We start from the raw sequence: 54,613 nt of genomic DNA on the forward strand, positions 1-54,613 counted from the left end.
CGGAGCTTTTCTAGGTCTTCTGGGGAAAGCGAGAAGTCACGGCTCTTGAGCATGGTCTCATATCATTGATTTGATTCCAAAATTCTACAGGCAATCGTATAAATTTTAAACAACAATCAAACTTGATTGAGACTGCTTATCAAGAGCAGTCAATTTTATACTCCAATCATCCCATCGACGCACTAAAGAAAGCTCCCACCCAGAATAATCCAATAATCCCCGCTTAAATGCCGACAAAAAATCCGCGTACAAGGATTTAAGAAAATCATCCCCCTTAACAGGGAATCGCAATCTTATCTCCTCTTTCATTTCTGTCGTGAAATCATCATTTGCAGAAATGACAAAAACATCCTTATCACCTTCGCAGGAATTTATGCATAATGCTATAGTATTTAATATTTTAATAAATCTATCTTCAATCATTAAGCCCATATCGAAAATTTGCTCTTCATAATAATCAATCTCGACATTTAAATCATTCAATATCAAGCACCTGAGTAAATTATTAACTGTTTCATTTGAAATCCAACCCTCAGCAACCCCACCGCCTCCGTCACTATCTTTTAATTGCAGAATTTGATTTTTACTTTGGGTTTTTATTTTTTCTTCCAACTTTTTAAGCAATAGCATTTGATTGCCAAGCTCTCGATATTTGTGGATTTTTTTCCTTGCGTTAAGTTCAAATACGTCACCATCAGAAATTTTATAATCAACCACCATCAAATCAGGCGCACAGAATCTGGATGTATTATAATTAGACATCTGAATCCACCTCAATCAATGAACCAAATACATTTGTGTCATTTTTTATTCTTTTTTCTATTGATCCCGCTTTTAATAATGCTCGGTCCAGAGTATCCCTTAGCTCGCGAATATCAACAGAATCCAAAGTTAAAAACACATCATTAATATCACCGGAAATTCTATACGACACTTTAAGCTCGTGCATAACCAAAGACCCCATTATTTTGTCATCCACATCATCATGAAACACTGGGCGTATTTCAGTTATTACGGAACTTTTTAGAAAAATCTTTTCGCTAGCCTGAAGAAGCCTCACAGACTTTGTTGATGTCGATATAACATCAGACGTCAGTATTTTCAATAAATTTTCGTAGAGAGAATTTTTATTCTCTCCAATATAATGCCTCTCTATCGAATCATCTAAATCATCTGCACTTTTTACTATTTCATTTAAAAAATCCACAACCCTCATTCTTGCGTTTTGCTTTAGGAAATGAACGCCGACGATTGACTCGGCAATAATATATCTATTTATATACTTTACATCTTGAGGTGATTTTATTCTCGATATAACGGAAGATATTTCATCCTCGATTGATAGGCATGGAGATATTTTTCCGTCAATATTTTCTAGTATCTCATCCAGAAAATTCGACTCAATATCGATCAAAACTCGGAGAGTTTTTAGAATCTCAGCATTTAAGCGAAACTGTCCCATGTCATGTCCCGTAGATGAACCTCAATTTAAGAGGCAATGCATTGCAGAAGTCGCGCTCAAGAGCACCATGAGCAAGGATCCAATCGGACTCGCAACTAACATCGCATGAAAAGAACGCCTGCGGACCTCGTATTTAATGCAGTACGATCATGCCGCTATCTCAGCGGATACACAATCGGTTAAGCCAGTGGTGTATCCGTGTTGCACAAGCCTGCGAATCACGCCAGCCAGCACAAGTTCATCGCACCGGCTCGGTGATGAAGGCGATCCGGCTCAGTCCGGCCTGCTGCAGCTGCCCGATCAGCTCGGCCACGCGGCCATAGGGCACCAGCTTGTCGGCCCGCAGCAGCACCTCGGGGCGCTCGCCACCACGGCGCTCGATGTCCTTCAGCCGCTCGGCGAAGGCCGGGGGTTCCAGCCGCTCCTCGCCCCAGTAGAGCGCGCCGTTGGCCTGCAGGCCGAGGCTGATCGCGGTCGGCGTCTGCTCGGTGGGAGCGGCGCCGTCGGCCTTGGGCAGATCGAGTTTCAGGCTCGAGGTCATCAGCGGCGCGGTGATCATGAAGATCACCAGCAGCACCAGCATCACGTCGATCAGCGGCGTCATGTTGATGTCGCTGATCGGCGCCTCGGCCTTGCGGCGTTCAAGGCGCCCGAAGGCCATCGCCGCGCTCCCGCTGGTTCTGCTGGTTTTGCTTGCCCAGGGCCATCTCGCGCAGGTCGTGCGCGAAGCCTTCGAGGTCCGCCTCGCAGGCGCTGACCCACTGGCCGAACACGTTGTAGGCCAGCACGGCGGGAATTGCCACCGCCAGCCCCGCCGCGGTCATGATGAGCGATTCGCCCACCGGCCCCGCCACCTTGTCGATGCTGATCGAGCCGGTCGCCGAGATGCCCAGCAGCGCGTGGTAGATGCCCCAGACGGTGCCGAACAGCCCGACGAAGGGTGCCGTGCTGCCGACCGAGGCGAGCAGCACCTGACCCAGCTGCAATTGCCCGAGCACGCGGTGCAGCGCGTCGCGCAAGAGGCGCGTGAGCCGCGATTCGGCATCGCTGCCGGCGTCGAGCGTGCCGGGCGCGGCCTGCTGGAGCAGCGCGTCGAGCATGGGCACCAGCACCTGCTCGCGGTCGAGCGCGGCGAGTTGCGTGCGGCCGGTCGGCACGTCGGGCGCCGACCAGAACACCGGCACCGCCCGCGCCAGGTCACGCCGCGCCCGCGTCAGCACCCAGCCTTTCCACAGGATCAGCACCCAGGCCGACACCGACATCGCCAGCAGCAGCGCCGCGACGGTGCGCGAAACGCCGTCGCCGGCCGACCAGATCCGAGCCAGCCCGTCCACGCGGGTCAGCCCAGGCCGAGCACGTCGTTCATGCCGTACAGGCCACGGGCCTTGCCGGCGAGGAAGCGCACGGCGCGCAGGCTGCCCTGCGCGTAGGTCGCGCGGCTGCTGGACTTGTGGCTGATCTCGATGCGCTCGCCGATGCCGGCGAACAGCACGGTGTGGTCGCCGACCACGTCGCCGCCGCGGATGGTGGCGAAGCCGATGGTGCTCGGGTCGCGCTCGCCGGTGACGCCTTCACGCCCGTAGACCGCGCAGTCCTTCAAGTCACGGCCCAGCGCATCCGCCACGACCTCGCCCATCTTCAGCGCGGTGCCGCTCGGCGCGTCGACCTTGAAGCGGTGGTGGGCCTCGATGATCTCGATGTCGTAGCCCTCGTTCAGCGCGCGGGCGGCCATGTCCAGCAGGCGCAGCACGACGTTGACGCCGACGCTCATGTTGGGCGCCATCATGATGGCCACGTCCTCGGCGGCGGCGGCGATCTCGGCCTTCTGTGCGTCCGAGAAGCCGGTGGTGCCGATGACCAGCTGCACGCCCAGTTCGCGGCAGACGGCCAGGTGCGCCAGCGTGCCTTCCGGGCGCGTGAAGTCGATCAGGCAGTCGGCGCCCTGCAGGCCGGCGCGCAGGTCGGCGGTGATGGTGACACCGCTGGCCTTGCCGAGGAAGGCGGAAGCGTCCTGGCCAATGGCGGGGCTGCCTTCACGGTCGAGTGCACCAGCGAGCACGCAGTCATCGGCGGCCATGACGGCTTCGATGAGCATGTGGCCCATGCGGCCAGTGCAGCCGGCGATGGCGATGCGCAGCGGCGCGGGGGTGGACGGGGTGGCGGCGGGAGCGTTCATCGGACAGAGGTTTCCAGCGGAGGATAGGAGCGCAGCGGGCCGCTGGCCGCCGTGCCCGGCAGCAGCGCGGAGCGGCTGGGGGCGGGCACGGGAATGGCGCGCAGCTGCTGCTCGTCGAGTTCGAGCACGGTCTTGCGCGAGGACGGTTTGACCACGTCGATCGAGGCCACGAACTCGCGCTCGGTCGGCACAGCGTCGGCCTCGAAACGGGCCACGCGGTCGTTCTCGAAGAAGACGGTCACGCGGCGCTGCTGGGCCGGCGCACCCTGGCGGCGGATGGTGAAGACGTAGTCCCAGCGGTTGGCGTGGAACACATCGGCCAGCAGCGGCGCGCCCAGCAGAGTACGCACCTGGTCGCTCGACAGGCCGGGGCGCAGCTGCGCGACCATGTCCTGGGTGACGACATTGCCCTGCACCACTTCCATGCGGTAGGGCGTGATGAAACCGAGCAGCGAACCGTCGGACGAGATGGTCGAGCACCCGGCCAGCGTGGCAGCAGCCATGAGCACGAGGGTCGACGCGGGGAGGGAGAAACGGGTCGGAGCAGCCATGTGGTTTTGGTGTTGGACACCGCCGTGAGCGGCACATCCCGATATGATCCGGCCATTCTAGCGAGCCACCATCGGCCGAACCGGCAATCCCATGACGAACGCGGAAGAACTCAAAAGCTCGGGCCTGAAGGCCACCCTGCCGCGCATCAAGATCCTTGAAATCTTCCAGCGCGCCCAGCAGCGCCACATGACGGCCGAGGACGTCTACAAGGTGCTGCTGCACGACGGCGCCGACATCGGGCTGGCCACCGTCTACCGCGTGCTGATGCAGTTCGAACAGGCCGGCCTGCTGAGCCGCAACCACTTCGAGAGCGGCAAGTCGGTGTTCGAGCTGAACGAAGGCGAGCACCACGACCACCTGGTCTGCCTGGACTGCGGCCATGTCGAGGAGTTCTTCGACGCGCAGATCGAAGCCTGCCAGCGCACCATCGCGCAGGAACGCGGCTTCGCGCTGCAGGAACACACCCTGGCGCTCTACGCCCACTGCACCAAGCCGGACTGCGCGCACCGGGCGGTGAAGTAAGCGCCAGTCGGCCGGCGGCTCAGAGCCCCGGCTCGCCGCGGTCCATCAGGTCGCGGTGGCGCTTGATGAATTCCTTGTAGGTGTCGATGCCGCGCAGCTGCAGCACGGTGTTGCGCACTGCGGCTTCGACCAGCACCGCCAGATTGCGCCCGGCGTCCACCGCGATGATCACCTTGCGCACCGGCATGCCGAGGATGTCCTCGTACAGAGGCTCGTAGGGCAGGCGCTCGAAATCGCGCTCCAGCGTTTCCTTGCGCACCATGTGGACAATCAGCTTCAGGCGCATCTTCCGGCGCACGGCCGTCTCGCCGAAGATGGCCTTGATGTCGAGCAGGCCGATGCCGCGCACTTCGAGCAGGTTGCGCAGCAGCTCCGGGCAGCGCGCCTCGATCGCCGACTGCGACACGCGGAACAGATCGACCACGTCATCCGCGACCAGCCCGTGGCCACGCGAGATCAGCTCCAGCCCCAGCTCGCTCTTGCCCAGGCCGGACTCGCCGGTCAGCAGCACGCCCAGGCCGAGGATGTCCATGAACACGCCGTGGCGCGAGGTGCGCTCGGCGAAGTGCTGGCCGAGGTAGCCGCGCAGCACGTCGATGACGTGGCCGGCCGATTCGCGGGTGCAGAACAGCGGGATCTCAGCGCGCTCGCACATCGCCACCAGCCGGTCCGGCGGCGTGCAGCCATCGGCCACCACCACCACCGGCGGCTCCAGCGCGACGATGCGCGAGATGCGGCGCTCCTGGGCCTCGGACTCGGCCTCGGCCAAGTAGCCGACCTCGCGCCGGCCGACGATCTGGACGCGGTACGGGTGGATGTAGTTGAGGTAGCCGACCAGATCGGCCGCCGACTGCGCATCGCGCACGGCGACTTCATCGAAACGGCGTTCCGGATGGGCGTGCCCGGCGATCCACTCCCACTTCAGCATGGCGCGGTGGGAATCGAACAGCGCCTCCGCGCTGATGACGGTCGGTTTCAAATCAGACTCGACTCAGGCTCAGGCCACCGAGCGCAGTGGTTCCCAGCGGGAAATCATCTCGTGCAGCTTGACCGGATCGGTCTCGACCTTCATCCGCTCGCGCAGTTCGCGGTCGGACAGCAGCTCGGCGATCTCGGAGAGGATTTCCAGGTGGCGCTGCGTGGCCGCTTCCGGCACCAGCAGGAAGATCAGCAGCACGACCGGCTCGTCATCCGGGGCCTCGAACGCAATCGGCTGCGCCAGGCGGACCACGGCGGCCAGCGGATTCTTCAAGCCCTTGATGCGACCATGGGGAATGGCAACGCCATGGCCCAGTCCGGTCGAACCCAGACGCTCTCGTGCAAAGAGGTTGTCGGAGACAGTGGCACGGGCAATGGCGTGCTGGTTTTCAAACAGCAGACCAGCTTGCTCGAACGCGCGCTTCTTGCTGGAAGCGTCCACGTTCACCAGCACATTGCCAGCAGGGAGGATCGCGGCGAGACGGTTCATCGAGATCGGGCGCCGGTTTGAGCATGAGCCTTGGCAAGCGCGGGTCGGGTGTGTTCGGGGAGCTGATTATAGGAATCAGCGCGGCAGCTGTACGCAGCATCTCGCCCTCGGAACAGGCCATGCAGGCCCCGGTTGCCGATGGGCAACGTTCAACTTGTTCATTTCTTTCAAAAATGACAACGGCCCCGCTGCGGGGGCCGTCTGCCACAGAGTCGCGGGACCTGGGGTCGTGCGACTCGAACCGCCGTCAGACCGCTTCGCCGGTGAGGGCAATGCGCTTGGGCGCGGTGTGGTGGTGGTCCTGCAACTTGTCCTTGTGACGCACGACCTGGCGGTCGAGCTTGTCCATCAACTGATCGATCGCGGCATAGAGATCCTCATTGGCACTTTCCACAAAGATGTCACGTCCCTTGACGTGCAGTGTGACCTCGGCGCGTTGCCGGCGTTCCTTTTCCTTCTGCTTCTCCACGGTGAGTAGCACGTTGACATCCACTACCTGGTCAAAGTGACGGGTAACCCGGTCCAGCTTGGTCAGCACGTATTCGCGCAGAGCCGGGGTAACTTCCAGATGATGACCGCTGATCGTGAGATTCATGAGGCCTCCTTTCGAGAGGTTGGGTGGGGAGACGCTGAGGCCAGTGTGACCATTTCGTGAATCGCTGACAAGCCCTCCCTGTCACACCCTGCAACCGCCGTGTGGAATTGCCCTGCACCCCTGAATACGCGCGCTGTCCACGGGTTTTCGAGCATTCAGACACACCCGCTTCCGCGGTGCAATAATTGGTTCTTCCCGCCGGCACAGGAGTTGAACTCGGACAGCAGTCACCCTCGGTGAACGTCCCCCCTCCGGGCACGATCTGCAGGAGTTCTGATGCTCAACGTCTTCACCCTGGCCAACGGCCGCCTGTTTCAGGAAGAAATCGACGCCCCCGAAGCCCTGGCCCACGTTGCGCCGGTCTGGGTCGACCTGGAAGCGCCCACCACCCAGGAAAAGGGCTGGATCCAGGCGCGCTTCGACCTGACGATTCCCGAGAACATCGTCGACGACGATCTGGAGGAATCCGCCCGCTTCTACGAGGAAGACAACGGCGAGCTGCACATCCGCTCCGACTTCCTGATCGATGACGGCGAGACGCCGCGCAACGTGCGCGTGGCCTTCATCCTGCACCACAACGTGCTGTTCTCGGTCCACTCGGAAGACCTGCCCGTGTTCCGCCTGCTGCGCCTGCGCGCGCGGCGCATCCCGGCCATGATCGAGGACGCCAAGGACGTGCTGCTCAAGCTCTACGACGCCGACGCGGAATACTCGGCCGACGCGCTCGAAGGCATCTACGACTCGCTGGAGAAGGTCAGCGCGCGTGTGCTCAAGCAGGATGTGGACGACCGCGCCGCGGGCGAGGCGCTCTCGGCCATCGCGCACCAGGAAGACCTGAACGGCCGCATCCGCCGCAACGTGATGGACACGCGCCGCGCGGTGAGTTTCATGATGCGCAGCCGCCTGCTGAACGCCGAGCAGTTCGAGGAGGCGCGCCAGATCATGCGCGACATCGATTCGCTCGACTCGCACACCGCCTTCCTGTTCGACAAGATCAACTTCCTGATGGACGCCACCGTCGGCTTCATCAACATCAACCAGAACAAGATCATCAAGATCTTCTCGGTGGCCTCGGTCGCGCTGCTGCCGCCGACGCTGATCGCCAGCATCTACGGCATGAACTTCCAGCACATGCCCGAGCTGACGCAGCCCTGGGGCTACCCGTTTGCGCTCGGGCTGATGGTGGCGTCGGTGGCCGCACCGCTGATCTACTTCCGCCGCAAGGGCTGGATGCGCTGAGCGCCGCCAAGGCCCAGTCTGCCAACTATGCACACCGGAGCTGCGCAAGTGATCGCTAGACTCGATGGAACCCGGCCGTCCCGCGGCCGAGCACACCAAGAAAGCCCGCAGCAGCCGCCATGGCGCGTGTGGGGGATGGGGTTGCTGGCAGGGTGGGTCTTCGCTGCCCTGCCGGCATTCGCCCAGTTCACGACGGCGCCCGAGCCCCAGCCGCTCGACGAGATCGCCAGCCTCGGCACCGAGGCCGCGCGCAACGCCGCCGAATACCGCATCAACGGCGCCCGCCACCTCTACATGCGCTACTGGCCGCAGGTCTTCGACGGCAAGCTGCCGCCGATGCTCCACGCGATCGCCGCCTTCCGCACCACCGTCGACAGCCGCGGGCGTGTCACCGATCTGCGGATCGTCCGCTACCCGGCCTCTGCCCACGAAGTGGTGCCGTGGATCCAGCGCATGGTCTACGCGGCCGAGCCCTATCCGCCGCCGCCACGCGGCATGAAAACCGTGGTCTATCCCGAGGTCTGGCTGGTCACCGCCGAGGGCAAGTTTCAGCTCCACACGCTGTCCGAGGGGCAGCTGGATTCCGACGATCCGGCCCGCTGAGCTGGTGCGCGGTCAACCCGCGGCGCGGCGCTTCAGCCAGCGGATCAGCGCGCCGATCGCGTACAGCTTCTCGTACAGCTCTTCGGCCGCGTCCCAGTAGTCGCGGTGCAGCACCAGCCGCCCGTCCGCGCCGAAGCGCAGGTGCGAGCTGCCGTGGATCGTCGTCGTGCCCGGCCCCAGGCGGGGCGCCTCGAACAGGAAATCCCAGGTCAGGAAACACTGGTCGCCCTCGGCGACGGCGTCGAGCACGCTGAAACGCGGTGTCCCGAGGTTGTCGAACATGTGCGCGAACACGCGGCGGATGCCGGGCACATCGTGCACCTCGTTGAACGGGTCCTTGAAGCGGGCCGCGGGCGCGTAGAGCGCGCCCAGCTGGTCCAGATCCGCTGGAGCGAGCCGCTCGAAGAAGGTGATCACCCGGGCGACACGGGGGTCTGGATGGCGGGGATTCGGCGGGTTCACGGCGATCATGCCGCTCCTTTCACAAGCCGGTAGCGCGGCGCACCAGCGAAAAATACAGCCCGTCACCGAGCAACCCCAGCAGCTTGAGCACCCGGCTGAAGCGCTTGGGGAAATGAAGCTCGAATTCTCCCCGCGCCCAGCCCTTCAGGATCTCCGCGGCCGCCACCTCGGGGGTGATCAGCCCCGGCATCGGGTGGGTGTTTTGCGCGGTCAGCGGCGTCTCGACGAAACCGGGGTTGATGACGGACACGTCGATGCCGCTGGGCTTCAGGTCCATCTGCAGCACCTCGGCCATGTTGATCAGCGCCGCCTTGGTCGGGCCATACGCCAGCGCCTGCGGCAGGCCGCGGTAACCGGCCACGCTGGCGACGAGGCTGATGTGGCCGCTGCGCTGGGCGAGCAATGTCGGCAGCACAGCGTCGAGCATCCGCATCGCGCCGGTGACGTTGATGTCCTGGTGGCGGATCACCTCGTCGAGGTCGTAGGCCGTGGCGCGCACCGGCAGGTAGTGGCCGGCGCAGTAGAGCGCCAGATCGAGCCGGCCGTGCCGCGCCAGCAGCTGCGCCATGCCCGCCTTCAGCGCGCCGGGGGCGGCGGCGTCGAGCGGCAGCGCCATCGCGCCGGGATGGGCGGCGGCAAAGGCCTCCAGGGGTGCCGCCTTGCGCGCCGAGACGACCACCTTGGCGCCGCGCCGCGCCAGCGCCTCCGCCGTGGCCAGACCGATGCCGGACGAGGCGCCGACGATCCAGACGACGCGTCCGGTCCAGTCGCGCAAGGGTTGGTTGACGGACATGGCGGATCCCGGCTCAGGGCTTGTGGAAGGCCAGCGTGACCTCGCCGAGCCGGACGCCGAACTTGCTCATCACGGCCTTGTTCAGCATCACCTTGTCGTCCATCAGGTACATCCAGTCGTCGAACTGCACCTCGTAGGTCTTGCCATCGACGGGCAGCTTCAGCGTGTACTGCCAGCGCAACGCGTTGCCCGCCGCGCGGCCTTGCGCCTCGCCGAGCACGTCATCGGCGCGGCCGGTGTAGCGCCCGTCGCCGAGGTCGGTCAGGCGCCAGACGCGGCGTTCGGTCTTGCCGTCGCTGTAGGTGAAGTCCTCTTCGAGCACGCCTTCGTTGCCAGTCCAGCGCCCGACCATGCGCACGGTGAAGCGCCGGGCGACCTTGCCGGAGCGGTCGGTGAAGACGCCGTGCGCGGTCATCGGGCCGTTGAAGTACTCGCGCAGCACGAGCTTCGGGGTCTCGCGGGCGTAGTCGTCCACCTGCGGCCCGGCACACGCGGCCAGCAAGGCGGTCGCCGCGGCCACGGCCAGGGTTCGTACCGATCGGGTCACGTTCATGGCGTTCATGGAGTCTCTCCTTCGATCACCCGGCGCAGGCGCCACAAGGCCCCCAGCGCCAGCAGTTTCAACACACACGGCAGCGCCGCATACGCCAGGCTCAGCGACCACAGCGAGTCGGCCTCGCGGCTGCCCGGCGTGTAGCCCGCCCACTGCAGCGCGGGCAGCGCCAGCCCTGCGGCGAGCGCCAGATTGAGTTTGGTCGCGCTGTTCCACCAGCCGAAGAAGGCGCCCTCGGCCGCCCCGCCCTGCCCGCTGCGGCGCACCACCGAGGTCAGCAAGGCCCCCGGCACCACCAGATCCGCCCCCAGCGCCAGCCCGCTGGCCAGACACACCGCGAAGAAGCCGCCCGTGTCCCCCGCCCCGAGCGCCAGCGCGCCGACAAAGGTCACCACGGCCAGCACCATCCCCGCCGCCCAGGTCCGCACCAGCCCCCAGCGCGCCACCGCACGCACCCACAGCGGCAGCGACACGGCGCCCGCCACGAAATACGCCGCGAGGAACGCCCCTTCCAGCGCCGGCGCCTGCAGCCGGTCGCGCACGAAGAACAGCACCAGCGTGGCCGGTACCGCGCTGGCGATGCCGTTGAGCAGGAACACCGCGATCAGCCGGCGGAACCCGGCCACCCGCCACGGCGCGGCCATCGACAGTGGTGCGGCCACCCGGCTGCGCAGCACCGGCCGCGGCGCCCGCGTCAAGGCCAGCAGCGCGCCGCCAAGCGCCAGCGCGAACACGCCGACCATCGCCGGCAACCCCGCCGCCGACGGCAGCACGCTCGCCAGCACCACGCCGACCAGCGCCGCGCCTTCGCGCCAGCCGATCCAGCGCGCCTGCGCCGCATCACCGCCGCCGAGGCGGGCGCCCCAGGTCTGGTGCAGCACGCTGGCGACGCTGTAAGCCAGATACGTCGCCACCAGCAGCGCGCCACACCAGCCCAGCAGCGTCGAGGACGACCCGCGCACGCTCGCCGGCGGGAAGAACAGGCCGGTCAAGCCGGCCACGAGCGCCAGTGCCGCCAGCCCGAGCACGGCCCAGACCCGCCCCATCGCCCCGCCCAGCAGTGCATCGACCCGCTGTCCGATCCACGGGTCCACCACCGCGTCCAGCGCCCGCACCGCGAGCAGCACGCCACCCAGCGCCGCCAGCGGCACACCGAACTGCGCCGCGTAGTGGTTCGGCAGCACGACGTAGAGCGGCAGCGCGACAAAGGCCAGCGGCAGCCCGAGCGCGCCGTAGGCCGCGCCGGACGAGGTGGCCGCGTTCATCCCGCCGCGCCCAGCAGGGACTGGCGCAGGGCAGGCTCCGGGCTGCGCGGCGAGAGCCAGATGCCGAAGAACAGCCGCGCGAACTCGGCGCCCGCCACCTCGTGGGTCGGGCGGGCGTTGTGGAAGAAGCGTGCGCCGCGCCCCGGCTGGTGCAGACCCGTGATGCGATCGCCGCCGACCACATCGGGAAAGGCCGCCACCATCGCCGTGCGCCAGTCACCCGCCTGCCGGTCCTCGATGCGGTCGATGCGGCGCATCTCGTCGATCGAGCGCTCGGCGATGCGCGCGCCGTCGAGCGAGCGGGCGTAGAGCAGCTCCAGCGCGAAGGGCCGCGTGGCGTAGTCCTGCGCGCTGACCGGCTCGCCGGCCACCCACAGCCGCGTGTCGTAGATCGTCAGGCCGAGCCAGCGGAAACGCATCTGCCCCTGCAACTTCGCCCCCGGCAGCGCCGAGCGGACCTCGGCCGGCGGTTCGCCCGCGCCCTGCGCCGACGCGGTCACCGCCAGCAGGCCCGGCAGCGTGGCCAGCAGGGTCAGCGACTGGCGGCGGGTGGTCCTCATGGCCGGCGCAGCGTGTACTGCACGACGTTGGTGTTGCCGGTATCGAACGCCGCTTCGCAGTAGGCGAGGTAGAAATCCCAGGTCCGCATGAACGGCTCGTCGAAGCCCAGGCGCTGCACCTTCTCCGCCTGCGCGTGGAAGTCGGTCCGCCAGCGGCGCAGCGTCTCGGCGTAATCGGGGCCGAACGCCATTGCCTCTTCCACCACCAGCCCGGCGCGCCCGGCCGCCTTGCGGAACTCGGCGTCGCTGGGCAGCAGGCCGCCGGGGAAGATGTACTGCTGGATGAAGTCGGTGGAGCGCACGTAGCGCTCGAACAGGTCGTCGCGGATCGTGATGCTCTGGATGCAGGCGCGCCCGCCCGGCTTCAGGCAGCGCGCCACCGTCTCGAAGTACGAGGGCCAGTAGCTGCGCCCCACCGCCTCGAACATCTCGATCGACAGCACCGCGTCGAACGGCGCGAAGCCGGGCGCCTCGGCGATGGCGCGGTAGTCCTGCAGGCGCAGGTCGGCCTGTGCGGCGGTGCCGTTGCGGGCCATGCGCTCGTTGGCCCAGGCGAGCTGCTCGGTGGACAGCGTGACGCCGGTGACATGGGCGCCGAACTCGCGCGTGCCCATCTCGGCCAGCGCGCCCCAGCCGCAGCCGATTTCCAGCACGCGGTCGTCCTGCCCGACGCGGGCCTGCTGCAGCGCGCGGCGCACCTTGGCGTGTTGCGCCTCGGGCAGCGGCTTCGTGTGGTCGCCCTCGAACCAGGCGCTGGAGTAGTTCATCGTCCCGTCAAGCCACAGCCGGTAGAAGGCGTTGCCGAGGTCATAGTGGGCGTGGATGTTGCGCTTGCTGCCTTCGCGGCTGTTGCGGTTGCGCAGGTGGCGCAGGCGGTACAGCAGCGAGCCCCACCAGTTGCCGAAGATCAGCTGCTCGACCGCCTCGCGGTTAGCCAGCAGGAAACGCAGCAGGCCGGGCAGATCGGGCGTATGCCAGCCGCCGGCGATGAAGGTTTCGGCGAAGCCGATGTCACCGGACTTCAGCACGGCCGAAAACAGCGACCAGTCCTTCACCGCGATCGACGCGTGGGGCACCGCGCCGTGGCCGACACGGCAGTGCGAACCATCGGGCCACTGCAGGTCGAGCGTGCCGCAGGGCAGCTTCTGCAGCAGGCGGAACACGGCGCGGGCCGCGGCCGGCGCACCGGCGGGCAGCAGCAGCGAAGCCGGCGTCAGCGTCGACCCCATCGGCAGACCGGCGCCGGCACAGACGGCCGAGGCGGAAACGGAAGCGGTTCGGGCGGGTGCGTTCATGGTGCGTCGGTTCGGTTGCAGTGGTCGTGGCGAGGGCCGCGGCAGATCAGCGGCTGACCAGCGCCGCAGGCGGCACCGGCTTGCGGAAAAAGGGCACGCGCTGCCACCAGAGGTGCAGCGCCTGCCAGTGGATGCGCGCCATGACGCCCAGCGTCAGCAGCGGGCTGCCGAGCCAGGCCTGGTGCAGCGCGCGGCGGGTCAGCGGCGCGAGCTGGCCGCTGACGCTGGTCTGCAGCAGCGGCTGGCCGGTGGCGTCGTCGTGGTCGATGCGGGCCACCGTGCGATCGGCCGTGCGCATGAAGCGGAAGCGGTAGCTGCCCTCGATGGCGCAGAAGGGCGAGACGTGGAAGACCTTGTCGGCGCGCAGCTCGCGGCCCCAGCCGAGCGGGGCGGCGTCCGAGCCGGTCAGCAGGTAGCAGTGGCGCTCGCCGAAGGTGTTGTTGACCTCGGCGACGATGGCGCGCAGCGATCCATCCGCCCGGTGCGCGTACCAGAAGCTCACCGGCTTGAAGGCGTAGCCGAGCACGCGCGGGTAGGTGTGCAGCCAGACCTCGCCGTCGGCGTCGGTGATGCCCTCGTCGGCGAGCAGGCGCTCGAACCAGGCGAGTGCATCGGCGCCACCGTCGCCGTGGTCGCGGTCGTGGAAGCTGACGAGGCCGGCCCGGTTGCGCGCCAGCACCGGGTCCGGCTGGGTGCGCAGCGTGCGCATCGGCAGCAGCAGGAACCAGGTCGGGTAGCGGAAGGCCCGCCGCACCGGCCGCAGCCGCGTGTGGCGCACCTCGCCGCGCCCGATCAGCGCACGTGCCGGGCCGAGGTCGGTGTTCATGCGGGCACCCGCTCGCGGCCGTGCGCCCAGTGCTGTTGCAAGCCGCGCACCACGTTCAGCCCGGACTTCAGGCCGTCCTCGTGGAAGCCGTAACCCGTCCAGGCGCCGCAGAACCAGGTGCTCTGCCGGCCCTGGATCGACGGCAGTCGGCCCTGCGCGTCGATGGCGGCGCGGTCGAACACGGGGTGGCTGTAGTCGAACTCGGCCAGCACGTGCTCCGGGCGAACCGTTCGCACCGGGTTGAGCGACACCACCACCGGCTGCTTGAAAGGCATCGGCTGCAGGCGGTTGAGCAGGTAGTGCAGGCACACGCCCGTGTCCTCGGTCATGGTGTCGCCGGCGTGTTCGTAATTCCACGCCGCCCAGGCCTTCTGGCGGCGCGGCAGCTGGTGGACGTCGGTGTGCAGCACGGCGCGGTTCGGGTGGTAGCGGATCGCGCCGAGCACCTGCGTTTCGTCGGCGGTCGCGTCGGTGCCGAGCAGGCGCAGCGCCTGGTCGGAATGGCAGGCCAGCACGATCGCGTCGAAGCGCGCCTGCCCGTCGCAGGCGGTCACCACCGCGCCGCCGTCCGGCAGGCGCCGCACCGCCTGCACCGGCGTGTTGAGCCGCACGTCCTTGAACCGGGGGCGCATCTTCTCGACATAGTTCCGCGCCCCGCCCGTGACCGTGTACCACTGCGGCCGGTCGCTGACCTGCAGCAGGCCGTGGTTGTGGCAGAAGCGGATCATGGTGGCGATCGGGAACTGCAGCATCTGCGCCGTCGGGCAGGACCAGATGCAGCCGATCATCGGCAGGAAGTACCAGCGGCGGAAGGTGTCGGAGTAGCCCTCGGCGTCGAGGAATTCGCCGATGGACTGGGCGAGCTGGGCTTCGCTGCCGGTGCGGGCGAGTTCGGTCGTGCGCTTGTTGAAGCGCATCAGCTCGCGCAGCATGCCGAGAAAGCGCGGGCTGAACAGGTTGCTGCGCTGGGCGAAGACGGTGTCGAGGTTGCAGCCGCTCCACTCCAGCGCGCCGTCATCGGCCTGCACCGAAAACGACATGTCGGAGGCCGCTGTCTCGACGCCCAGCTCGGCGAAGAGCTTCAGCAGCTCGGGGTAGGTGCGGCGGTTGAAGACGAGGAAGCCGGTGTCCACGCCGTGGGTGTGGAGCCGACCATCGGCGCCGGGCAGGGTCACATCGACCGTGTGGGTGTGGCCGCCGAGGTAGTCACCGGCCTCGTAGAGGGTGACGTGGCAGTCCTGGCCGGGGGCACTCAGGTGCCAGGCGGTGGACAGGCCGGCGATGCCGGAGCCGATGACAGCGATACGCCGCATGGCTCAGCACCCCACCAGAAAGAAAACCCGTGCAGCACCCGGCGACGAAGGAGGGAGGAGGGAGGAGGAGATGAGCCGCCTCCGGGGGACTGCCGACTCCGGAGAGTCGATCAGGCTGCACGGTGAAAAATCGTTGATCGAGGCCATGCTGACTTCATACGCAGCACAGCCCGGATCGGATGCAGACGATTGGAGAAAGCCCGGCGCGCAAAGTTCCGGGGCCGGGGCAGTGATTTGTTCATTTTTCATGCGGTCCGTTCCAGACTTCAGCGCGCGCTCAGCATGGCCCGCACGTCGCGCAGCAGCGCCGCGTCGTCGGGCGCGGTCAGGCTGGTGTAGCTGTGCACGGTCTGGCCATCGCGGCTGACCAGGTACTTGTGGAAGTTCCACAGCGGCGACTTGCCCGAGCGCCTGGCCAGCTCGGCATAGAGCGGATGGGCCTTGTCGCCCTTGACCGTCACCTTGCTGAACATCGGGAACTTCACGGCGAACTGGTTCTCGCAGAACGCCGCGATCTCGGTCGCCGAGCCCGGCTCCTGCCCGCCGAAGTCGTTCGACGGAAAGCCCAGCACCACCAGCCCCTCGCCGCGCAGGCGCTCGTACAAGGCTTCGAGTCCCTTGTACTGCGGCGTGAACCCGCACTGGCTGGCCGTGTTGACCACCAGCACCACCTTGCCGGCGTACTGGCAGAGCGACTGCGGCTGTTCGTCCTGCAGGCGCGGCACGCTGCGGTCGAGCAGCGCCGGGCACGTGGCCGCCTGCGCCGGGCCGATCAGTGCCGCCAGTCCGAGTGCACAGAGGGCGTGTGCAGCGCGTGAAACTTGCCGTGCCTTGAACATGATTTGTCTTGGGCAAATGTTGGATTGAGGTTTATATTAGGCCTCATCATGGAATTTAACAAGCGTTTGTCCAAGACATACCAAAGACACCCGGTGAACACCGGCGGACGCTGCAGACAGCCCCGTTTCGGTGTACGGCACACTCGGAGCCCCTGATGAACGACCGGGCACCCGCCGCACTGCACATGCTGACCATCGCCGCCGTCGAACGCGACACCCGCATCGGCAAGGACACCTTGCGGGTCTGGGAGCGCCGCTACGGCTTCCCCAGCCCCTTGCGCGACAGCAATGGCGAGCGCCTGTACCCGGCCGAGCAGGTCGAGCGGCTGCGCCACATCAAGCGCCTGCTGGACGCCGGCTGGCGGCCCGGACGCGTGGTCAGCCTGCCGCTGCAGGACCTGCAGGCGATCGGCGAGCTGGCCCGCGCCGACCGCACCGTGGCCCCTGCGCCGGACGACACGGCGCTCAGCGCCGAACCCCAGGCGCTCTACACGCTGCTGCGCGCGCACGATGTGATCGGCTTGAGGCGTGCGCTGATGCAGTCGCTGCTGCGCCGGGGGCTGGGGCACTTTGTCGGCGAGGTGGTGGCGCCGCTGCTGGTCGAGATCGGGCAGGCCTGGTCGCGCGGGCAGCTCGCGATCTTCGAGGAACACCTGTGCAGCGAGGCGATCGAGACTGTGCTGCGCTCGGCCATCGCCTCGGCGCCGGAGGCCACGGCCGACGGCACGCCGCGGGTGCTGCTGACCACCTTCCCGGACGAGCAGCATGGTCTGGCGCTGCTGATGGCCGAGGCGATGCTCACCGTCGAGGGCTGCGCCTGCATGAACCTGGGCCGGCAGACACCGCTGCAGGACATGGTGCTGGCCGCCCAGGCGCACCGGGCGCAGGTGGTGGCGCTGAGCTTTTCCTCGCTCGCTGCGGCGGGGCCGGCGCTCGACCACCTGGCCGATCTGCGCGCCCGCCTGCCCGCATCGATCGAGATCTGGGCCGGCACTTCGCAGCCCGCGATGCTGCGCCGCGACCCGCCCGGGGTGACGCTGCTGGACAACCTGGCCCAGGTGCGCACCGAAGTCGGGCGCTGGCGAAGCGCCGTGCGCTGACCCGCGGGCATTCAGACTTTTGCTACGCAGGCATCAAGCGCGGTGAACCCGGCCGGGCCTGGGACGCCCCAAACTGGCAACCATGACACCGCGCAACCCTTCTCCCCGCTACCACGGCCTGTCGATCGCGCTGCACTGGCTGCTGGCCATCGCCCTCGTCAGCCTCTTCGTGGTGGGCAACTACATGGCCGACCTGCCCTTCTCGCCGACACGCCTGAAGCTCTACAACTGGCACAAGTGGGCCGGTGTGACGATTCTGGTGCTGTCGGCGGCGCGGCTGCTGTGGCGACTCGTCCAGCGCCCGCCTTCCCTGCCGGCGCGCATCCAGGCCGCGATGCCCGGTTGGCAGACCACCGCCTTCCACGCCACGCACCACCTGATGTACCTGCTGTTCTTCGCGGTGCCGCTGACGGGCTGGGCCTATAGCTCAGCCGCTGGTTTCCCGATCGTGTGGTTCGGCGTGCTGCCGCTGCCGGACTTCGTGCCGGTGGACAAGGCGCTGGCCGAGGCGATCAAGCCCTTCCACGAACTCTCCGCCTTCGCACTGGCCGCGCTGGTCCTGGCCCACGTCGGCGCCGCGCTCAAGCACCAGTTCATCGACCGCGACCGCCTGCTCGGCCGCATGGGCATCGGCCCGGTCTGAGCCCCTGAGCCCCACGACCCCTTTTCGGAGCGTTCACATGAACATCAGACTGAACACGTTCAGCACCGCGGCGCTGGCCGCCGCCGCATTCCTCGTCCTGGTCAGCCAGCCCGCCCTCGCGCAACAGAAGCTCGACGCCGCCAAGAGCGAGATGGGCTTCGTCAGCAAGCAGATGGGCGTGCCCGTCGAAGGCAAGTTCCGCAAGTTCGACGCCCAGATCGCGTTCGACCCCAAGAAGCCCGAGGCCGGCAAGGTCAGCTTCACCATCGACACCGGCAGCGCCACCTTCGGTGCGCCGGAAACCGATGCCGAAGTGGTCAAGCCGACCTGGCTGGGCGTGGCCAAGTTCCCGCAAGCCACCTTCCAGTCCAGCGCGATCAAGGCGGTCGGCCCCGGCAAGTTCGAGGTCGCCGGCAAGCTGACGATCAAGGGCAATGTGCAGAACGTGACTGTGCCCGTGGCCCTCGCGCAGGCGGGCGGCAACACGACCGCCTCCGGTGCCTTCGCCATCAAGCGCCTCGAATTCAAGATCGGCGAAGGCGAATGGGCCGACACCTCGATGGTCGCCAACGACGTGCAGGTCAAGTTCAAGCTGCTGCTGAGCGGCGTGCCCGCGCTCTGAAATTCCCAGCCCCCTGTCTGTCCCTCTCCTCTCCAACCCTGAAGGTATCCCTCCCATGAAGAAGTCCCTGCTCGCCCTGGCCCTGGTGCCCGTCCTGTTCGCCTCGGCCGCCCACGCCGAAAGCGCCGCCTACGCGATCGACCCGACGCACACCTTCGTCACCTTCGAGATCGACCACTTCGGCACCTCGACCAACCGTGGCCGCTTCGACAAGAAGGAAGGCACCCTCCAGTTCGACCGCGCCGGCAAGACCGGCAAGGTGGACATCACCATCGATGCCAACTCGGTCAACACCGGCACCACCCCGTTCGACGGCCACCTGAAGAGCCCGGAAATCCTGAACACCGCGGCCTACCCGACCGCGCGCTTCGTCAGCGACAAGTTCGTGTTCGAGGGCGACAAGGTCAAGGAAGTCAGCGGCCAGTTCACGCTGATGGGCAAGACGCACCCGGTCACGCTGAAGGCGACCAAGTTCAACTGCTACATGAACCCGATGGTCAAGCGCGAAGTGTGTGGCGGCGATTTCGAAGCCACCATCCAGCGCAGCCTGTGGGGTGCCAGCTATGGCATCAACTACGGCTTCTCGGACGACATGCGCCTGGTGGTCCAGGTCGAAGCCGTCAAGCAGTGAAGCCCTGACGCCCCAAGGCACGGGCCAGCACCGTGCCGATCATCTCGCTCGCCGTGCGCCAGGGTGCGCGCGGCTGTCGCGGGGTGAGTCCCAGCAAGGACAGCGACCCGACCAGCGTCATCACGATCGACGCCAGCGCCGCGGCCAGCATGACAGCGGGACACACCATCACCACCAGAAACAAGCGGGCCAGACCGGTCGAGGTGGTGAACAGATCCGACCAGCGGATGCGCCTGTGGTACTTCATGAAGGCTCTCCTGATGACTTGTCACGACAGACCTACATCAGATCCATGTCGTAACACTCGTCACACGAGAATACCTTGATTCGGTGGAATTTCCGCCAACGGGGATAACTTTGCGCGCTTTTACCGAGCGGCAATGCGCCTGAGGCTGGCAGACACGATACTGGGCGCTTCCGCCCGGCGCACAGGATCAGCGTTTGCGGTCCATGCGCAGGGCGAAGGCCATGCTGCGCTGGTCACAGCCGAGGCGGCCGTAGTCGAAGGTTTCCTGCTTGCGGCCCTTTTCGGTCTGCCGGTCCTGCAGCGGCAGGCGACGGGGAGCGGGATGATCGGTGCGGAGGAGATGCTTCATGGCGGGATGGCTCATCGAGTTTTTTCACATCTTCCGGTGACACAGCGGGTGTCGCTTGAAGGTGAACTTATTGATACCGATGACAACGCACGAGTTAATCCTGCGGATGACAGCGCCTAATTGATTCAGAAGAAACAAGAATGAACGCATGGTTGTTTACTAAACGATCTGCTTTTTCTACACTCGAACTCCCGGAATACCAGAGTTCGAGCCCATGTTTTTCCCTGCCGAACCCCCTGCCGACGCCCGATCCATCGACTGGCCCCACGGCCGCCTGACCCTGAACCGTCTGGGGGCCATGCTGGCGCCGGTGGTCTTCACCGCACCGGGGCAGCCGGATTTCTCGCCGATGCAGATCGCTCCCTGGCACGCCGAGCCGATCGGCGCGGCGCAGACTGGCCTGATGCGCGGCCTGCGGGGCGACTGGCCCTGCGTCCCCTTCGGCCGCACCGACCGGCCCGTGGATCTGCCCGCCGGCTGGTCTGCCCGCACCCCGCACGACGACTGGGGCCACGGTTACAGCGCCCACCACGACTGGGCCTGGCTCGCCACCGACGATCCGCACACCCTGGCGTTGACGATCGCCCTGCCCGCCTCCGACCCGATCGCGCGGCTGACCCGCACGGTGCGCGCGCAACCCGACGCAGGCGTGGTCGACCTCAGCCTGTGCATCGAGGCGCGGGTTCCCTGCACGCTGCCGGTCGCCCTGCACCCCACGCTGCGGCTCGATGCCGGCCGCGTCGCGCTGGACCTGCCCGCGCACGGCCCCGGCCTGAGCTACCCGGTGCCGGCCGAGCCCGGGCGTTCGCGGCTGGCGCCGGACCAGCGTTTCGACCGGCTCGACGCCGTGCCCACCACCGACGGCCCGCCCGCCGACCTCACCCGCTTCCCGCAGCCGCAGGACAGCGAAGACCTGCTGCAGTTGATGGCGCTGGGCGGCCCCGTCACCGCCCGCTATCTGGACTGCGGCTGGGCGCTCGAACTGGACTGGGACCGCGCGCTGCTGCCCGACCTGATGCTCTGGGTCAGCCACCGGGGTCGGCTGTATCCGCCGTGGAATGGCCGGCACCTGGCGCTCGGGGTCGAGCCGGTGTGCGGCGCGTTCGATCTGGGCCGGGTCGCCGCGCCGCCGGCCGATCACCCGCTGTCCGCCCGCACCGGCCTGACGCTCACGCCCGGCCAGCCGCTGGTCGTGCGCAGCCGGTTCAGTGCCCGCCCGCTGTCCGCCGCGGAGTGCCAGCCATGAGCGGCGATGTCACTGTCCGCGACATCGCCAACGCCGCGGGCGTGTCGGTCGGCACCGTCTCGCGTGCGCTGAAGAACCAGCGTGGCCTGTCCGACGAGACGCGCCGCCATGTCCGCCAGGTGGCCGCGGACCTCGGTTACGACCTGACGCGGCTGCGCTCGGGCAAGGCGCCGCGGCTGGTGTTCCTGATCCACCGGCACCACAGCAACTTCGCCGTGAACCCCTTCTTCGCCGAGGTGATGCACGGCGTCGAGGAGGGCTGCCGCCAGTTCGGCGTGGCGCCCACGCTGCTGAGCGCGCGGCAGGGCGACGCGGTGGGCAAGCTGCTCAAGCTGCACGAGCCCGATGCGCTGCTGGTGGCGGGCTACTTCGAGGACGAGGTGCTGGCGCAACTGACCGACCTGGGGCTGCCGCTGGTGCTGGTCGATGGCTGGATTCCCGGCTGCGCCGCCGTCAACCCGGACAACACCGGCGGCGGCTACCAGGCCACGCGCCATTTGCTCGACCTCGGCCGACAGCGCATCGCCTACATCGCCGGCTCGCTGGCGCACTTCAGCATCCGCGAACGCAGCCGGGGCTACCGGCGCGCCTTGTTCGAGGCGGGGGTGCTGGCCGATCCTGATCTGGAAGCGCTCGCGCCGCCGGGGCTGGATGACGCGGAAGGGGCGGCGGCGGCCATGCGCACGCTGCTGCGCCGGCGATTGCGGCCGGACGCCGTGTTCGCCTACAACGACAGCGCGGCGCTGGCGGCGATGCGGGTGTGCCTGGACGCCGGGCTGCGCATCCCGGAAGACATCGCCTTCGTCGGCTTCGACGACATCCCGGCCGCCCGCTACGGCGCCATCCCGCTCACCACGCTGCGCGTGGACAAGCAGGAGCTGGGGCGCACGGGGGTGGAGATGCTCGTGGGGGGTGGGGCGATGCCGCAGGAGATGGTGATGGGGGTGGAGTTGATGGTGCGGGAGAGTTCGGGGGTGGGTGTCGGCGCGGCCTGACGGCGGGTAGGACTGTCATCGAAATGAGGGTGCCACCAGTAGACCGGTTATCGAGTGCGCAGCTATGATTTACCACTTTCGGCAGCAGAGTCGGTTACGCTGGCAGTGCGGGCTTTGAGTTTATTTTCATGGGGGAGAAACCATGCAATGCAGAGAAAAACTTCAATGCCGACAACGGCTTGCGTGCTTTCGCGCGAAAACTGATACGCAGCGCCAACCCTGTTGGCCCAGCAGGGCGCAACGTCAACATTAAGTTAGAAAATAAACAGCCGCATCATTAATTTCACACACGCCAATTATTTATCTTTATACAAATGAATATACCAAATATTATTAACCAATCTGGAAATGAGTATGGATCATTCTCTTTTCTCAGCAAAGGCGGAATGGGAGAAATATACAAAGGCCAAGAATTATCTTCAGGAGCTGAAATTGTAATAAAGTTAATAGTCATTGAAAATACAGATGTAGAGTCATTGCTTCAAACAGAATTGGATGTTTGCAACTCCCTGCCAAATAAAAATATAGTTACATCCCTGCATAATGGGAGATTAGTTATCAATGGAACCAATTATTTATTTATAATTCAAAAATACTACAAAAATGGCAATCTAAGATTAAAAATTGCCAAAAATTTGCCGCTAGACACGTGCTTCCAAATGTTCCTAGACATTCTAAATGGAATGCGTGAAGTTCATAAAAAAGTAGTTCATCGTGACCTCAAACCAGAGAATATCCTGGTTGGTGATGCAGGCGAGCTTCTAATCACTGATTTCGGCCTAGCGAAATACATTGATGAAAAAACTAGATCTCGGTCATTCAAGGGATTTGGAACAATTCCTTATATGTCACCCGAATGCTGGATTGGCGACAAAAACACCACCGCCATGGACATTTATTCTCTTGGAATAATATTTTTTGAAATATTAACCGGCGTTCGCCCTTTTTCTGCCAATACAGAGATTGAGTGGCGAGAGTGCCATCTTTTTTCTTCCTTCCCAAATTTTAGCAACTATAGATCCGGAATATCAACCAAACTGGAGCAAATTATAAGCAAAATGTCAAACAAAAGAGCTAATCAAAGGTACAGCAATATTGACGACATTGTGATTGCCATAAATGAGGCGCGCGCAATAAATAACTGTGAATCGGCAGATATTGCCAGATTGGCGGCTATTGGTAATATGGCACTACAAGCAAAAAAAGCTCAGGAATTAAAGTTGGCGCAAGAAACCGAAAAAAATACTGAGTGGATAAAATTTCTAAACTTCGAAATTTCAGAACTATTTCGCCAATTCAAGGAAAAGATCGACGCAATCAATCACCAGTTTGAAGATGAAAAAATTTCTATTTATGAAAAACCCTGCGCCAAAAACTCTACCTTGCGCGAACTAAAAATATCTTTTAGCAATCTAAGTTTTAAAATTGCATTTGGCAATTACGATGAGATTGACAACTACAACCAAACGCAAAAAAATAAGCAATTGGATTTCCAGAAACGACAATATCATGGTTTTGTAATTCATAGTCCAGAAGACTCCTATCTAAAGGCAAATAACATTCTTCTGTTTGGACTAGCTGAAACAAATTTCAAGATAGGAAATGCCGAGTACGGATACAATTTATTGCTTCGAAAAATTGATGGGTCCCAGTACGGGGAGTGGATATTTATTCAGTTTTCTGAAAATATTTCCCCACCAACAACAAAATTCGGATTAACCATTCATGGATTTCAATATAATCTTGATAAAATGAGAACGTCAAGTTTTCACACTATGGCAAATAGGAGTTTTTCTGATAAAGATATCGCGTCAATTATAGAAAAAATTCTTATCGCTTCGTGAAATTAGGTTGCCAATATCAATGTTATTTTTCAAAAATAAGTACATCTAGCTACAGGCAGTTCATATATCTCCATCAAAATAATTATCATGAAAGCCAATATTCAAATATAGCATGATCGATTGGCTGGGATTATCTAAATCCCAACCCCTACACCGCCCACCATGCGGTGTGCGCAGTGGGCAGTTCAACAAGCTGGCTCGCCCGACGGAATTCCGGCTCTCAACACCCAACCGGGCGTATCACCCCGCTTGTTTCGCTCCCAACGCTGACTCCCCCACGGGAAAGTGCGCTGCCCTCCCCGCACGCCGCGCCCTAGCATCCTCGGCATCACGTCAAGACATGCGAGGACACACACCATGCGCTGGGGTTTCATCGGAGCAAGCAACATCGCCGAGCGGGTCATCCCGTCGCTGCGCAAGATCGCCGGGCAGGAGCTGGTCGCCGTCTGCTCGCGCAGCGCACACCGCGCGCAGCAGTTCGCCGAGCAGCAGGGCCTCGCCAGCGCCCACACCGACCTGAGCGCGCTGCTGGCCCTCGGGCTGGACGCCGTCTACATCAGCTCCACCAACGAGCAGCACGCCGCGCAGACGCTGGCCGCGCTCGACGCCGGCTGCCACGTGCTGTGCGAGAAGCCGCTGGCGATGTCGCTGTCGGAAGCGGCGCAGATGATCGACCGCGCGCAGGCCGTCAACCGCGTGCTCGCCACCAACCACCACCTGCGCGCCTCGGCGCTGCACGGCCAGGTGCGCCGCCTGATCGAAGGCGGCGCAATCGGTCGGGTCCACGCGGTGCAGGTCTCGCACGCGGTCTATCTGCCGCCGCACCTGCAGGGCTGGCGGATCGACGCGCCCGGGGCCGGCGGCGGCGTGGTGCTCGACATCCTCGTGCACGACGCCGACCTGCTGCGCTTCCTGCTGCAGGCCGAGCCGCGGCGCATCACCACCGTGACGCGCCAGCAGGGCCTCGGCCAGGGCCGGGTCGAGGACAGCGCGATGAGCCTGCTCGAATTCGATGGCGGCGTGCTGGCGCAGACCCACGAGTCCTTCGTCGCCAAGCACGCCGCGACCCGGCTGCATGTGCTCGGCACCGAGGGCGCGCTCTACGCCGAAGGCTCGCTGACGCAGGACGGCGGCGGCCGGCTGTGGCTGCGCGACGCCAGCGGCGAGCGCGAGGTTCCGGCGCCCAAGGTCGACCTGTACGAGATCGGCTGTGACGCCTTCGTGCGCGCCTGCGCCGGCCAAGGCGCGCCACTGGCCAGCGGCGCGGACGGCGAACGCTCGCTGGCCGTCGCGCTGGCGGGCCTGGCCAGCGCCGCCAGCGGCCGTCCGCAGCAGATCGACTGAAGAGCCCACCAGCCTGACCCGAGGAGCCACGCCATGGAAGCCTGGATGCACGATGTCCCCAGCGCCGTACGCGCCAGCCAGCGCCAACTGCGCGCCGAGGTGCCCGACCTCGCCGGCCGCTACGCCCGCCTGACCGAAGCGCTGCACGACGAGGTCGCGGCCATCCGCAGCGAGATGGCCAGCGGCCACGCCGTCCCCGAGATCGCCTACGCCGACATCGCCGCCGGCCGCGTCTCGCCCGCCGATGTAGCCCGGGTCCACCGCCGCGGCTGCGCAGTGATCCGCGGCGTGTTCGACCCGGCGCAGATCGCCGAATGGAACGCCGAGGTGGTGCGCTACATCGACGAGGTCGGCTACCTGCTGCGGATGCAGGACAAGGCGGGCCTCGACAAGTACTTCAGCGCGCTGGCCGCCGGCCGGCCGCAGATCTTCAGCCTCTACTGGTCGAAGCCGCAGATGCAGGCGCGCCAGCACCCGAACCTGGCGCTGACCCGTTCGTGGCTGAACCGGCTGTGGACCTTCGAGAAGACCGGCCCGGACGGCAGCGTCACCCGCTTCTTCGACCCCGACCGCCAGTTCAACTACGCCGACCGCATCCGCCGCCGCGAAGCCGGCGACGCGACGCTCGGCCTGTCGCCGCACTCGGACGGCGGCTCGGTGGAGCGCTGGTGCGAGCCGAGCTTCCGCCACCTGTACCGCGAAGTGCTGCAGGGCGACCCGCTCGCCTTCGACCCCTTCGACGGCGAAGGCCGCACGCAGACCAAGGAAATCCCCTCGCCCGCCGTGTGCTCCGCGTTCCGCACCTTCCAGGGCTGGACCGCGCTGACCCGCCAAGGCCCGGGCGACGGCACGCTCAAGCTCGTGCCGATCGCCAGCACCATGCCGTGGATGCTGCTGCGCGCGCTGCAAGCCGACGTGCCCGAGGGCGATCTCTGCGGCGCGCAGCCCGGCCGCGCACTGGGCGCGTCAATGCAGTGGCACCCGGAACTGCTCGCCGGGCTGGTGTCGATCCCCGAGGTGCAACCCGGCGACACCGTCTTCTGGCACTCCGACGTGATCCACGCCGTCGAGGACCGCCACACCGGCACCGGCTACAGCGACGTCATCTACATCGGCGCGGCCCCCTGGTGCGACAAGAACGCCCGCTACGCCGAGCGGCAGGCCGCCGCCTTCCTCGCCGGTAGCAGCAGCCCGGACTTCGCGCCCGAGGACTACGAACTCGACTTCGCCGGCCGCGCCACGCCCGCCGACCTCAGCCCGCTCGGCCTGCAACAGATGGGCCTGACCCCGTGACCACGGCACCGACCATGACGACACCCGCTTTCCGCACCCCCGACTTCCTGCTCGGCCACATCCGCCACACGCTGGCCTTCTACGACGGCCGCTGCCTCGATCCGACCGGCGGCTTCTTCCACTTCTTCAAGGACGACGGCACCGTCTACGACACGCGCACGCGCCACCTCGTCAGCAGCACGCGCTTCGTCTTCAACCACGCGATGGCGTACCGGCGCTTCGGCGATCCGGCGTACCAGGCCGCCGCGCGCCACGGCCTGCGCTTCCTGCACGACGCCCATGCACAGCCACAGGGCGGCTACGCCTGGCAGCTCGACTGGGACGGCGAGCGCCGCGTGGCGACGGTGCAGGACGGCACGAACCACTGCTACGGCCTCGCCTTCGTGCTGCTGGCGCACGCCCACGCGCTGATGGCGGGCATTGACGAGGCCCGCGCCGGGCTGGGAGCCACCTTCGACCTGATGGAGCAGCGTTTCTGGGAGCCGGCGCACGGCCTCTACGCCGACGAGGCGACCCCCGACTGGCAGGTCGGCACGTACCGCGGCCAGAACGCCAACATGCACAGTTGCGAAGCCATGATCGCCGCGTTCGACGCGACGAAGGACCGGCGCTACCTCGACCGCGCGCTGACGCTGGCGACCTCGATCACGCAGCGGCAGGCGGGGCTCGCCGGCGGGCTGGTCTGGGAGCACTACCGCAGCGACTGGTCGGTCGACCCCGACTACAACCGCGACGACAAGACCAACATCTTCCGCCCCTGGGGCTTCCAGACCGGCCACCTCACCGAGTGGGCCAAGCTGCTGCTGCAGCTCGAAGCGCACCTGAAGGCCACGCCCGGCGCCGAGGTGCCGGCGTGGATCGTCCCGACCGCGCGGCACTTCTTCGACACCGCCATGCACCACGGCTGGGACCACACACACGGCGGCCTCGTCTACGGCTTCGCGCCGGGCGGCGAGGTGTGCGACGCGGACAAGTATTTCTGGGTGCAGGCCGAGAGCTTCGCCGCCGCCGCACTGCTGGCGGTGCGCACGGGCGACGACACGTACTGGCAGTGGTACGACCGGATCTGGGCCTATAGCTGGGCGCACATGGTCGACCATGTCCATGGCGCCTGGTACCGCATCCGCACGCCCGACAACCGCGCCTATTCCGACGAAAAAAGCCCCGCCGGCAAGACCGATTACCACACGATGGGCGCCTGCTGGGACGTGCTGCGTGGCCTTGGCGCCTGACGAATCAGAACGTTGTCCACAAGCTTGTCCACAGCGTTATACACAGCTTTATTCACAAGGTTACCCACATGCTGCGCCACCTCGTGCTGCTCCAGTTCAAGCCAGAGACCACGCCGGCCGCCATCGCCGACATCACCGCGGCGTTCCAGGCGCTGCCCGCGGCGATCGACACCGTGCGGGCCTTCGAGTGCGGCACCGATGTCAGTCCGGAAGGGCTGGCGAAGGGCTACACCCACGCCTTCCTGCTGAGCTTCGACGACGCGGCCGGGCGGGACCACTACCTGCCGCATCCGGCGCACCAGGCTTTCGTCGCGCAGCTGCAGCCGCTGCTGGCGGAGGTGCTGGTGCTCGACTACGCCACCTCCGGCGGTTGAGTCGGCCCGAGACCGCTAGCGCGGGGCGCCCCGCGGCACCGCGATGAGCTGCAGCGTCATGCGCAGCGCGCCTTCATAGACCTCGTCGACCGCGGCCCGTGGTCGCGGTGCGGTGTCGGTTGCGGCTGCGCCCATCCACGGATCGAACGCGGCACGCAGCGCCGATACCGGCAGCATCCGGTCGACGCCACTGCGGTGCACAGCCATGCCAGCCCACTGCCCCGCCGCGTCCAGCACCGGCCCGCCACGCGGTCCGGCCGGCATCTCGACCCCCAGCGTGCGCAGGCCCGAGCGGGCATCGACCGCGCCCTGGAAACCGCTGTACAGCCACGGCCAGGCCGGACGGGCGTGGGCATCCGGCCGGAACTCGACCGCATAGCCGGGGCTGCCGGGAAACGGGTCGCGCGCGGCAGCCGCAGGCAGGGGCCGCTCGGCCGCCGAGTCGCCCAGCGCACGCGGCAGGCTGCGACTGGTCAATGCCGGTGTCAGCGCCAGCAGCGCCAGGCCGAGCGCCGAATCGCGCCGCCGGATGCGTGCGTCGGCAGTCTGCCCCAGCCCGTTGCGCACTTGCAGCGCCTCCAGCCGCTCCAGGCCCTCCAGCGGCACCAGCGCGTGGCGCCCCTGGTCGATCAGCACGCCGCTGGCCACGACGCGCCCACCCCGCGGCGTGGCGGGGCCGCTGGCGTAGGGCGCCAGCCGCACCGGCTGCAACACCGTCTCCGGCGCGGCCCCGGGCGTGTCGATCCACCGCCGCACAGCCGCCAGCATCGGCGAGGACGGAAAACGCCCGCCAGCCTCGTCGAGCAGGCGGTACGCGGCCTGTTGCTGACCACCGATCGCCAGCAGCCCGGCGTAGAGCACCGCGCCTTCCACCACCTGCCGGTGGGCTCCCGCCGTGTGGGCGCTGAAGGCGCTAGCCTGCCGGTAGTCACCGGCCTGCAGGTAGGTGCGCACCAGCGCCAGCTCGGTGTCGGGGGCGTGTGCCAGTGCTGCGGCGCGCTCGAAGCGCCGCAGCGCCTGGTCCACCCGCCCCTGCGCCAGCGCCGCCTCGCCCTCGGCGAGCAAGGTGGCGCGGTCGGCGGGCGCGTCCGTGGCGGCGCGCGCCGGCGACGGGACCATCAGCAGCCCGGTCAAGGCACCGGCCATGGCCCAGTGACCAGCGCGTCGCCTCACGGATTGACCGCGGCGCCGGTCGGGCAGGACGTGCCGCCCGTGCGCAGGACACGTGCCGTGCCCAGGTCGTTCGCGCTGGTGCCGCGGGCGTAGGCGGCCGCCGGCGCCTTGTAGCCAGCCATGAACGCCGTCAGTGCGTCGATGTCCTGCGCGCCGCCAAGGGCCAGCTTGCCGTTCAGGAAGGTCGTGAACCCGTCGCCGCCGGTGGCCATGAAGTTGTTGACGGTGACGCGGTAGGTCTTGGTCGGTGCGAGCACCGTGCCGGCCGCATCCACGATCGTCTCGGTGGCGCTGCCACGGGTCAGCGTGACGTTGCTGATGCGGGCGTCACAGGCCTTGGCGCCGTCCCAGGTGTACTTGAAGCCGTTCGACGGGACCATGATCCGCGTCGCCGCTGCGGCCTGGCCACGGCAGCCCGCGAACTGCTGCTCCAGCACGTTCTTCAGGTCCTGTGCCGTCAGCGTCAGCGTGACGAGGCTGTTGCCGAAGGGCTGCGTGGTGAAGGCTTCGCCGTAGGTGACGTTGCCATCGCCCTCGCCCGCCGTGCTCGACGCGAAGGTGAAGCCCGGGCTGCGCACGCCGCCGCGGTTCATGAACGCGATCACCGCGTCGCCGAAACCGGCCGGCGCCGTGGCGGCGAGCTGGGCGTCGGCGATCAGCTCGCCGGCGGGCATGTTGCAGGCGGCGTCCGCCGCGGTCGCCGGCAGCTCGGCCTTGATCGCGCCGATCACCTTGTTCGCCAGCGGCGAGACCAGGTCGTTGTAGGCCTTGACGATGGCCTGCACGACGCTGTCGGGCGTGACCGTCGTGTCGGTGCGGTCGACCAGGCGGTTGGTGGCCTGGACGGCGGTGATGTCGCGCGTGGTCGGGTCGATGGTCACGTCGATGTCGCTCAGCACACGGCCGAACGAGCTGGCGCTGGTGACCGGCACGAGGCGGCCGGTGGCATTGGCCAGCCCAGTGGTGCGGGCCTTGGTGGACACGACGCCCGCGGTGCTGGTGACGTCGACGGTGCCCGCCGAGCAGTTGTAGGCGGCGTGGGTGTGGCCGCTAATGACGAGGTCGACGGCGTTGTCGAGCTGCTTGATGATGGTGGCGATGTCCGAGCCGGCGAGGTCGCCGTCGCAGCCGTTGATGTCGGACAGGCTGGTGGCGCTCTGGAAGCCGCCCTGGTGGACCAGCACGACGATGGACTCGACGCCCTGCGCGCGCAGCTCGGGGATGAGCGCGTTGACGGTGGCCGCCTCGTCCTTGAAGCTCAGGCCGGCGACGCCGGTCGGCGTGACGATGGTGGGCGTGGCCTGCAGCGTCATGCCGATGAAGGCCACCTTGACGCCGTTGAAGGTCTTGATGCCATAGGCGGGCAGCAGCGGCTTGCCGGTGGCAGTGTTCAGCACATTGGCCGACAGCCACTTGAACTTCGCGCCCTCGAACGGCACCGGCGTACCCGCAGTCAGACCCTTGCAGCTGTTCGGATCGGCGGCACCGGCGACGACCTTGCAGCCGCCGTTCTGCAGGCGCAGCAGCTCGGCCGAGCCGTGGTCGAACTCGTGGTTGCCGACGGCGTTGAACTCCAGGCCGATGCGGTTGAGCGTCTCGATGGCCGGCTCGTCGTGGAACAGCGACGAGATCAGCGGGGTGGCGCCGATGAAGTCCCCCGCACCGACAACGACGTTCAGCGCGTTCTGGGCCTTGAGCTTGGCGACGTGGCCGGCGAGGTAGTCGGCGCCACCGACCGCGGGGCGGCTGGCGGTCGGCACGGTCGTGTTGGTGCCGAAGGTGCCCGGCGATTGCAGCGTGCCGTGGTAGTCGTTGAAGCCGACGATCTTCACCGTGAACGGCGTGGTCGAGGCGGCCGGCGTGCCGAGCGGCTCGTCGGTGCCACAGGCCGTCATCGCCAGAAGTGCCAAGGCGGTGAGGGCAAACAGGGGGGTGCGTTGCGACATGTTCAGCGTCCCATTTCGGTCAGGTAATCGCGGCGGGCGGCGATGGCGGTGTCGGCGAAGTCGGAGAACAGGCCGTCCAGACCCAGCCGGTAGAACTGCAGGTACTCGGCCTTCGGATCGCCCTTGTAGTCGTAGGCCAGGCGGCGCTGCTCGTTGCGGAAGGTGTAGGCGTGCACGAACAGGCCCGCCTTGTGCGCGTCGGCGATCAGCGTCGTCGGGGTCTGCGTGGTGGCGTCGGCCCAGTTGACCTTGCCGTCGCCGTTCAGGTCCTTGACGGCGCCGCTCGCGTCCAGCGTGCCCTTGACCGGCACGATGTAGGGCTTCCACGGGCCGATGCCGTCGGCGTAGGTCTTGATCTCGGCCAGCCCGGCGGGCGTGACCATCGCGCTGAACAGCCGCGTGTCGCCGGCCTTGAACCAGTCGTACGGGCGGTCGTAGGGCGCGGCGAAGGTCAGCGCGCCGGTCTTCAGGTCCACGTCGTCGGCATCGATGAGCTGGATCAGGCGCGTGTTCAGGCCCTTGCTGCGCAGGGTCTTCAGGCTGCTCGGCTCGAAGCTCTGCACATAGACAGGCGCGGTCTTGCTGTTCCAGCCGGCCGCCGTGAGCTGGGCGATCAGCGTCTCTTCCAGTGGCAGGCCGAGGGCGCGGTGGTAGGTCGGGTTCTTGGTTTCCGGGTAGACGGCGATCGTGCGGCCCTTGGCGGCCGACTTGGCCTTCACGAGGTCGATGATTTCCTGGAAGGTCACGACCTTGAAGACGCCGTTGTAGACCGTCGCGCGCTCCGCATCGGTGGTGATCGCGCCCAGGGTCTTGATCTCGGCCAGCGTGAAGTCGCTGGCGAACCAGCCGGTCTGCGTCTCGCCGTCAACCTGCGTGGTCTTCTTGCGGGCGGCGAACTGGGGGAGGCTGGCGACGTTGGTGCTGTAGTCGAGGTTGGGGTCGTGGCGGGCGATGAGCACGCCGTCCTTGGTGGCGATCAGGTCCGGCTCGACCACGTCGGCGCCGAGGTCGATCGCCAGCGTGTAGGCCTCCAGCGTGTGTTCGGGCAGGTAGCCGGAGGCGCCACGGTGCGCCACGACCACCGGCGCCGTGCCGTCCAGCGTCTTCAGCGCCAGCGGGCCGGCCGTGGTGGGGCTGTCATCGCCGCCACCGCAGGCGGCCAGCAGTGCGGCGCAGGCCAGTGCCACGGCGCTCCAGCGCGTCATCGTTCGGTTGGACAAGGTGGCCATGGCGCTCGCTCCCGGTGGGGGTGAAAAGGAATGTGAAGAAACGCATACCTTCCCCCACGCCGGTGACGGGCCTGTGTCGGGGCCGTGTCAGCGGGATGACGCCGGCAGCTTCATGCTGAAGGCCTGTTTCCTCAAGAAGGCGTGAACGGCTCGGGCGATTCCCAGCCCACTTCGCGGGGAATCGCCTCCGCCAGGAAATCCCACACCCGCCGCACCAGCCGGCTGCCGTGCACCTCGCGGTGCACGGCCAGCCAGCACGGCATGGCCGGAATCCCCAGCTGCGGCAGCACCGGCACCACGCCCGGCCAGTGCCGCAGCGCATACGCCGCCGCAAAACCAATGCCCGCCCCCGCGGCGATGAGCTGGCCGTTGGCGATCTGGTCGTCGGTGCGCAGAACGAAGTGCGCGGGCGTGACCGGCAGGCCCATCTGCCCGAAGCCGCGCAGGATGGCGTCGTCGCGGTCGAAGCCGACCAGGCGGTGCTGCAGCAGCTCCATCGGCTCGCGCGGCGTGCCGGCCCGCGCCAGGTAGTCGCGGTGCGCGCAGGCGACGATCGGCAGATCGGCCAGCTTGCGCGCCAGCAGCGACGCCTGCGCCGGACGCACCATGCGCACGGCGATGTCGGCCTCGCGGCGCAGCAGGTTCGTCACCTCGTTGGAGACGACCAGCTCGACCTGCACGCCCGGCTCGGCCACCTGCAAGGCGCTGAGCACCGGCGGCAGCAGCCACGCCGCCGCGACTTGGCTGGTGGTCACGCGCACGGTGCCGACGGTGGTTTCACGGTTGCGGGCGAGCGCGCGCGACAGCGACTGCGCGCCCTCGGCCATCTCGCGCGCCGCATCCGCGATCGCCAGCGCCGCCGCGGTGGGCACGACGCCGCGGCCAGTGCGCTCGAACAGCGGCGTTTTCAACTGCGCCTCCAGCTCGGCGATGTGGCGCGACAGCGTGGGTTGCTGCGCGCCAAGGCGGCGGGCGGCGCCCATCAGGCTGCCGGCGTCGAGCACCGCCAGGAAGCTGCGCACGAGGGTCCAGTCGAAGCTGGCGAGGGGATCGGTCATGCGGAACTGTATAGCTGGCTTGCCATCCTCGTCGATTTTCGGATGGGTGACGGGCCGCCAGACTGAAGGCATTCCACCTCCTTTCGGATCCACCATGACCGTCTCCTCCGCCCCCCGCATCCTGATCCTCGGTGCCAACGGCCGCTTCGGCGCCGCGGCGACCCAGGCGTTTGCCGCCGCTGGCTGGCAGGTGCTGGCGCAGGTGCGCCGCCCGCCCGCCGCGCTGCCAGCGGGTGCGCAAGCGGTGACGATCGACCTGTCGGACACCGCCGCGCTGGCCGCCGCGGCGACCGGTGCGCGCGCCGTGGTCTACGCCGTCAACCCGGTCTACACCCGCTGGCCGACCGACCTGCTGCCGATGGCGCGCCAGGGCATGGCCGTGGCGGAGCGGCTGGGCGCCGTCTTCATGCTGCCGGGCAACGTCTACAACTTCGGTGCGGACATGCCCGCCGTGCTGAGCGAAGACACGCCGCAGACCGCCACGGGCCGCAAGGGACGACTGCGCATCGCACTGGAAGCCGAGCTGCAGCAACGCGCCGCCAGCGGTCAACTGCGCAGCATCGTGATCCGCGCCGGGGACTTCTTCGGCAGCGGCTCCGGGACATGGCTCGACCAGGCGATCATCAAGTCGCTGACCAAGGGCAAGCTCGTCTATCCGGGGCCGACCGACCGGGTCCATGCGTGGACCTACCTGCCCGATCTGGCGCAGGCGTTTGTCGCCGCAGCGGCGCGGTCGGCGGAAGGTCCGGCGTTCCGCTGCTGGCACCACCGCAGCCACGACGTGACGGGCGCCGTGCTGCTGGACACGATCGAACGCCTCGCCCACGAACTCGGCCTCGCGCCGGCCGGGCCGCTGCAGCGCGGCGGGCTGCCATGGGGCGTGATCCGAATCGGCGGCTGGGTGGTGCCGATCTGGCGCGAGCTGGCGGAGATGGCGTACCTGTGGGAGGTGCCACAGGCGCTGGACGGGCGGGTGATGGAGGCCGCGCTCGGGCCGCTGCCGCACACGCCGCTGGACGTGGCGCTGCGGGCGACCCTGCGCCGCTGAGGTCAGTCGCCAGCCGTCAGCCGTTCAGCACCGCCGCCGCGATCGCCTCGCCCATCTCGGTCGTGCTGGCCGTGCCGCCGAGGTCGGGCGTGCGCGGGCCGCTGCGGATCACGTCCTCGATGGCGCGCACGATCGCGTCGTGCGCGGCGCGGCCAGCGCCCTGGCTGTGGCTCAGGAAATCCAGCATCAGCGCGCCCGACCAGATCATCGCGACCGGGTTGGCGATGTTCTTGCCGAAGATGTCCGGCGCCGAGCCATGCACCGGCTCGAACAGCGACGGAAAACGCCGCTCCGGATCGAGGTTGGCCGACGGTGCCAGCCCGATCGTGCCGGTGCAGGCGGGGCCGAGGTCGCTCAGGATGTCGCCGAACCGGTTGGAGGCGACCACCACGTCAAACCGGTCCGGCTGCAGCACGAAGCGGGCGCAGAGGATGTCGATGTGCTGCTTGTCCACCGCGATCTCCGGGTAGGCGGCGGCCATCGCGTCGGCGCGGCCGTCCCACCACGGCATGCTCACCGCGATGCCGTTGCTCTTGGTCGCCACGGTCACCTTCTTGCGGGCGCGCGACTGGGCGAGGTCGAAGGCGTACTTCAGCACGCGGTCCGCGCCGCGGCGGGAAAACACGTTCTGCTGCAGCACCACCTCCTGCTCGGTGCCCGGCCACATCACGCCGCCGATGTTGGTGTATTCGCCCTCGGTGTTCTCGCGCACGACGTAGAAGTCGATGTCACCGGGCTTGCGGTTCGCCAGCGGGCACGGCACGCCCTCGAACAGCCGCACCGGGCGCAGGTTGATGTACTGGTCGAACTCGCGGCGGAACTTCAGCAGCGAGCCCCACAGCGAGATGTGGTCCGGCACCGTCGCCGGCCAGCCGACCGCGCCGAAATAGATCGCGTCGTGGCCGTCGAGCTGCTGCTTCCAGTCGCTGGGCATCATCTCGCCGGTGCGCGTGTACCAGTCGCAGCTCGCCCAGGCGATGGGCGTGGTGTCGAGCGTGAGGCCGAAGCGCTGCGCCGCGGCGTCGAGCACGCGCAGCCCTTCCGGCATCACCTCCTGGCCAATGCCGTCGCCGGGCATCACGGCAATGCGGAAACGCGAGGTCGATGCGGTCATGTGCAGGCTCCGGAATGGGGGGCACCCATGCTACCGTGACCCGCATGTGGACCTCCCTGCGCGCCCTGCCCCGCACCGTCTGGCTGATCGGACTCATCAGTCTGGTCAACGATTCGGCCTCCGAGATGCTGTATCCGCTGATCCCGCTCTACCTGTCGTCGGTGCTGATGGCCGGGCCGCGCACGCTGGGCCTGATCGAGGGCATCGCCGAGGCGACCGCCAGCCTGCTCAAGCTGTTCTCGGGCGCGGTGGTCGACCGCACGCAGCGCGCCAAGCCGTGGATCGTGTTCGGCTACGGGCTGGCCGGCGTCGGGCGGCCGCTGGTGGCGCTGGTGACGAGCTGGCCGGGGCTGCTGCTGCTGCGCTTCGCCGACCGGGTCGGCAAGGGCATGCGCACCTCGCCGCGCGACGCGCTGCTGGCCGCGAGTGTCGGGCCGGAGCGGCGCGGCCTGGCCTTCGGGCTGCACCGGGCGATGGACAACGCCGGCGCCGTCATCGGGCCGCTGCTGGCCGCCGCGCTGCTGGCCTCCGGCGTGGCGCTGAAGGACGTGTTCGTGTGGTCGATCGTGCCGGCGGTGCTCTGCCTGGCCTTGGCGCTCGGCCTCCAGGAGCCAGCACAACGGCCAGTCGCCAACCGCAAACCCTTCGACTGGCGGCTGCGCGACATGCCACCCGCCTTGCGGCGCTATCTGGTGGTGGTCGCGCTGTTCACGCTGGGCAATTCGTCGAACATGTTCCTGCTGCTGCGCGCGCGGGAACTCGGCCTGCCGCAGGCGCAGGTGCCGCTGCTGTGGGCGGGGGTGTCGGCCGTGGCGATGGTGCTGTCGACACCGCTGTCGGCGCTGTCCGACCGCTTCGGCCGGATGCGGCTGCTGCTGGGCGGCTACCTCGCCTACGCCGGTGTCTATGCCGCGCTGGGCCTGCTGACACACGCGGGGCCGGGCCTGTTCGCGGTCTTCGCGGCCTACGGCGTCTTCCTCGCCGCCACCGAGGGCGTGGAGAAGGCGCTGGTCGCCGACCTCGCGCCCGCGGACGGCCAGGGCACCGCCTTCGGCTGGTTCAACCTGACCGCGGGGCTGATGCTGCTGCCGGCCTCGGTCGTGTTCGGGGCCCTCTACCAGTCGGCGGGGCCGGGCGCGGCGTTTGCGTTTTCGGGCTGCTGCGCGCTGCTGGCGGCGGGCCTGCTGGTCGGCTGGGTGCGACCGGCGATGCCCGCGCGCTGACCGCAGCCGCGCCAGGCGCCGTGGCTCAGGCCGCGATCGGTAGCGGCGCCGGCTTCGCTTGTGCAGCCAGCCGGGCGCGGGCCGCGAAAGCTTCGGTGCAGCCCAGCACCTGGCCTTCCATCACCGCCGGCACCGGCACGTCCATCAGCGCCAGCAGGGTCGGCGCCACATCGAGGTTGGTGCAATCCGGCAGCCGCACCCCACTGCGCACCCCGGCGCCGTAGAACGCCAGCAGCCCGTCGATGTGGTGCATGCCCTGCTTGACCGTGGGCGCGTCGATCGCCATCAGCGACTCGATCGGATACCCCGTCGGATCGGCCCCGGCCGCCTGCGGGAAACAGTAGCGCCAATCCCGCCCGTCCTGCGTCAGGCCCAGCGGTGTCACGGTCAGGATGGATTCTGTTTCCTGCACCACGAACGAGGCTTCGCGCTGTTCGGCCTGGTCCTCCCCACGAACGCGATAGGCCGTTTCGAAGGCCGTTTTCACCGCCAGGCGGCGCACCGGATCCTCAACGCGCAAATTCCACTGCGGCACCATCGTGGGCACCACCTCGGAAATACCCTCGCGCCCGACCACCGCCAGCAGCGCGTCCATGTCCCGGACGCGCACGATGACCTTGCCCGCGCGGTACACATCGCTGATATAGGGCTGCTGGCCCATGCTCGACGCCACCACCAGCACGGTATCCGGCGCCAGCAACTGCATCGCCCGGCCAATCAGTTCATCACACAGCCGGTAGCCTTCCGGCACAGCCTCGCCATAGTCCTTGCGTTCCTTCGGCGACGATTTGACGGGAAATACCGCGTCGTCCCAGGCACGCCAGTAATGGTGCATGAAATGCGCGGCGTGGTTGCTGTGCCAGGTGGCGAAGTCCGGGCGCTCCTTGCGGTACAGCGCCGCGAAAATGTCGAAATTGAGGCGCGGCTGCAGACACACCCGGCGCCACCGCTGGCCCGACTGCAGCCGCTCGCGCACCAGCTGGGTCGCGACATGGGCCATCGTGCCCAGGCTCAGGCCCATGCCGATCAGCGCAGCCGCCGTTCCGGCGTTTTCAGCGAGAGTAGGCGCTCGCGTTGTCTTGTTGTGGACCTGGGTGTAGCGCCGGTTCACAGCCTGTACGGGCGCCAGCCGCGGCGGATGGGTCTCGTTGCCCGGGGCAAACGGGCCGGGCACGACAAACCCGTGGACCGGCGGCGGCGGGTAGGAGCTGATACTCCCGAATACCCCCACCTTGCGCCCGGCCTCGGCGGCATAGTGCCAGGTGCGCGGGGCGCTGATGGAATCCGAGGATTGCTCCAGCACCGACGCCCCGTGCACCGCCGGAGATACTCCCGTGTGCAAGGTCACCCAGGTAATCCAGGGATCCAGCAGCGGAGAGCGCTCCACCGCAGACTGCACCGCCCAGGCCCCCTCTGTCCGCAGTTTCTCGAAATTTGGCAAAAATGCCTTGCCACGCTGCTCGATCAGGCGATCGATCACCCGCCAGTTGATTTCATTCAATTCCAGCAGCAATACTTTTTTTGATGGACCCACCATTTCTCCCTCCGAACAATCGACCAGGAACCGCCAGTTCTGGAAACATTGGATACGCACACCCGACCGGTGACCACTGGCGTTTGTGTCGATACGTTGCAATTATCAAATACGGTGGTCAGCACACGCGGATCTGCATTCGGAAAAATCATCCGGACACCCAAGAAGAGTTCGCTTGTACCTATAAGTACCAAGTATTTGATATGGCGCCGTTTTTTTCCTGATCTGGAAAATGAAGAGGCCAGTCCGGCGGGTGGCAGCCCGTCGCTGATGGCCGTCGCATCGACTGGATCCAGTAATCTCTTGCGCACCGGCACCCCTTGAATCAGGGGGCATTCAGTTACAAATTGACGCGGCGCCCCTCTCTGCGCCATGCGGGAGTCGCCGGGAACTCCAGGTCCGAAAACGGCGTGTCATGGTCCATCCGCTGTCGATAATCGTCCCGGTGCTGACCACCGATCCCACCGCGCTCTACGCCGCCTTCGTCGCCCGCGACCGCCGCTTCGACGGGCGCTTCCTGGTCGGCGTGACCTCGACCGGCATCTACTGCCGCCCGGTCTGCAGCGTGCGCACCCCGAAGGCGGACCACTGCCGCTTCTTTCCGCACGCTGCCGCGGCCGAAGCGGGCGGCTTCCGTCCCTGCCTGCGCTGCCGGCCGGAGCTGGCGCCGGGGCTGTCGTCGATCGACGCACCGTCCCGCCTGGCGTGGGCGGCTGCGCGGCGCATCGAGGCCGGGGCGCTCGACGACGCGGGGCTGGCCAGCCTCGCCGCGCAACTGGGCATCACCGACCGCCACCTGCGCCGCGTCTTCGGCGCCGCGTTCGGCGTCAGCCCGATCGACTACGCCCAGACCCAGCGCCTGCTGCTGGCCAAGCGGTTGCTGGCGGACACGGCGCTGCCGGTCACCGAGGTCGCGATGGCCGCGGGCTTCGGCAGCCTGCGGCGCTTCAACACGCTGTTCCGCAGCCGCTACGGGCTGACGCCGAGCACGATGCGCCGCGCGTCCGACCCGCAGGCCGCAGATCCGCAGGGTGGCCTGCGCTTCGAGCTGGGCTTCCGGCCGCCGTTCGACTGGGCGGGACTGCTCGACTTTCTGGCCGCGCGCTGCGTCCGCGGCGTCGAGGAGGTGATCCCGGCCGACGCCGACGACGCCACCTCCACCGGCCTGTACCGCCGCACGCTGCGGCTGGGCAGCGGCGACACGGCGCCGACCGGCTGGCTGTCGATCACGCTGGCCCCGGCCACCCGCCACGCGGTGGCGCTGACGGTGTCACCGGGTCTGCAGCGGGCCTTGCCGGCGGTGCTCGCGGGGGTCGGGCGGCTGTGTGACCTGGGCTGCGATCCGCTGGCCGTCGCGCAGGGCCTCGGCCCGCTGGCGGCCGGTGCGCCCGGTCTGCGCGTGCCGGGGGCGGTGGATGGCTTCGAGGTCGCGGTGCGGGCCGTGCTGGGGCAGCAGATCAGCGTGAAGGCGGCGCACACGCTCGCCGGTCGCCTGGTCGAGGCCTTCGGCGACGCAAGCCCGACGCCCTTCGCCGCGCTGCACCACCTCTTTCCCCCGCCCGAGCGGCTCGCTGCCCTCGATCCGGCCGCGCTCGCCGACCTCGGCATCGTGCGCAGCCGGGCCGCGGCGCTGGTGGCGCTGGCCCGCGCCGTGGCCTCGGGCGCGCTCGACCTCGGTCCCTGCACCGACCTCGACGCGACACTCGCCCGCCTGCAGGCCCTCCCCGGCATCGGCCCGTGGACGGCGCAGTACATCGCGCTGCGTGCGCTGGGCTGGCCGGACGCGTGGCCGAGCGGCGATGTCGTGCTCTGCAAGGCGCTGGGCGGTGTCACCCGCGCCCAGGCCGATGTGCTCGCGCAAGCGTGGCGGCCGTGGCGCAGCTACGCGACGCTGCACCTGTGGCGTGGTGCCTCGGCGGCGGCGGCCATCGCGGCGATCACCTGACGCCAGCGCGCCAGGCCACCACCTGCGCCACCACCCAGTCCGGATCGTCGAGCGGCAAGTCGTGGCCCGCGTCCGGGTGCACGGCCAGTGGCAGATTCCAGGCCCGCGCCACCGCCTGCGAACACGCGGGATGCACCAGCCCGTCCGCAGCGCCGTTGAGCAGCAGCAGCGGGACCGGCGGCGCCCGGTGCGGGGCACGGTAGCGCATCGCGGCGAGCAACTGGCGCAGCGCATTGGCGCGCGACACCGGGTGCGACCGCCGCCAGTCCGTCCACTGCCGCAGCAGCGCGGGCGCCTCGGGTTGGTGTGCCGCGAGCTGGCTGGTCAGGCCGAGGATGCAGCGTTCCCAGCCCTCGGCCGACGTGCCCGGCCACAGACAGTCCAGCAGCGGCGCCCAGGCGCGGGGCCGCAGCCGCTGCCAGAACGGGCTGAACGGCCGCAGGCTGGTGTTGACCAGCACGGCCCCGGCGATCTCGTCCGGATGCGCGGCGGCCCAGGCCGCCGCCACCATCGCGCCCAGCGACATCGCCAGCAGATGCACCGGGCGCCCGGCCAGCCCGCGTTCGGCCACCTGGGCCCGCGCCTGCGCGACCAGCCCAGCCACCGACGATGCGCTGCGCAGGTGGTGCAGCGCGCCATTGCCCGGCAGGTCGATGCAGACCACCTGCGCGCCTGGCGGCAGCGCCTTGGCCAGCCGCTGCGGCACGTCGCCCCAGTGCCGGCCGTCGCGGGTCAGGCCGCGCAGCAGCAGCCAGACCGGCGCGCTCATGCCGGCCCCTTGGCGCCGTACCAGTGCGCCAGCGCCTCGGCGCGGTGCACCTCGCGCGCCTCGCCCACCGGTAGCCAGTGCGCGTGGCTGCAGACAGCGCGCGTCAGGAAGTCGAGCCAGACGATGTGCCGCCGCAGCACACGCTGCTGGCGGTGCGCGATCAGCGGATTGAAGATGCCGTGGCGCGAGAAGAGCTGGCGCGGGTTCTTCTTGACCCACAGCCACGAGCCCATCTCCAGCGTCAGCGGCAGGAACACCCGCTCGCCCGGCAGCGCCAGCGCACGCCCGTAGAGGTGATCCCAGAGGTCGCCGTGCGCGAGGTACTGGCGGCTCTGCGGCTCGAAGACGTAGGGGTGGTGGAGCTGGCTCTGGTCGAGCAGGTGCTTGAGTGCGTGCAGCTCGGGCAGGTGCTCGATGGGTTCGCGCGTGTGGGCATAGGGGAACCAGATGCGGTCGTGCACGCCGAAGCCCGAGTGGCAATCCACCGCCAGGCTGAACGCCCGCCCCAGCAGTTCCGATTCGACCACCTCGCACAGCGCGCGGCTCTCGGCCTCCATGGGGGCGCCGCGCCGGCCGCGGAACCAGGGCAGCGAGGCGCTCAGCCGCTGGCCGCCGATCAGGAAGGGCACGCGGTCGCTGGCGTCCTGCGGGGCGTTGCGCATCAGGTCGACGCCGGCCGGGTTGGCGCGTGTGCCCAGCCACAGCCCGCCCGGGTTGACCAGCGGCATGAACACCAGCCGCACCATCTCCAGCTGCTGCTGCAGCACGCGGTCCCAGGACAGGCGCCGCACGAGGCTGCGCAGGTAGGCCATCACCACCTCGGCGCCGATGCGCTCCAGCCCGTGCACGCCGCCGAACAGGCCGATCGCCGGCACGGCCGGGTCGTCGCTGCCCAGCGTGATCGCGTGGACCGGGAAGTGCCGCCCGCCCGCAGCGACCGTGCAGACCACCCGCGCGGTCGCCCGCCCCTTGGTGTCGGCGACGAGCTGCTCCAGCTCCAGAAGTTCGGGCAAGTCTGCGGGGAATTGTTCGGGTTTTTCCGATGTCACGTCGCGCACCCGGGTCCGATCGGCAAAGCCAAAAAGCATACGCCCGCCATGTGACAAGCCGCCCCGCCGTCACCATCCCGACGCACGCCTGTCACGGAAGCCCGCGACCATCGGGCCATGAACCGTCCCCTCCAACGCTGGATCACCCACCCCGCCCTCGCGCTGGGCAGCACGGTGCTGTGGGGCTGCGTCGAACTCGTGGCCCTGTGGAAAACCCGGAACCGGCGCGTCCGGTAGCCCCGTCCATCTGTTGACAAGCTGTGCATAACTTGCGCGGCCGCAATGGAAACATCAGGTCCGGAAGCGGCGAGTCGTCCCGCGCAGGCTGTGGATAATCCCTTCGGTGGCCGATCGGTCGGCCGCTTGGGAGTCCACCATGCCGTCAAGCACATTCTGGTCTGAACTGTCAACGCCCCTCCAGACCATGGTCCTGGCCTGTTCCGGGGCCGGAATGCGCGGCGCGTGGTTCGTCGGGCAACGCCATTTCGACGGCCCAGCGCCCGACTGGCAACGCGATGACGAGCACCCGCTGCTGCAGGAAGCCGCCACGCAACTGAGCGACTGGTACGCCGGCCGCCGCCACGCCTTCCACCTGCCGCTGACCCCCGACGGCACGCCCTTCCAGCAGGCGGTCTGGGCCGAACTGGCCCGCATCGGCTACGGCGCCACCCGTACGTATGGCGAGGTCGCCGCCGCGCTCGGGCGCCCCGCCGCGTCGCGCGCCGTGGGCGCGGCGACGGGCCGCAATCCGCTGTCGATCATCGTGCCCTGCCACCGCCTCGTCGGCCGCGGTGGCGCCCTCACCGGCTACGCGGGCGGCCTGGACCGCAAGCGCACACTGCTGGCTTTCGAATCCGGAGCACCGCTTGAAACCCCGTGACCTCGCCGATCTGGTCCTGCTCGCTGCGCTGTGGGGCGGCTCCTTCCTATTCATGCGCTATGCCGCGCCGGCCTTCGGGGCCCTGCCGCTGATGTGGCTGCGGGTGGCCATCGCCACCGCCTGCCTGCTGCCGGTGCTGGTCTTGCGGGGTCAGGTGGGCGCGCTGCGCGAACGGATCGGCGTGGTGACGGTCATGGGCCTGTTCAACAGCGCGATCCCATTTGTGCTCATCGCCTGGGCAACGTTGTCGATCACGGCAGGATTGGCGTCGATCCTGAATGCCGCCGTGCCGATCATGACCGCGCTGATCGGCGCCGTCTGGCTGCGCGACCGGCTCGGCGCGGGGCGTGTGGCCGGACTGGTGATCGGCATGGCCGGCGTCGTGCTGCTGGCGGCGGACAAGGCGGATTTCAAGCCGGGCGGCTCCGGCTGGGCGCTGCTGGCGATGGTCGGCGCGACGCTGTGCTACGGCTTCGCCGCGAACTTCACCAAGCGCTACCTGACCGGCGTGCCCCCCATGGTCAACGCCGCCGGCTCGCAGATCGTCTCGGCGGTGGCGCTGACACCGTTCGCGCTGTGGGCCTGGCCGGCGCACAACCCGGCGCCACTCGCCTGGGCCGCGGCGGCGGTGCTCGGCATCGGCTGCACGGCCATCGCCTATGTGCTGTTCTTCAGGCTGATCGAGCGCGTCGGCGCCTCGCGCGCGGTGACGGTGACCTTCCTCGTGCCGGTGTTCGGCACGCTCTGGGGCGCGCTGTTCCTGGGCGAATCGGTGACGGGGTCGATGCTGCTGGGCGGGGCGGTCGTGCTGCTCGGCACCGGGTTGTCCACAGGCGTGATCCGGTGGCCGTCGGGCCGCTGATTTGGTTTCAATTTATTACAAATTAACCCAGTGAGTCTCCAAATAGAGACAATCGCAGTCTTCTGGACGATTGGCAATCTTGATCGACTGAAGGCTTGCTGATCGTCCCGCCATTCCACGGAAAATAGGGGGATGAATGACCGCCTGACCACGCTGCTCCAGCGCTTCGCCCTGCACATCGCCCCGATCCGCCCGACACCACTGCCGAAGTCGGTCTTCCCTGACACCACCCTCCCCGCCCAGCCCGGCTGGCTGCACCTGCTGCTGCGCGGGCCGGTGCAGCTCGAAGGCGTAGGCGATACACAACCCGCCGTGGGACGCCACCAGTGGCTTCAGCCGGCGCTGGTCTGGCTGCCCGCGCCGCTCGCGCACACGCTGCGCCCGCTGAGCGACCAGGGCACCACGCTGCTGAGCGCGCCGGTGCACTTTGGCGATCCGGCGCTGAACCCGCTGATCGACGCGCTGCCGCCGGTGCTGGTGCTGCCACGGCGCGAGATGACCGGCCCGATGGCGGCAACCTGGACGCTGCTGGTCAACGAATACGAAGCTGCAGGCTGCGCCCATGGCGAGGTGCTGGCGCGGCTCGCCGAGGTGCTGCTGCTGCAAGCCCTGCGGCGGACCGTGGAGGGCGCACGCGGGCGCGTCGGCCTGCTCGGCGCGCTGTCGGACGACCGGCTGCGGCGTGTGCTGGACGCCATGCACGCCCGCCCCGAACACCCCTGGACGCTGGAGTCCCTGGCGACCGAGGCCGGCCTGTCGCGCACGGCCCTGGCGACGCAGTTCCGGGCAGCGGTCGGAGTCCCGCCGGGCGACTACCTGACGGGCTGGCGGCTGCGTCTGGCGCGCACACTGCTGGCGCAGGGCCGGGCCGTGAAGGAGGTGGCCGAAGCCGTCGGCTACACCTCGCCGGCGGCGCTGACGCGGGTGTTCACGCAGCGACTGGGCCACCCGCCAACGCACTGGTGGAACGACCGCCGCTGAACGCTGCCCCCAGGTTTCTCCCCACGCCTTGCTTCATCCTGCCGCCGCCATGCCCACCACACCACTGCCCGACGATCTGCGCACCCGCCTGCACGCCCAGGGCGTCCACACCCTGCTCGTCCAGTTCACCGACCTGCACGGCACCGCCAAGGATCGGCCGGCTGACGGCACGCGGCTGGTCGCTGCGCACCGGCATCGAGCCGGAGTTCTTCCTGCTGCGCCACACGCCGGATGGCCGCTGGATCCCGGCCGATGACGGCGACCGGCTCGACAAGCCGTCCTACGACCTGAAGTCGCTGCCGCGCCAGCTCGATTTCCTGCAGGCGCTGCGGCAGGTGCTGACCGACGCCGGGCTCGACGTGCTGCAACTCGACCACGAGGACGCGCACGGCCAGTACGAAGTCAACTTCGCCTACGACGAAGCGCTGGCGAGCGCCGACCACGTGGTGCTGTTCAAGCTCGCCGCGCACGCGCTGGCCGAGGCGCGCGGCATGGTGTTCTCGATGATGCCCAAGCCCTTTGCCAACCAGCCGGGCAGCGGGCTGCATTTCCACGTGTCGCTGTGGACTGGCGAAGGCGACGCCGCGCGCTGCGTGTTCCAGCCCGAGTCGGGCGATCCTCCGGGCGCGAACCTCTCCGCGCTCGGCCGGCACTTCATCGCTGGCGTGCTGCACCACGCCGCGGCGCTCTGCGCGCTGGCGGCGCCGACGGTGAACTCGTACAAGCGGCTGGTCGTCGGCGAGTCGCTGTCAGGCACGAGCTGGGCGCCCGCCTACGTCGCGCACGGTCCGAACAACCGCACCGCGATGGTCCGCACGCTGCCCGGCCGCTTCGAATGGTGCGTGCCGGACGCGAGCGCGAATCCCTACCTCGCCACCGCCGCGCTGATCGCCGCCGGGCTCGACGGCATCGACCGCCAGCTCGACCACGGGCCGGACTGCACCGAGGACCTCTTCGCGCTGTCGCTGGCCGAGATCCGCGCCTGCGGCATCGCGCTGCTGCCGCAGTCGCTGGACCAGGCGCTCGACGCGCTGGAAGCCGATGCGGTGGTCTGCGGCGCGCTCGGGCCGGTGCTGACCGGCGAGTTCCTGCGGCTCAAGCGCGACGAGGCGCTGGCCTATGCGCGCCACGTCTCGGCGTGGGAATTCGAGCGCTACGCCAGCGCCTTCTGATTCACATGCCCGCCTTGGCGCTGGGCCGGGCGTTGATGCGGTCGCGCCAGTCCTGCAGGTGCAGCAGCCCCAGGTCGCTCGGCCGGAACTTCATCAGCCCGCGCGCGAACTCGACCGCGCAGAAGGCGGTGATGTCGGCGATGGTGAAGCGCTCGCCGGCCCAGTACGGCCGCGACGCCAGTTCCACATCGAACACCCGCAGCAGGTCCGGCAGCTTCCCGGCTTGCGACTGGCCGTACTCGGGGAACTGCGGCTGCTCCAGCGGCGCGAGGCCGGGGTGGACATGGCGGATCCAGTTCGCGATCGGCAGCAGGCAGTAGAACTCGGCGCGCCGGTCGTGCATCTCGATGAAGGCGCGTTCTTCGGCATCGACGCCCATCAGGTTCGGCTCGGGATAGCGCCCCTCGAACCAGGAACAGATGGCGCGCGTCTCGCTCAGGAAGCGGCCGTCATCCAGCTCCAGCACCGGCACGCGGGACACCGGGTTCTTGGCCAGGAACTCCGGCGAGCGGTGCTCCTGCGTGTTGATCGCCACCGGCACGGTCTCGACCGACACGCCCTTCTCGGCGAGGAACATCTGGACGCGGCGCGGGTTCGGGGCGCGGGGGGCGATGTGCAGTTTCACGTGGAACACTCCGGGTAGACAGGGCTGGCAGATCCCTGGAGCATGGCGGAACTTCAGCCCGGCCGCGTCAGGTCTTCCATGTAGCCGAGCCAGCGCAGCGCCTGCTCGCGGCTGTCGCCGCACATGTCCTCGTCCGGCCGCAGACCACCGCAGACCGCGGGCCGTTCGGGCTGGCCGAAGATCTTGCAGCGCAAGTCCTCGTCGAGCTGGATGCAGGGCACACCCGCCGGCTTGCCATTCGGCATCCCGGGAATCGGGCTGGAAATCGAGGGCGCAATACAGCAGGCGGCGCAGCGGGGACGGCATTCCATGGTGGGCCGATCGTGCCACACTGGCCGACTCCCAGATCTGCCGCGGCCCGTCCGCTGTTCCACGTGAAACACCCCCAATACAACCCCGCCCTCGACAACCCGCCGCTGACCGAAGTGGAGATGGATGAACTCGACCAGCTGCTGCTGGCGGCCGCGTCGGACGAGTCGGTCATGGACATGGAAAGCCTCGACGGCTACCTCACCGCCCTGCTGCTGACGCCGACGCTGCCCGACGCCGACGTCTGGGTGCCCGGCCTGTGGAACAGCGACGACCCGGAAAGCTCGCCCTTCGCCAGCGGCAAGCAGACCAAGCGCGTCGTGCAGCTCGCGCTGCGCCACCTCGCCTCGATCGACCGCCAGCTCAAGGAAGGTCCGGACACGCTGGAGCCGCTGTTCGGCATCGCCGAGATCCCCGGCAGCGACGACGCTTCGGATGTGGTGGTGGACGCGGAGCTGTGGTGCATCGGTTTCCTGCACGCCGCCGCGCTGACCCCGGACCACTGGAACGCGATGTTCGACGATCCGGAACTGGCCGACCTGCTGGCGCCGATCATCCTGCTGGGTGGCGATCCGGACAGCATGACGCCGGAGCAGGTCGAGATGATCGCCTCGTCCGAAGCCCGCGATGCGCTGAGTCGCATGGTTCCCGAAGCGGTCTCCGCGCTGTACGCGCGCCGCGGCTGATCCGCGAACTTAAAATCGAGGTTTGTCCGCGCGCCCTGTGCGGACACCCCCGATCCTCACTCGGAGCGCCCGATGCTCTACCCCGAAACATTTGACGTCATCGTCGTCGGCGGCGGCCATGCCGGCACCGAAGCGGCCCTCGCCGCGGCCCGCATGGGCAGCCGCACGCTGCTGCTCACCCACAACATCGAGACCCTCGGCCAGATGAGCTGCAACCCGTCGATCGGCGGGATCGGCAAGGGCCACCTGGTCAAGGAAATCGATGCACTCGGCGGTGCGATGGCCGCAGCGACGGACGAATCGGGCATCCAGTTCCGCATCCTGAATTCGAGCAAGGGCCCGGCCGTGCGCGCCACGCGGGCCCAGGCCGACCGCATCCTCTACAAGGCCGCGGTCCGCCACCGCCTGGAGAACCAGCCGAACCTGTGGATCTTCCAGCAGGCCGTGGACGACCTGATGGTCGAAGGCGACCGCGTGGTCGGTGCCGTGACGCAGATCGGCATCCGCTTCCGCGCCGCGGCAGTGGTGCTGACGGCAGGCACCTTCCTCGACGGCAAGGTCCACGTCGGCCTGAACAACTACCCGGCCGGCCGCGCGGGCGATCCACCGGCGGTGAGCCTGTCGGCGCGGCTGAAGGAACTCAAGCTGCCGCAGGCGCGCCTGAAGACCGGCACGCCGCCGCGCATCGACGGCCGCTCGATCGACTTCTCGAAGTGCGTCGAGCAGCCCGGCGACCTCGACCCGGTGCCCGTGTTCAGCTTCCTCGGCCACGCCGCGCAGCACCCGCAGCAGGTGCCGTGCTGGATCACGCACACCAACCAGCAGACCCACGACATCCTGCGCACCGGCTTCGACCGCAGCCCGATGTTCACCGGCGTGATCGAAGGGGTCGGGCCGCGCTACTGCCCGTCGATCGAGGACAAGATCAACCGCTTCGCCGACAAGGACTCGCACCAGATCTTCCTCGAACCCGAGGGGCTGACGACGAACGAGTTTTACCCGAACGGCATCTCGACCTCCCTGCCCTTCGACATCCAGCTCGCCGCCGTGCGCACGATGGCCGGGCTGGAGAACGCCTACATCCTGCGCCCCGGCTACGCGATCGAGTACGACTACTTCGACCCGCGCGCGCTGAAGAACACCTTCGAGTCGAAGGCGATCGGCGGGCTGTACTTCGCCGGCCAGATCAACGGCACCACCGGCTACGAAGAAGCGGCCGCGCAAGGCCTCTACGCGGGCGCCAACGCTGCGCTGCAGGTCCAGGGCAAGGGCACCCTCACCTTCGGCCGCGACCAGGCCTATCTGGGCGTTCTGGTCGACGACCTGATCACCAAGGGCGTGACCGAGCCTTACCGCATGTTCACCAGCCGCGCCGAGTTCCGCCTGCAGCTGCGCGAGGACAACGCCGACATGCGCCTGACCGAACTCGGCCGCAACGTCGGACTGGTGGACGACGCGCGCTGGGACGCGTTCAACCGCAAGCGCGACGCGGTTTCACGTGAAACACAGCGGCTGAAGAGCACCTGGGTCCGGCCCGCCACGCTGCCGGCGGCGGACAGCGAGCGTCTGCTCGGCAAGGCGATCGAGCACGAGTACAACCTGACCGACCTGCTGCGCCGCCCCGGCATCACCTTCGACACGCTGGCCGAATTGCTGGTCATCGCCAACCCGGGCGCCGTGGTTTCACGTGGAACACTGCAGGCCGAACTGGGCGAGACGCTGGCCGATGCGGTGATCGAGCAGGTCGAGATCGCCACCAAGTACGCCGGCTACATCGACAAGCAGAACGACGAGGTGCAGCGCGCCAGCGCCTACGAGCACCTGAAGCTGCCGAAGGATCTGGACTATGCGCAGGTCACGGCGCTGTCGATCGAGGTGCGCCAGAAGCTCACGCGCCACCAGCCGGAAACGCTGGGACAGGCGTCGCGCATCTCGGGCGTGACGCCGGCGGCAATCTCGCTGCTGCTGGTGCACCTGAAGAAACACCGGATGCAGGGGTTCGCCCATGCGGCCTGAACTGATCGCCGGCGCCGCGGCCCTCGGTTGCCCCCTCGATGACGCACAGGCCGATCGCCTGCTCGGCTACCTCGACCTGCTGGCGCGCTGGAACAAGGTCTACAACCTGACCGCGCTGCGCGACCCGGCGCAGATGCTGACGCACCACCTGCTCGACAGCCTGGCGGTGATCGCGCCGATGCGGCGGCATCTGGAGGACGTGGGTTCCCGCGTTCGCGGGAATGACGGGAGGGGTACCGTGCTGGACGTCGGCAGCGGCGGCGGCCTGCCCGGTGTCGTCATCGCGGCCACGCAGCCGAACATCACCGTCACCTGCGTCGACACGGTGCAGAAGAAGGTCACCTTCGTCCGCCAGGTCGCCGCCGAGCTGCGCCTGCCCAATCTGCAGGCGCGCCACACCCGCGTCGAGGCGATCACCGACACGCAGTGGCCGCTGATCACCGCCCGCGCCTTCGCCTCGCTGCCGGACATCGTGACGCTCACGCGCCCGCTGCTGGCACCGGGCGGCGTGTGGATGGCGATGAAGGGCCAGCACCCGGCCGACGAGATCGCTGCGCTGCCGAGCGACATCGAGGTGTTTCACGTGGAACCGCTGCAGGTGCCGGGCCTCAACGCCGAGCGCTGCATCGTCTGGATGCGGGTGCGCTGACATGTTCGGCATCGCGGACTACGGCGCTTTCTGTGCCGCCATCGTCGTGTTCCTGGCGCTGCCGGGGCCGGGCACCTTCGCGCTGCTGGGCGCGACCTCCAAGGGCGGTTTCCGGGGCGGCGCGGCGGCCACACTCGGGTTGATCGTCGGCGACCAGATCCTGCTGTGGCTGGCGGTGGCCGGCGTGGCGGCGCTGCTGAACGCGCATCCGGCCTGGTTCGACGCGGTGCGCTGGGCAGGGGCCGCCTACCTCGGCTGGATCGGCCTGAAGCTGCTCATCGCCCGCGACGGCGAATCCGCCAGCCCGGTGCAGATCGCCCCGCACCACTACGCCCGGCAGGCGCTGCTCATCACCGTGCTGAACCCGAAGGCCATCGTGTTCTACATGGCCTTTTTCCCCTTCTTCATCGACCCGGCCACGCACCGCGGCATTCCCACCTTCCTGGCGATGGCCGTGACCATCGCGGTCATCACCGCGGTGTGGTGCCTGACGCTGTGCGCGTTTGCCGAAGCAATCGCCGCCAAGGTGCGTGCGCACCGGCGCGTCGGCATGGCCCTTCAGCGGTTCGCGGGGCTGTGCATGATCGGATTCGGCCTGCGCCTGATACGCTCCTGACCTCCCCTTCGACACGACCCACGGCCCGAGCGCCCGCACCCCACATGGCCAAGATCTTCTGCATCGCCAACCAGAAAGGCGGCGTCGGCAAGACGACCACCAGCGTCAACCTGGCCGCCGGACTGGCGCGCATCCAGCAGCGCGTGCTGCTGGTCGACCTGGACCCGCAAGGCAATGCCACGATGGGCTCCGGCTTGGACAAGCGCGCGCTGGAGCTGTCGGTCTACGACGTGCTGCTGGGTGCTGCGGGTGTGCGCGAGGCGCGGCAGACCGTGGAGAAGGTGGGCTACGACGTGCTCGGCGCCAACCGCGAGCTGGCCGGCGCCGAGGTGGAGCTGGTCAATCTGGAGCACCGCGACCGCCGCCTCAAGGCCGCCCTGGCCGAGGTGCAGGACGACTATGACTTCGTCCTGATCGATTGCCCGCCGTCCCTGAGCCTGCTCACGCTCAACGGCCTGACCTGCGCCCATGGCGTGATCGTGCCGATGCAGTGCGAGTACTTCGCGCTCGAAGGGCTGTCGGACCTGGTCAACTCGATCAAGCAGGTCCACGCCAACATGAACCGCGACCTGAGCATCATCGGCCTGCTGCGGGTGATGTTCGACCCGCGCATCACGCTGCAGCAGCAGGTCAGCGAGCAACTGCAGGCGCACTTCGGCGAGAAGGTGTTCCAGACCATCATCCCGCGCAATGTGCGGCTGGCGGAGGCACCGAGCTACGGCCTGCCCGGCGTGGTGTTCGACCCGAACGCCAAGGGCTCACTGGCCTTCGTCGCCTTCGCGCAGGAACTGGTCGATCGGGTCGGGGTGCAGATCCCCAAGCCGAAGCCGACGCGCAAGAAGCCGGCGGCCAAGGCCGCAGCCGGCGCATCGGCCGCGCCGTCCGCACCGTCTGCACTGCCTAATCAGGCCGCCGCGAAGCGCCAGACGCCGTCGGCCTGACGCACCCGCTGCAGGTCGCCGTCCAGCCACAGCGCGTGCAGGTGGGCGATGGCCTCGCCCATCGCGAAGGTGAGCTGGTGCAGGTCCAGCTCGCGCTTGAACAGCACCGGCAGGATCTCGAAGGCCGAATGCGGCCGCACCGCGCAGGCCGCCATCACGTCGGCGAGGCGGTCGGTGTGGTGGTCCTGCAGCTGCTGGATGCGGGGGTGCAGGCCGCGGAAGGGCTTGCCGTGCGAGGGCAGCACCAGCGTGTCGGCCGGCAGCCGGCGCATCCGCTCCACCGAGGCCAGGTAGAGCGGCAGCGGATCGGCCTCCGGCTCGATGTCGATGACGCTGATGTTGGTCGAGATGCGCGGCAGCACCATGTCGCCCGAGATCAGCACGCCGAGCGCCTCGCAGTGCAGGCTGATGTGCTCCGGCGCATGGCCGAAGCCGGCGTGGCAGGTCCAGACATGGCCGCCCATCGTCAGGCGCTGCCCTTCCATCATCCGGCGGAACTGCTGCGGCACCGCGGGCACCATGCTGGAATAGTAGTTGCCGCGCTGGCGCACCTTGTCGAGCGCCGCCGGATCGGTCACGCCGTGGCTGCCGAAGAAGGCCGCCGCCGCCTCACCGCCGAAGCCGGTGGTCGAGATCGACGCCATGCGCGCCGCGTTCCAGTCCGACAGGCTGATCCACAGCCGGCAGGGCCACTCGGGCGTGCTCCAGCGCTCGGTCAGCCAGCTCGCCAGGCCGATGTGGTCCGGGTGCATGTGGGTGACGAGCACGCGCAGCACCGGCAGGCCGTCCAGCTCCTCGGCGAAGATGCGTTCCCACGCGGCGCGGGTGGCGTCGTTGGCGATGCCGCAGTCGACGATGGTCCAGCCCTGGCGGCCCTCGACTTCGTCGCGCACCAGCCAGAGGTTGATGTGGTCCAGCGCGAAGGGCAGCCCCATGCGCAGCCAGCGCACGCCCGGCGCGATCTCCAGCGTGTGGCCGGCCGCGGGCAGCGTGTCGCCCAGCACATAGGTGAGTTCGTGTTCCTGCGGGTTCGCCATGTCTGCTCCAGAGGCCGGACTGGGTAGACTGGGGTCCGACCCAATGATTAACGTTTACGTCAACGTCAGTGTATCCATGACCACCCTCGACCGCTCGACCCCGGACGCCAGCGATGTCTCCCAGGTGACCTACACCATCACCGAGCTGGCGCAGGAGTTCGACATCACGCCGCGCGCGATCCGCTTCTACGAGGACATGGGCCTGCTGACCCCCGCGCGCGATGGCCGCAACCGCGTCTACACCCACCGCGACCGCACCCGGCTCAAGCTCACGCTGCGCGGCAAGCGGCTCGGCCTGAGCCTGCAGGAGATCAAGCAGCTGGTGGACATGTACGAGTCGCCCTCGGACACCACGCAGCAGCTCAACGCCTTCCTGGCGATCCTGCAGGCGCACCGCGACCAGCTTTCACAGCAGATGGAAGACATCCGCGTCACGCTCGAAGAGATCGAGCAGCACGAGGAGCGGGCGCGCAACCTGCTGGCAGAGACCGGGCGTTAGTCCGGGGTCGGCCTGGGCAGCGTCACTGGCGGCCGTGCCAGCGCGCTGCGCGGCCCTTCGTGGAGGCTGCCCATCGACCAGACCTGCAGCGCCACGTCTGCCTCGCCTTCGACAAACACCGACCCCAGCACGCTCGCCTCGCTGACGGGGTACACGCGGGTGGCCAGGGCGAGCCGGTCATTGGCGTAGACCTCCAGCACGCTGCCATTGAGCAGCACGCGCAGGTGCAGAGCCTCGCCCTCGTCGAGCACCAGCGTCCCGTGCAGATCCTGCCGACGCACCAGGGCATCGGTCGAGCTGCGCGCGCGCTCGATCGACAGGCGGCGGGCATCGGGCCAGAAGACGATGCGCGTCACCTCGCTGCCGTCGGGCGAGGCCAGCACCGTCAGGCCGAGCTTCTGGCTGTCATGGACCGAACGGATCGTGAACGTCGCCTCGATGTCGAGGTGGCGACCGGCAAACGTGGTCACGACGCCGTGCAGGGCACCGGTGGTGACCACCTCCACTGGCGCTTCGCGCAGCGCCGCCAGTTCGGCCACCGGGCGCAGGTTCAGCCGGCCTCGCGCATCGAGCGACAGCTCGCGCGGCACGGTCATCGCGCCCGCCCAGCCGTCGGCGTCGATGCGCGCCTGCTCGCGTTGTTCGTTCATCCAGGCCCACTGCAGCGTGCGGCCATCGGGGCCTCGCATCGTCAGGTGCGCAAAGGCACCAGCATCCAGGTCGAGCACCCCGTCCGACTCGGGCACGAAAACCTCGTTCTCGAAACGACCGACAAACCAGTGCGCGCCGAGGCCCAGCCAGATCGATAC

At 67.5% G+C, this 54,613-nt stretch carries 59 protein-coding genes (1 of these 59 cut by a window edge); 27 read left to right on the forward strand and 32 right to left on the reverse strand.

Annotated features, from left to right (window positions below):
- Positions 1-105: 105 nt before the first annotated feature.
- The 6 genes from AABN02_RS02415 to AABN02_RS02440 form a co-directional block, all read right to left on the reverse strand.
- The gene (locus tag AABN02_RS02415) at positions 106-762 is read right to left on the reverse strand and encodes a hypothetical protein (protein ID WP_338413324.1); all 657 of its coding nucleotides are present in this window, start codon (positions 760-762) and stop codon (positions 106-108) included.
- A complete protein-coding gene (locus tag AABN02_RS02420) occupies positions 755-1,462 on the reverse strand; it encodes a hypothetical protein (RefSeq protein WP_338413325.1) in 708 nt (235 codons plus the stop codon). The genes AABN02_RS02415 and AABN02_RS02420 overlap by 8 nt, the downstream gene beginning before the upstream one ends.
- 238 nt (positions 1,463-1,700) lie before the next feature.
- Positions 1,701-2,123 carry a biopolymer transporter ExbD gene (locus AABN02_RS02425; protein WP_338413326.1) on the reverse strand — a complete coding sequence of 141 codons (423 nt, stop codon included), beginning with the start codon at positions 2,121-2,123 and terminating at the stop codon, positions 1,701-1,703.
- A complete protein-coding gene (locus AABN02_RS02430; RefSeq protein ID WP_338413327.1) occupies positions 2,104-2,796 on the reverse strand; it encodes a MotA/TolQ/ExbB proton channel family protein in 693 nt (230 codons plus the stop codon). Before AABN02_RS02430 ends, AABN02_RS02425 begins: the two co-directional genes overlap by 20 nt.
- Before the next feature lie 5 nt (positions 2,797-2,801).
- Entirely contained in the window at positions 2,802-3,638 is an 837-nt protein-coding gene (gene dapB, locus AABN02_RS02435; protein WP_338413328.1) for a 4-hydroxy-tetrahydrodipicolinate reductase, read from the reverse strand.
- Positions 3,635-4,189 carry an outer membrane protein assembly factor BamE gene (locus AABN02_RS02440; protein WP_338413329.1) on the reverse strand — a complete coding sequence of 185 codons (555 nt, stop codon included), beginning with the start codon at positions 4,187-4,189 and terminating at the stop codon, positions 3,635-3,637. Before AABN02_RS02440 ends, dapB begins: the two co-directional genes overlap by 4 nt.
- 91 nt (positions 4,190-4,280) lie before the next feature.
- On the opposite strand from AABN02_RS02440, the gene fur reads away from it, so the two are divergent.
- On the forward strand, positions 4,281-4,712 hold the full coding sequence (gene fur / locus AABN02_RS02445) for a ferric iron uptake transcriptional regulator (protein WP_338413330.1): 432 nt from the start codon (positions 4,281-4,283) through the stop codon (positions 4,710-4,712).
- 19 nt (positions 4,713-4,731) lie between these two features.
- Here fur and hprK read toward each other — a convergent pair whose 3' ends face one another.
- From hprK to raiA, 3 genes are all read right to left on the reverse strand, one after another.
- Positions 4,732-5,691 carry an HPr(Ser) kinase/phosphatase gene (hprK, locus tag AABN02_RS02450; RefSeq protein ID WP_338413331.1) on the reverse strand — a complete coding sequence of 320 codons (960 nt, stop codon included), beginning with the start codon at positions 5,689-5,691 and terminating at the stop codon, positions 4,732-4,734.
- A gap of 18 nt (positions 5,692-5,709) precedes the next feature.
- Entirely contained in the window at positions 5,710-6,180 is a 471-nt protein-coding gene (locus AABN02_RS02455; RefSeq protein ID WP_338413332.1) for a PTS sugar transporter subunit IIA, read from the reverse strand.
- Between the two features lie 247 nt (positions 6,181-6,427).
- The gene (gene raiA / locus AABN02_RS02460; protein ID WP_179633640.1) at positions 6,428-6,775 is read right to left on the reverse strand and encodes a ribosome-associated translation inhibitor RaiA; all 348 of its coding nucleotides are present in this window, start codon (positions 6,773-6,775) and stop codon (positions 6,428-6,430) included.
- Positions 6,776-7,051: 276 nt separating this feature from the next.
- On the opposite strand from raiA, the gene corA reads away from it, so the two are divergent.
- Positions 7,052-8,014 carry a magnesium/cobalt transporter CorA gene (corA, locus tag AABN02_RS02465; RefSeq protein ID WP_338413333.1) on the forward strand — a complete coding sequence of 321 codons (963 nt, stop codon included), beginning with the start codon at positions 7,052-7,054 and terminating at the stop codon, positions 8,012-8,014.
- Between the two features lie 135 nt (positions 8,015-8,149).
- The gene (locus AABN02_RS02470; RefSeq protein WP_338413334.1) at positions 8,150-8,617 is read left to right on the forward strand and encodes a hypothetical protein; all 468 of its coding nucleotides are present in this window, start codon (positions 8,150-8,152) and stop codon (positions 8,615-8,617) included.
- Between the two features lie 12 nt (positions 8,618-8,629).
- On the opposite strand, the gene AABN02_RS02475 is transcribed toward AABN02_RS02470, so the two are convergent.
- The 9 genes from AABN02_RS02475 to AABN02_RS02515 all read right to left on the reverse strand — a co-directional run bounded on the left by AABN02_RS02475 (position 8,630) and on the right by AABN02_RS02515 (position 16,523).
- Entirely contained in the window at positions 8,630-9,088 is a 459-nt protein-coding gene (locus AABN02_RS02475; RefSeq protein WP_338413335.1) for a nuclear transport factor 2 family protein, read from the reverse strand.
- 10 nt (positions 9,089-9,098) lie between these two features.
- Positions 9,099-9,872, reverse strand: a complete 774-nt coding sequence (locus tag AABN02_RS02480) for an SDR family NAD(P)-dependent oxidoreductase (protein WP_338413336.1) — start codon at positions 9,870-9,872, stop codon at positions 9,099-9,101.
- 13 nt (positions 9,873-9,885) lie between these two features.
- Positions 9,886-10,425, reverse strand: a complete 540-nt coding sequence (locus AABN02_RS02485) for a DUF3833 domain-containing protein (protein ID WP_338413434.1) — start codon at positions 10,423-10,425, stop codon at positions 9,886-9,888.
- A gap of 5 nt (positions 10,426-10,430) precedes the next feature.
- Positions 10,431-11,690 carry an MFS transporter gene (locus AABN02_RS02490; RefSeq protein ID WP_338413337.1) on the reverse strand — a complete coding sequence of 420 codons (1,260 nt, stop codon included), beginning with the start codon at positions 11,688-11,690 and terminating at the stop codon, positions 10,431-10,433.
- Positions 11,687-12,250 carry a chalcone isomerase family protein gene (locus AABN02_RS02495; protein WP_338413338.1) on the reverse strand — a complete coding sequence of 188 codons (564 nt, stop codon included), beginning with the start codon at positions 12,248-12,250 and terminating at the stop codon, positions 11,687-11,689. Before AABN02_RS02495 ends, AABN02_RS02490 begins: the two co-directional genes overlap by 4 nt.
- Positions 12,247-13,479 carry a cyclopropane-fatty-acyl-phospholipid synthase family protein gene (locus tag AABN02_RS02500; protein WP_338413435.1) on the reverse strand — a complete coding sequence of 411 codons (1,233 nt, stop codon included), beginning with the start codon at positions 13,477-13,479 and terminating at the stop codon, positions 12,247-12,249. The genes AABN02_RS02495 and AABN02_RS02500 overlap by 4 nt, the downstream gene beginning before the upstream one ends.
- A 112-nt stretch (positions 13,480-13,591) precedes the next feature.
- Complete coding sequence (locus AABN02_RS02505; protein WP_338413339.1) at positions 13,592-14,371, reverse strand: DUF1365 domain-containing protein; 780 nt, start codon at positions 14,369-14,371, stop codon at positions 13,592-13,594.
- Positions 14,368-15,684, reverse strand: coding sequence for an FAD-dependent oxidoreductase (locus AABN02_RS02510; RefSeq protein ID WP_338413340.1), 1,317 nt, complete (start codon positions 15,682-15,684; stop codon positions 14,368-14,370). The genes AABN02_RS02505 and AABN02_RS02510 overlap by 4 nt, the downstream gene beginning before the upstream one ends.
- 266 nt (positions 15,685-15,950) lie before the next feature.
- The gene (locus tag AABN02_RS02515; protein WP_338413341.1) at positions 15,951-16,523 is read right to left on the reverse strand and encodes a glutathione peroxidase; all 573 of its coding nucleotides are present in this window, start codon (positions 16,521-16,523) and stop codon (positions 15,951-15,953) included.
- 155 nt (positions 16,524-16,678) lie between these two features.
- Between AABN02_RS02515 and AABN02_RS02520 the strand changes: the two genes are divergently transcribed.
- The 4 genes from AABN02_RS02520 to AABN02_RS02535 all read left to right on the forward strand — a co-directional run bounded on the left by AABN02_RS02520 (position 16,679) and on the right by AABN02_RS02535 (position 19,519).
- Entirely contained in the window at positions 16,679-17,623 is a 945-nt protein-coding gene (locus tag AABN02_RS02520; protein ID WP_338413342.1) for a MerR family transcriptional regulator, read from the forward strand.
- A gap of 82 nt (positions 17,624-17,705) precedes the next feature.
- Complete coding sequence (locus AABN02_RS02525; protein ID WP_338413343.1) at positions 17,706-18,266, forward strand: cytochrome b; 561 nt, start codon at positions 17,706-17,708, stop codon at positions 18,264-18,266.
- 43 nt (positions 18,267-18,309) lie between these two features.
- Positions 18,310-18,888 (forward strand): YceI family protein, encoded by a 579-nt coding sequence (locus tag AABN02_RS02530; protein ID WP_338413436.1) that lies wholly within the window; start codon positions 18,310-18,312, stop codon positions 18,886-18,888.
- A 55-nt stretch (positions 18,889-18,943) separates the two neighbouring features.
- Complete coding sequence (locus tag AABN02_RS02535) at positions 18,944-19,519, forward strand: YceI family protein (RefSeq protein WP_338413344.1); 576 nt, start codon at positions 18,944-18,946, stop codon at positions 19,517-19,519.
- Here the strand turns inward: AABN02_RS02535 and AABN02_RS02540 are convergent.
- Complete coding sequence (locus AABN02_RS02540; RefSeq protein ID WP_338413345.1) at positions 19,509-19,766, reverse strand: hypothetical protein; 258 nt, start codon at positions 19,764-19,766, stop codon at positions 19,509-19,511. The genes AABN02_RS02535 and AABN02_RS02540 overlap by 11 nt on opposite strands.
- A 187-nt stretch (positions 19,767-19,953) precedes the next feature.
- On the reverse strand, positions 19,954-20,115 hold the full coding sequence (locus tag AABN02_RS02545; protein WP_338413346.1) for a hypothetical protein: 162 nt from the start codon (positions 20,113-20,115) through the stop codon (positions 19,954-19,956).
- A 214-nt stretch (positions 20,116-20,329) separates the two neighbouring features.
- On the opposite strand from AABN02_RS02545, the gene AABN02_RS02550 reads away from it, so the two are divergent.
- The 7 genes from AABN02_RS02550 (at position 20,330) to AABN02_RS02580 (ending at position 28,443) form a co-directional block, all read left to right on the forward strand.
- Positions 20,330-21,361 carry a hypothetical protein gene (locus AABN02_RS02550; RefSeq protein ID WP_338413347.1) on the forward strand — a complete coding sequence of 344 codons (1,032 nt, stop codon included), beginning with the start codon at positions 20,330-20,332 and terminating at the stop codon, positions 21,359-21,361.
- Complete coding sequence (locus AABN02_RS02555) at positions 21,358-22,356, forward strand: LacI family DNA-binding transcriptional regulator (RefSeq protein ID WP_338413348.1); 999 nt, start codon at positions 21,358-21,360, stop codon at positions 22,354-22,356. Before AABN02_RS02550 ends, AABN02_RS02555 begins: the two co-directional genes overlap by 4 nt.
- Before the next feature lie 314 nt (positions 22,357-22,670).
- The gene (locus tag AABN02_RS02560) at positions 22,671-24,200 is read left to right on the forward strand and encodes a serine/threonine-protein kinase (protein WP_338413349.1); all 1,530 of its coding nucleotides are present in this window, start codon (positions 22,671-22,673) and stop codon (positions 24,198-24,200) included.
- A 357-nt stretch (positions 24,201-24,557) separates the two neighbouring features.
- On the forward strand, positions 24,558-25,544 hold the full coding sequence (locus AABN02_RS02565) for a Gfo/Idh/MocA family oxidoreductase (protein ID WP_338413350.1): 987 nt from the start codon (positions 24,558-24,560) through the stop codon (positions 25,542-25,544).
- Between the two features lie 33 nt (positions 25,545-25,577).
- Positions 25,578-26,837 carry a YbiU family protein gene (locus AABN02_RS02570; RefSeq protein ID WP_338413351.1) on the forward strand — a complete coding sequence of 420 codons (1,260 nt, stop codon included), beginning with the start codon at positions 25,578-25,580 and terminating at the stop codon, positions 26,835-26,837.
- Positions 26,838-26,851: 14 nt separating this feature from the next.
- Positions 26,852-28,069: an AGE family epimerase/isomerase gene (locus tag AABN02_RS02575; protein WP_338413352.1), complete on the forward strand. Its 1,218-nt coding sequence runs from the start codon at positions 26,852-26,854 to the stop codon at positions 28,067-28,069.
- Between the two features lie 68 nt (positions 28,070-28,137).
- Positions 28,138-28,443, forward strand: coding sequence for a Dabb family protein (locus AABN02_RS02580; RefSeq protein WP_338413353.1), 306 nt, complete (start codon positions 28,138-28,140; stop codon positions 28,441-28,443).
- 15 nt (positions 28,444-28,458) lie between these two features.
- Here the strand turns inward: AABN02_RS02580 and AABN02_RS02585 are convergent, their stop codons facing one another.
- From AABN02_RS02585 to AABN02_RS02600, 4 genes are all read right to left on the reverse strand, one after another.
- On the reverse strand, positions 28,459-29,589 hold the full coding sequence (locus AABN02_RS02585) for a tetratricopeptide repeat protein (protein ID WP_338413354.1): 1,131 nt from the start codon (positions 29,587-29,589) through the stop codon (positions 28,459-28,461).
- Between the two features lie 23 nt (positions 29,590-29,612).
- Entirely contained in the window at positions 29,613-31,562 is a 1,950-nt protein-coding gene (locus tag AABN02_RS02590; RefSeq protein ID WP_338413355.1) for a bifunctional metallophosphatase/5'-nucleotidase, read from the reverse strand.
- Positions 31,563-31,564: 2 nt separating this feature from the next.
- Positions 31,565-32,791, reverse strand: coding sequence for a glycerophosphodiester phosphodiesterase (locus AABN02_RS02595; protein ID WP_338413356.1), 1,227 nt, complete (start codon positions 32,789-32,791; stop codon positions 31,565-31,567).
- A 131-nt stretch (positions 32,792-32,922) separates the two neighbouring features.
- A complete protein-coding gene (locus AABN02_RS02600; RefSeq protein WP_338413357.1) occupies positions 32,923-33,849 on the reverse strand; it encodes a LysR family transcriptional regulator in 927 nt (308 codons plus the stop codon).
- A gap of 94 nt (positions 33,850-33,943) precedes the next feature.
- Here AABN02_RS02600 and AABN02_RS02605 point away from each other — a divergent pair, with 94 nt between their 5' ends.
- Positions 33,944-34,897: an NAD-dependent epimerase/dehydratase family protein gene (locus tag AABN02_RS02605; protein ID WP_338413358.1), complete on the forward strand. Its 954-nt coding sequence runs from the start codon at positions 33,944-33,946 to the stop codon at positions 34,895-34,897.
- 16 nt (positions 34,898-34,913) lie between these two features.
- Here AABN02_RS02605 and AABN02_RS02610 read toward each other — a convergent pair whose 3' ends face one another.
- Positions 34,914-36,011, reverse strand: coding sequence for a tartrate dehydrogenase (locus AABN02_RS02610; RefSeq protein WP_338413359.1), 1,098 nt, complete (start codon positions 36,009-36,011; stop codon positions 34,914-34,916).
- Between the two features lie 44 nt (positions 36,012-36,055).
- On the opposite strand from AABN02_RS02610, the gene AABN02_RS02615 reads away from it, so the two are divergent.
- Positions 36,056-37,234: an MFS transporter gene (locus tag AABN02_RS02615; protein WP_338413360.1), complete on the forward strand. Its 1,179-nt coding sequence runs from the start codon at positions 36,056-36,058 to the stop codon at positions 37,232-37,234.
- 25 nt (positions 37,235-37,259) lie between these two features.
- Here the strand turns inward: AABN02_RS02615 and AABN02_RS02620 are convergent, their stop codons facing one another.
- Positions 37,260-38,870 (reverse strand): alkaline phosphatase family protein, encoded by a 1,611-nt coding sequence (locus AABN02_RS02620; RefSeq protein WP_338413361.1) that lies wholly within the window; start codon positions 38,868-38,870, stop codon positions 37,260-37,262.
- A 343-nt stretch (positions 38,871-39,213) separates the two neighbouring features.
- On the opposite strand from AABN02_RS02620, the gene AABN02_RS02625 reads away from it, so the two are divergent.
- Entirely contained in the window at positions 39,214-40,713 is a 1,500-nt protein-coding gene (locus tag AABN02_RS02625; protein ID WP_338413362.1) for an AlkA N-terminal domain-containing protein, read from the forward strand.
- Here AABN02_RS02625 and AABN02_RS02630 read toward each other — a convergent pair.
- Both AABN02_RS02630 and AABN02_RS02635 read right to left on the reverse strand, forming a co-directional pair.
- Complete coding sequence (locus AABN02_RS02630) at positions 40,706-41,482, reverse strand: alpha/beta hydrolase (protein WP_338413363.1); 777 nt, start codon at positions 41,480-41,482, stop codon at positions 40,706-40,708. The genes AABN02_RS02625 and AABN02_RS02630 overlap by 8 nt on opposite strands.
- Positions 41,479-42,495 (reverse strand): M14 family zinc carboxypeptidase, encoded by a 1,017-nt coding sequence (locus AABN02_RS02635; RefSeq protein WP_338413364.1) that lies wholly within the window; start codon positions 42,493-42,495, stop codon positions 41,479-41,481. The genes AABN02_RS02630 and AABN02_RS02635 overlap by 4 nt, the downstream gene beginning before the upstream one ends.
- A gap of 460 nt (positions 42,496-42,955) precedes the next feature.
- Between AABN02_RS02635 and AABN02_RS02640 the strand changes: the two genes are divergently transcribed.
- From AABN02_RS02640 to AABN02_RS02655, 4 genes are all read left to right on the forward strand, one after another.
- Complete coding sequence (locus tag AABN02_RS02640; RefSeq protein WP_338413365.1) at positions 42,956-43,411, forward strand: methylated-DNA--[protein]-cysteine S-methyltransferase; 456 nt, start codon at positions 42,956-42,958, stop codon at positions 43,409-43,411.
- Positions 43,398-44,273, forward strand: coding sequence for a DMT family transporter (locus tag AABN02_RS02645; RefSeq protein WP_338413366.1), 876 nt, complete (start codon positions 43,398-43,400; stop codon positions 44,271-44,273). Before AABN02_RS02640 ends, AABN02_RS02645 begins: the two co-directional genes overlap by 14 nt.
- A gap of 132 nt (positions 44,274-44,405) precedes the next feature.
- Positions 44,406-45,254, forward strand: coding sequence for an AraC family transcriptional regulator (locus AABN02_RS02650; protein ID WP_338413367.1), 849 nt, complete (start codon positions 44,406-44,408; stop codon positions 45,252-45,254).
- Positions 45,236-46,426, forward strand: coding sequence for a type III glutamate--ammonia ligase (locus AABN02_RS02655; protein ID WP_338413368.1), 1,191 nt, complete (start codon positions 45,236-45,238; stop codon positions 46,424-46,426). Before AABN02_RS02650 ends, AABN02_RS02655 begins: the two co-directional genes overlap by 19 nt.
- Position 46,427: 1 nt before the next feature.
- Here the strand turns inward: AABN02_RS02655 and AABN02_RS02660 are convergent, their stop codons facing one another.
- Both AABN02_RS02660 and AABN02_RS02665 read right to left on the reverse strand, forming a co-directional pair.
- Entirely contained in the window at positions 46,428-47,051 is a 624-nt protein-coding gene (locus tag AABN02_RS02660; RefSeq protein WP_338413369.1) for a glutathione S-transferase family protein, read from the reverse strand.
- Between the two features lie 53 nt (positions 47,052-47,104).
- A complete protein-coding gene (locus tag AABN02_RS02665) occupies positions 47,105-47,362 on the reverse strand; it encodes a YkgJ family cysteine cluster protein (protein ID WP_338413370.1) in 258 nt (85 codons plus the stop codon).
- A gap of 63 nt (positions 47,363-47,425) precedes the next feature.
- On the opposite strand from AABN02_RS02665, the gene AABN02_RS02670 reads away from it, so the two are divergent.
- The 5 genes from AABN02_RS02670 (at position 47,426) to AABN02_RS02690 (ending at position 52,268) form a co-directional block, all read left to right on the forward strand.
- Positions 47,426-48,046, forward strand: a complete 621-nt coding sequence (locus AABN02_RS02670) for a UPF0149 family protein (RefSeq protein WP_338413371.1) — start codon at positions 47,426-47,428, stop codon at positions 48,044-48,046.
- A gap of 72 nt (positions 48,047-48,118) precedes the next feature.
- Complete coding sequence (mnmG, locus tag AABN02_RS02675) at positions 48,119-50,062, forward strand: tRNA uridine-5-carboxymethylaminomethyl(34) synthesis enzyme MnmG (RefSeq protein ID WP_338413372.1); 1,944 nt, start codon at positions 48,119-48,121, stop codon at positions 50,060-50,062.
- A complete protein-coding gene (gene rsmG, locus AABN02_RS02680; RefSeq protein ID WP_338413373.1) occupies positions 50,052-50,711 on the forward strand; it encodes a 16S rRNA (guanine(527)-N(7))-methyltransferase RsmG in 660 nt (219 codons plus the stop codon). Before mnmG ends, rsmG begins: the two co-directional genes overlap by 11 nt.
- A gap of 1 nt (position 50,712) precedes the next feature.
- Positions 50,713-51,327 carry a LysE family transporter gene (locus tag AABN02_RS02685; RefSeq protein WP_338413374.1) on the forward strand — a complete coding sequence of 205 codons (615 nt, stop codon included), beginning with the start codon at positions 50,713-50,715 and terminating at the stop codon, positions 51,325-51,327.
- Between the two features lie 44 nt (positions 51,328-51,371).
- Positions 51,372-52,268 (forward strand): ParA family protein, encoded by an 897-nt coding sequence (locus AABN02_RS02690; RefSeq protein ID WP_338413375.1) that lies wholly within the window; start codon positions 51,372-51,374, stop codon positions 52,266-52,268.
- On the opposite strand, the gene AABN02_RS02695 is transcribed toward AABN02_RS02690, so the two are convergent.
- Positions 52,232-53,305 carry an MBL fold metallo-hydrolase gene (locus tag AABN02_RS02695; protein WP_338413376.1) on the reverse strand — a complete coding sequence of 358 codons (1,074 nt, stop codon included), beginning with the start codon at positions 53,303-53,305 and terminating at the stop codon, positions 52,232-52,234. The two genes, AABN02_RS02690 and AABN02_RS02695, sit on opposite strands and share 37 nt — an antisense overlap.
- A 76-nt stretch (positions 53,306-53,381) precedes the next feature.
- Between AABN02_RS02695 and AABN02_RS02700 the strand changes: the two genes are divergently transcribed.
- Positions 53,382-53,804 carry a MerR family DNA-binding transcriptional regulator gene (locus tag AABN02_RS02700; RefSeq protein WP_338413377.1) on the forward strand — a complete coding sequence of 141 codons (423 nt, stop codon included), beginning with the start codon at positions 53,382-53,384 and terminating at the stop codon, positions 53,802-53,804.
- Here AABN02_RS02700 and AABN02_RS02705 read toward each other — a convergent pair.
- Positions 53,801-54,613 carry the 3' portion of a glycoside hydrolase family 32 protein gene (locus tag AABN02_RS02705; protein ID WP_338413378.1) on the reverse strand. Its footprint extends 624 nt past the window's final position, so only the last 813 of its 1,437 coding nucleotides appear in the window; the start codon falls outside the window, past its right edge; it ends in the stop codon at positions 53,801-53,803. The two genes, AABN02_RS02700 and AABN02_RS02705, sit on opposite strands and share 4 nt — an antisense overlap.

The organism is uncultured Sphaerotilus sp., from assembly GCF_963924895.1.
In the GTDB taxonomy this organism is placed as follows: Bacteria; Pseudomonadota; Gammaproteobacteria; order Burkholderiales; family Burkholderiaceae_C; genus Sphaerotilus.

Coding starts and splice junctions, on each gene's coding strand:
- AABN02_RS02540 (WP_338413345.1), bottom strand. CDS start 19,766: ATGAAGTACCACAGGCGCATCCGCTGGTCGGATCTGTTCACCACCTCG.
- AABN02_RS02425 (WP_338413326.1), bottom strand. CDS start 2,123: ATGGCCTTCGGGCGCCTTGAACGCCGCAAGGCCGAGGCGCCGATCAGC.
- AABN02_RS02485 (WP_338413434.1), bottom strand. CDS start 10,425: ATGAACGTGACCCGATCGGTACGAACCCTGGCCGTGGCCGCGGCGACC.
- AABN02_RS02565 (WP_338413350.1), top strand. CDS start 24,558: ATGCGCTGGGGTTTCATCGGAGCAAGCAACATCGCCGAGCGGGTCATC.
- AABN02_RS02630 (WP_338413363.1), bottom strand. CDS start 41,482: ATGAGCGCGCCGGTCTGGCTGCTGCTGCGCGGCCTGACCCGCGACGGC.
- AABN02_RS02550 (WP_338413347.1), top strand. CDS start 20,330: ATGTTTTTCCCTGCCGAACCCCCTGCCGACGCCCGATCCATCGACTGG.
- AABN02_RS02570 (WP_338413351.1), top strand. CDS start 25,578: ATGGAAGCCTGGATGCACGATGTCCCCAGCGCCGTACGCGCCAGCCAG.
- AABN02_RS02615 (WP_338413360.1), top strand. CDS start 36,056: ATGTGGACCTCCCTGCGCGCCCTGCCCCGCACCGTCTGGCTGATCGGA.
- AABN02_RS02695 (WP_338413376.1), bottom strand. CDS start 53,305: ATGGCGAACCCGCAGGAACACGAACTCACCTATGTGCTGGGCGACACG.
- AABN02_RS02690 (WP_338413375.1), top strand. CDS start 51,372: ATGGCCAAGATCTTCTGCATCGCCAACCAGAAAGGCGGCGTCGGCAAG.
- AABN02_RS02595 (WP_338413356.1), bottom strand. CDS start 32,791: ATGGCCACCTTGTCCAACCGAACGATGACGCGCTGGAGCGCCGTGGCA.
- AABN02_RS02470 (WP_338413334.1), top strand. CDS start 8,150: ATGGGGTTGCTGGCAGGGTGGGTCTTCGCTGCCCTGCCGGCATTCGCC.
- AABN02_RS02440 (WP_338413329.1), bottom strand. CDS start 4,189: ATGGCTGCTCCGACCCGTTTCTCCCTCCCCGCGTCGACCCTCGTGCTC.
- AABN02_RS02685 (WP_338413374.1), top strand. CDS start 50,713: ATGTTCGGCATCGCGGACTACGGCGCTTTCTGTGCCGCCATCGTCGTG.
- AABN02_RS02515 (WP_338413341.1), bottom strand. CDS start 16,523: ATGTTCAAGGCACGGCAAGTTTCACGCGCTGCACACGCCCTCTGTGCA.
- AABN02_RS02640 (WP_338413365.1), top strand. CDS start 42,956: ATGGTCCTGGCCTGTTCCGGGGCCGGAATGCGCGGCGCGTGGTTCGTC.
- AABN02_RS02420 (WP_338413325.1), bottom strand. CDS start 1,462: ATGGGACAGTTTCGCTTAAATGCTGAGATTCTAAAAACTCTCCGAGTT.
- AABN02_RS02665 (WP_338413370.1), bottom strand. CDS start 47,362: ATGGAATGCCGTCCCCGCTGCGCCGCCTGCTGTATTGCGCCCTCGATT.
- AABN02_RS02560 (WP_338413349.1), top strand. CDS start 22,671: ATGAATATACCAAATATTATTAACCAATCTGGAAATGAGTATGGATCA.
- AABN02_RS02650 (WP_338413367.1), top strand. CDS start 44,406: ATGAATGACCGCCTGACCACGCTGCTCCAGCGCTTCGCCCTGCACATC.
- AABN02_RS02610 (WP_338413359.1), bottom strand. CDS start 36,011: ATGACCGCATCGACCTCGCGTTTCCGCATTGCCGTGATGCCCGGCGAC.
- AABN02_RS02495 (WP_338413338.1), bottom strand. CDS start 12,250: ATGAGGACCACCCGCCGCCAGTCGCTGACCCTGCTGGCCACGCTGCCG.
- corA (WP_338413333.1), top strand. CDS start 7,052: ATGCTCAACGTCTTCACCCTGGCCAACGGCCGCCTGTTTCAGGAAGAA.
- AABN02_RS02590 (WP_338413355.1), bottom strand. CDS start 31,562: ATGTCGCAACGCACCCCCCTGTTTGCCCTCACCGCCTTGGCACTTCTG.
- AABN02_RS02415 (WP_338413324.1), bottom strand. CDS start 762: ATGTCTAATTATAATACATCCAGATTCTGTGCGCCTGATTTGATGGTG.
- AABN02_RS02600 (WP_338413357.1), bottom strand. CDS start 33,849: ATGACCGATCCCCTCGCCAGCTTCGACTGGACCCTCGTGCGCAGCTTC.
- AABN02_RS02575 (WP_338413352.1), top strand. CDS start 26,852: ATGACGACACCCGCTTTCCGCACCCCCGACTTCCTGCTCGGCCACATC.
- AABN02_RS02585 (WP_338413354.1), bottom strand. CDS start 29,589: ATGGCCGGTGCCTTGACCGGGCTGCTGATGGTCCCGTCGCCGGCGCGC.
- AABN02_RS02455 (WP_338413332.1), bottom strand. CDS start 6,180: ATGAACCGTCTCGCCGCGATCCTCCCTGCTGGCAATGTGCTGGTGAAC.
- AABN02_RS02490 (WP_338413337.1), bottom strand. CDS start 11,690: ATGAACGCGGCCACCTCGTCCGGCGCGGCCTACGGCGCGCTCGGGCTG.
- AABN02_RS02525 (WP_338413343.1), top strand. CDS start 17,706: ATGACACCGCGCAACCCTTCTCCCCGCTACCACGGCCTGTCGATCGCG.
- dapB (WP_338413328.1), bottom strand. CDS start 3,638: ATGAACGCTCCCGCCGCCACCCCGTCCACCCCCGCGCCGCTGCGCATC.
- mnmG (WP_338413372.1), top strand. CDS start 48,119: ATGCTCTACCCCGAAACATTTGACGTCATCGTCGTCGGCGGCGGCCAT.
- AABN02_RS02500 (WP_338413435.1), bottom strand. CDS start 13,479: ATGGGGTCGACGCTGACGCCGGCTTCGCTGCTGCTGCCCGCCGGTGCG.
- rsmG (WP_338413373.1), top strand. CDS start 50,052: ATGCGGCCTGAACTGATCGCCGGCGCCGCGGCCCTCGGTTGCCCCCTC.
- AABN02_RS02520 (WP_338413342.1), top strand. CDS start 16,679: ATGAACGACCGGGCACCCGCCGCACTGCACATGCTGACCATCGCCGCC.
- raiA (WP_179633640.1), bottom strand. CDS start 6,775: ATGAATCTCACGATCAGCGGTCATCATCTGGAAGTTACCCCGGCTCTG.
- fur (WP_338413330.1), top strand. CDS start 4,281: ATGACGAACGCGGAAGAACTCAAAAGCTCGGGCCTGAAGGCCACCCTG.
- AABN02_RS02605 (WP_338413358.1), top strand. CDS start 33,944: ATGACCGTCTCCTCCGCCCCCCGCATCCTGATCCTCGGTGCCAACGGC.
- AABN02_RS02505 (WP_338413339.1), bottom strand. CDS start 14,371: ATGAACACCGACCTCGGCCCGGCACGTGCGCTGATCGGGCGCGGCGAG.
- AABN02_RS02700 (WP_338413377.1), top strand. CDS start 53,382: ATGACCACCCTCGACCGCTCGACCCCGGACGCCAGCGATGTCTCCCAG.
- AABN02_RS02555 (WP_338413348.1), top strand. CDS start 21,358: ATGAGCGGCGATGTCACTGTCCGCGACATCGCCAACGCCGCGGGCGTG.
- AABN02_RS02480 (WP_338413336.1), bottom strand. CDS start 9,872: ATGTCCGTCAACCAACCCTTGCGCGACTGGACCGGACGCGTCGTCTGG.
- AABN02_RS02510 (WP_338413340.1), bottom strand. CDS start 15,684: ATGCGGCGTATCGCTGTCATCGGCTCCGGCATCGCCGGCCTGTCCACC.
- AABN02_RS02535 (WP_338413344.1), top strand. CDS start 18,944: ATGAAGAAGTCCCTGCTCGCCCTGGCCCTGGTGCCCGTCCTGTTCGCC.
- AABN02_RS02475 (WP_338413335.1), bottom strand. CDS start 9,088: ATGATCGCCGTGAACCCGCCGAATCCCCGCCATCCAGACCCCCGTGTC.
- AABN02_RS02545 (WP_338413346.1), bottom strand. CDS start 20,115: ATGAAGCATCTCCTCCGCACCGATCATCCCGCTCCCCGTCGCCTGCCG.
- AABN02_RS02580 (WP_338413353.1), top strand. CDS start 28,138: ATGCTGCGCCACCTCGTGCTGCTCCAGTTCAAGCCAGAGACCACGCCG.